The 57,671-nt window shown below is 39.4% G+C and carries 50 protein-coding genes, 4 pseudogenes and 1 riboswitch (1 of these 55 running past the window's edge); of the genes and pseudogenes, 12 read left to right on the forward strand and 42 right to left on the reverse strand.

Going from position 1 to position 57,671, the window contains the following annotated elements:
• Positions 1–140: 140 nt before the first annotated feature.
• From L2D08_RS16740 to L2D08_RS16750, 5 genes are all read right to left on the reverse strand, one after another.
• Positions 141–1,124 carry an aldo/keto reductase gene (locus L2D08_RS16740; protein ID WP_242235399.1) on the reverse strand — a complete coding sequence of 328 codons (984 nt, stop codon included), beginning with the start codon at positions 1,122–1,124 and terminating at the stop codon, positions 141–143.
• A gap of 17 nt (positions 1,125–1,141) precedes the next feature.
• Positions 1,142–1,459, reverse strand: coding sequence for an aldose epimerase family protein (locus L2D08_RS24515; protein ID WP_375337604.1), 318 nt, complete (start codon positions 1,457–1,459; stop codon positions 1,142–1,144).
• Positions 1,410–1,679, reverse strand: a complete 270-nt coding sequence (locus L2D08_RS24520) for an aldose epimerase family protein (RefSeq protein WP_375337603.1) — start codon at positions 1,677–1,679, stop codon at positions 1,410–1,412. The genes L2D08_RS24515 and L2D08_RS24520 overlap by 50 nt, the downstream gene beginning before the upstream one ends.
• 161 nt (positions 1,680–1,840) lie before the next feature.
• Positions 1,841–2,824, reverse strand: a complete 984-nt coding sequence (locus L2D08_RS16745) for a glycoside hydrolase family 43 protein (protein WP_242235401.1) — start codon at positions 2,822–2,824, stop codon at positions 1,841–1,843.
• Positions 2,825–3,132: 308 nt separating this feature from the next.
• Entirely contained in the window at positions 3,133–4,737 is a 1,605-nt protein-coding gene (locus L2D08_RS16750) for a glycoside hydrolase family 43 protein (RefSeq protein ID WP_242235403.1), read from the reverse strand.
• A 601-nt stretch (positions 4,738–5,338) separates the two neighbouring features.
• On the opposite strand from L2D08_RS16750, the gene L2D08_RS24525 reads away from it, so the two are divergent.
• Positions 5,339–5,536 (forward strand): helix-turn-helix domain-containing protein, encoded by a 198-nt coding sequence (locus tag L2D08_RS24525; RefSeq protein ID WP_375337605.1) that lies wholly within the window; start codon positions 5,339–5,341, stop codon positions 5,534–5,536.
• A 239-nt stretch (positions 5,537–5,775) separates the two neighbouring features.
• Here the strand turns inward: L2D08_RS24525 and L2D08_RS16755 are convergent, their stop codons facing one another.
• Positions 5,776–5,943, reverse strand: coding sequence for a hypothetical protein (locus L2D08_RS16755; RefSeq protein WP_242235405.1), 168 nt, complete (start codon positions 5,941–5,943; stop codon positions 5,776–5,778).
• Between the two features lie 381 nt (positions 5,944–6,324).
• Here L2D08_RS16755 and L2D08_RS16760 point away from each other — a divergent pair, with 381 nt between their 5' ends.
• Together L2D08_RS16760 and L2D08_RS24530 are read left to right on the forward strand one after the other, a co-directional pair.
• Positions 6,325–7,215, forward strand: coding sequence for an NAD(P)-dependent oxidoreductase (locus tag L2D08_RS16760; RefSeq protein ID WP_242235406.1), 891 nt, complete (start codon positions 6,325–6,327; stop codon positions 7,213–7,215).
• Positions 7,216–7,518: 303 nt separating this feature from the next.
• Positions 7,519–7,698, forward strand: coding sequence for an IS3 family transposase (locus L2D08_RS24530; protein ID WP_375337606.1), 180 nt, complete (start codon positions 7,519–7,521; stop codon positions 7,696–7,698).
• 146 nt (positions 7,699–7,844) lie between these two features.
• Here L2D08_RS24530 and L2D08_RS16765 read toward each other — a convergent pair whose 3' ends face one another.
• The 8 genes and pseudogenes from L2D08_RS16765 to L2D08_RS16800 all read right to left on the reverse strand — a co-directional run bounded on the left by L2D08_RS16765 (position 7,845) and on the right by L2D08_RS16800 (position 17,174).
• The gene (locus L2D08_RS16765; protein WP_242235408.1) at positions 7,845–10,727 is read right to left on the reverse strand and encodes an endo-1,4-beta-xylanase; all 2,883 of its coding nucleotides are present in this window, start codon (positions 10,725–10,727) and stop codon (positions 7,845–7,847) included.
• A 785-nt stretch (positions 10,728–11,512) separates the two neighbouring features.
• Positions 11,513–11,662 (reverse strand): annotated as a pseudogene (locus tag L2D08_RS16770) (UxaA family hydrolase); the annotation flags it as partial.
• Between the two features lie 29 nt (positions 11,663–11,691).
• Entirely contained in the window at positions 11,692–11,976 is a 285-nt protein-coding gene (locus L2D08_RS16775; RefSeq protein ID WP_242235410.1) for a UxaA family hydrolase, read from the reverse strand.
• 15 nt (positions 11,977–11,991) lie between these two features.
• Positions 11,992–13,152, reverse strand: a complete 1,161-nt coding sequence (locus L2D08_RS16780; protein WP_242235413.1) for an iron-containing alcohol dehydrogenase — start codon at positions 13,150–13,152, stop codon at positions 11,992–11,994.
• Positions 13,153–13,201: 49 nt separating this feature from the next.
• The gene (locus tag L2D08_RS16785) at positions 13,202–13,915 is read right to left on the reverse strand and encodes a FadR/GntR family transcriptional regulator (protein WP_242235415.1); all 714 of its coding nucleotides are present in this window, start codon (positions 13,913–13,915) and stop codon (positions 13,202–13,204) included.
• Between the two features lie 807 nt (positions 13,916–14,722).
• Positions 14,723–15,406, reverse strand: a pseudogene (locus L2D08_RS16790) (beta-xylosidase family glycoside hydrolase); the annotation flags it as partial.
• Between the two features lie 2 nt (positions 15,407–15,408).
• Complete coding sequence (locus tag L2D08_RS16795) at positions 15,409–16,800, reverse strand: MFS transporter (protein WP_242235418.1); 1,392 nt, start codon at positions 16,798–16,800, stop codon at positions 15,409–15,411.
• 185 nt (positions 16,801–16,985) lie between these two features.
• Positions 16,986–17,174, reverse strand: a complete 189-nt coding sequence (locus L2D08_RS16800) for a hypothetical protein (protein WP_242235419.1) — start codon at positions 17,172–17,174, stop codon at positions 16,986–16,988.
• Between the two features lie 717 nt (positions 17,175–17,891).
• Here L2D08_RS16800 and L2D08_RS16805 point away from each other — a divergent pair.
• Positions 17,892–18,740, forward strand: coding sequence for an NAD-dependent epimerase/dehydratase family protein (locus L2D08_RS16805; RefSeq protein WP_242235421.1), 849 nt, complete (start codon positions 17,892–17,894; stop codon positions 18,738–18,740).
• Between the two features lie 49 nt (positions 18,741–18,789).
• Complete coding sequence (locus L2D08_RS16810; protein WP_242235423.1) at positions 18,790–19,629, forward strand: aldo/keto reductase; 840 nt, start codon at positions 18,790–18,792, stop codon at positions 19,627–19,629.
• A gap of 189 nt (positions 19,630–19,818) precedes the next feature.
• Here the strand turns inward: L2D08_RS16810 and L2D08_RS16815 are convergent, their stop codons facing one another.
• From L2D08_RS16815 to xylA, 3 genes are all read right to left on the reverse strand, one after another.
• Positions 19,819–20,742 carry an aldose 1-epimerase gene (locus L2D08_RS16815; RefSeq protein ID WP_242235426.1) on the reverse strand — a complete coding sequence of 308 codons (924 nt, stop codon included), beginning with the start codon at positions 20,740–20,742 and terminating at the stop codon, positions 19,819–19,821.
• A gap of 12 nt (positions 20,743–20,754) precedes the next feature.
• Positions 20,755–22,251 carry a xylulokinase gene (xylB, locus tag L2D08_RS16820; protein ID WP_242235429.1) on the reverse strand — a complete coding sequence of 499 codons (1,497 nt, stop codon included), beginning with the start codon at positions 22,249–22,251 and terminating at the stop codon, positions 20,755–20,757.
• Between the two features lie 120 nt (positions 22,252–22,371).
• Positions 22,372–23,688: a xylose isomerase gene (xylA, locus tag L2D08_RS16825; protein ID WP_242235431.1), complete on the reverse strand. Its 1,317-nt coding sequence runs from the start codon at positions 23,686–23,688 to the stop codon at positions 22,372–22,374.
• A 136-nt stretch (positions 23,689–23,824) separates the two neighbouring features.
• Between xylA and L2D08_RS16830 the strand changes: the two genes are divergently transcribed.
• Positions 23,825–24,970, forward strand: a complete 1,146-nt coding sequence (locus L2D08_RS16830; RefSeq protein ID WP_242235518.1) for an ROK family transcriptional regulator — start codon at positions 23,825–23,827, stop codon at positions 24,968–24,970.
• A gap of 306 nt (positions 24,971–25,276) precedes the next feature.
• Here the strand turns inward: L2D08_RS16830 and L2D08_RS16835 are convergent, their stop codons facing one another.
• The 7 genes from L2D08_RS16835 to xylF all read right to left on the reverse strand — a co-directional run bounded on the left by L2D08_RS16835 (position 25,277) and on the right by xylF (position 34,398).
• The gene (locus L2D08_RS16835; RefSeq protein WP_242235433.1) at positions 25,277–26,026 is read right to left on the reverse strand and encodes a ThuA domain-containing protein; all 750 of its coding nucleotides are present in this window, start codon (positions 26,024–26,026) and stop codon (positions 25,277–25,279) included.
• A gap of 24 nt (positions 26,027–26,050) precedes the next feature.
• Complete coding sequence (locus L2D08_RS16840; protein ID WP_242235435.1) at positions 26,051–27,211, reverse strand: Gfo/Idh/MocA family protein; 1,161 nt, start codon at positions 27,209–27,211, stop codon at positions 26,051–26,053.
• A 24-nt stretch (positions 27,212–27,235) separates the two neighbouring features.
• Positions 27,236–28,279, reverse strand: a complete 1,044-nt coding sequence (locus tag L2D08_RS16845; RefSeq protein ID WP_242235436.1) for an NAD(P)-dependent alcohol dehydrogenase — start codon at positions 28,277–28,279, stop codon at positions 27,236–27,238.
• A gap of 12 nt (positions 28,280–28,291) precedes the next feature.
• Positions 28,292–29,410: a Gfo/Idh/MocA family protein gene (locus L2D08_RS16850; protein ID WP_242235438.1), complete on the reverse strand. Its 1,119-nt coding sequence runs from the start codon at positions 29,408–29,410 to the stop codon at positions 28,292–28,294.
• Positions 29,411–30,568: 1,158 nt separating this feature from the next.
• Positions 30,569–31,738: a sugar ABC transporter permease gene (locus tag L2D08_RS16855; RefSeq protein ID WP_242235440.1), complete on the reverse strand. Its 1,170-nt coding sequence runs from the start codon at positions 31,736–31,738 to the stop codon at positions 30,569–30,571.
• A complete protein-coding gene (locus L2D08_RS16860; protein WP_242235442.1) occupies positions 31,716–33,254 on the reverse strand; it encodes a xylose ABC transporter ATP-binding protein in 1,539 nt (512 codons plus the stop codon). Before L2D08_RS16860 ends, L2D08_RS16855 begins: the two co-directional genes overlap by 23 nt.
• 61 nt (positions 33,255–33,315) lie before the next feature.
• Positions 33,316–34,398, reverse strand: a complete 1,083-nt coding sequence (gene xylF / locus L2D08_RS16865; RefSeq protein WP_242235444.1) for a D-xylose ABC transporter substrate-binding protein — start codon at positions 34,396–34,398, stop codon at positions 33,316–33,318.
• 500 nt (positions 34,399–34,898) lie between these two features.
• Here xylF and L2D08_RS16870 point away from each other — a divergent pair, with 500 nt between their 5' ends.
• Positions 34,899–35,165 (forward strand): hypothetical protein, encoded by a 267-nt coding sequence (locus L2D08_RS16870; RefSeq protein WP_242235447.1) that lies wholly within the window; start codon positions 34,899–34,901, stop codon positions 35,163–35,165.
• Positions 35,166–35,301: 136 nt separating this feature from the next.
• Here L2D08_RS16870 and L2D08_RS24190 read toward each other — a convergent pair whose 3' ends face one another.
• Both L2D08_RS24190 and L2D08_RS24195 read right to left on the reverse strand, forming a co-directional pair.
• Entirely contained in the window at positions 35,302–35,646 is a 345-nt protein-coding gene (locus L2D08_RS24190; RefSeq protein WP_304653937.1) for a methyl-accepting chemotaxis protein, read from the reverse strand.
• 93 nt (positions 35,647–35,739) lie between these two features.
• Positions 35,740–36,126: pseudogene (locus L2D08_RS24195) on the reverse strand (PAS domain-containing protein); the annotation flags it as partial.
• A gap of 132 nt (positions 36,127–36,258) precedes the next feature.
• Positions 36,259–36,345: riboswitch (cyclic di-GMP riboswitch) on the reverse strand.
• A gap of 386 nt (positions 36,346–36,731) precedes the next feature.
• Between L2D08_RS24195 and L2D08_RS16880 the strand changes: the two are divergent.
• The gene (locus tag L2D08_RS16880; protein WP_242235451.1) at positions 36,732–37,220 is read left to right on the forward strand and encodes a hypothetical protein; all 489 of its coding nucleotides are present in this window, start codon (positions 36,732–36,734) and stop codon (positions 37,218–37,220) included.
• 108 nt (positions 37,221–37,328) lie between these two features.
• On the opposite strand, the gene L2D08_RS16885 is transcribed toward L2D08_RS16880, so the two are convergent.
• The 5 genes and pseudogenes from L2D08_RS16885 to azlC all read right to left on the reverse strand — a co-directional run bounded on the left by L2D08_RS16885 (position 37,329) and on the right by azlC (position 39,885).
• On the reverse strand, positions 37,329–37,667 hold the full coding sequence (locus tag L2D08_RS16885) for a spore coat protein (protein WP_242235453.1): 339 nt from the start codon (positions 37,665–37,667) through the stop codon (positions 37,329–37,331).
• 23 nt (positions 37,668–37,690) lie between these two features.
• On the reverse strand, positions 37,691–37,966 hold the full coding sequence (locus L2D08_RS16890) for a ferritin-like domain-containing protein (RefSeq protein ID WP_242235455.1): 276 nt from the start codon (positions 37,964–37,966) through the stop codon (positions 37,691–37,693).
• A gap of 428 nt (positions 37,967–38,394) precedes the next feature.
• A pseudogene (locus L2D08_RS16895) lies at positions 38,395–38,826 on the reverse strand (RNA-guided endonuclease InsQ/TnpB family protein); the annotation flags it as partial.
• Between the two features lie 19 nt (positions 38,827–38,845).
• Positions 38,846–39,178, reverse strand: coding sequence for a branched-chain amino acid transporter permease (locus L2D08_RS16900; protein WP_242235459.1), 333 nt, complete (start codon positions 39,176–39,178; stop codon positions 38,846–38,848).
• Positions 39,175–39,885: an azaleucine resistance protein AzlC gene (gene azlC, locus L2D08_RS16905; RefSeq protein WP_242235461.1), complete on the reverse strand. Its 711-nt coding sequence runs from the start codon at positions 39,883–39,885 to the stop codon at positions 39,175–39,177. Before azlC ends, L2D08_RS16900 begins: the two co-directional genes overlap by 4 nt.
• A gap of 255 nt (positions 39,886–40,140) precedes the next feature.
• Between azlC and L2D08_RS16910 the strand changes: the two genes are divergently transcribed.
• Positions 40,141–41,529, forward strand: a complete 1,389-nt coding sequence (locus L2D08_RS16910) for an aminotransferase-like domain-containing protein (protein WP_242235463.1) — start codon at positions 40,141–40,143, stop codon at positions 41,527–41,529.
• Positions 41,530–42,067: 538 nt separating this feature from the next.
• Positions 42,068–42,316 carry an IS3 family transposase gene (locus L2D08_RS24535; protein WP_375337607.1) on the forward strand — a complete coding sequence of 83 codons (249 nt, stop codon included), beginning with the start codon at positions 42,068–42,070 and terminating at the stop codon, positions 42,314–42,316.
• A 261-nt stretch (positions 42,317–42,577) separates the two neighbouring features.
• Here the strand turns inward: L2D08_RS24535 and L2D08_RS16915 are convergent, their stop codons facing one another.
• The 6 genes from L2D08_RS16915 to L2D08_RS16940 form a co-directional block, all read right to left on the reverse strand.
• Positions 42,578–43,900 carry a hemolysin family protein gene (locus L2D08_RS16915; RefSeq protein WP_242235465.1) on the reverse strand — a complete coding sequence of 441 codons (1,323 nt, stop codon included), beginning with the start codon at positions 43,898–43,900 and terminating at the stop codon, positions 42,578–42,580.
• Between the two features lie 54 nt (positions 43,901–43,954).
• Positions 43,955–45,274 carry a hemolysin family protein gene (locus L2D08_RS16920; protein WP_242235467.1) on the reverse strand — a complete coding sequence of 440 codons (1,320 nt, stop codon included), beginning with the start codon at positions 45,272–45,274 and terminating at the stop codon, positions 43,955–43,957.
• Between the two features lie 38 nt (positions 45,275–45,312).
• Positions 45,313–45,720, reverse strand: coding sequence for a MerR family transcriptional regulator (locus L2D08_RS16925; RefSeq protein ID WP_242235468.1), 408 nt, complete (start codon positions 45,718–45,720; stop codon positions 45,313–45,315).
• Between the two features lie 953 nt (positions 45,721–46,673).
• The gene (locus L2D08_RS16930) at positions 46,674–47,549 is read right to left on the reverse strand and encodes an ATP-binding protein (RefSeq protein ID WP_242235470.1); all 876 of its coding nucleotides are present in this window, start codon (positions 47,547–47,549) and stop codon (positions 46,674–46,676) included.
• Between the two features lie 606 nt (positions 47,550–48,155).
• The gene (locus L2D08_RS16935) at positions 48,156–48,974 is read right to left on the reverse strand and encodes an STAS domain-containing protein (protein ID WP_242235472.1); all 819 of its coding nucleotides are present in this window, start codon (positions 48,972–48,974) and stop codon (positions 48,156–48,158) included.
• 800 nt (positions 48,975–49,774) lie between these two features.
• Positions 49,775–50,185: a YndM family protein gene (locus L2D08_RS16940; protein WP_242235474.1), complete on the reverse strand. Its 411-nt coding sequence runs from the start codon at positions 50,183–50,185 to the stop codon at positions 49,775–49,777.
• 260 nt (positions 50,186–50,445) lie between these two features.
• Here L2D08_RS16940 and L2D08_RS16945 point away from each other — a divergent pair, with 260 nt between their 5' ends.
• Together L2D08_RS16945 and L2D08_RS16950 are read left to right on the forward strand one after the other, a co-directional pair.
• Positions 50,446–51,525 carry an RNA-guided endonuclease InsQ/TnpB family protein gene (locus tag L2D08_RS16945; RefSeq protein WP_242235476.1) on the forward strand — a complete coding sequence of 360 codons (1,080 nt, stop codon included), beginning with the start codon at positions 50,446–50,448 and terminating at the stop codon, positions 51,523–51,525.
• A gap of 364 nt (positions 51,526–51,889) precedes the next feature.
• The gene (locus L2D08_RS16950; RefSeq protein ID WP_242235478.1) at positions 51,890–52,153 is read left to right on the forward strand and encodes a hypothetical protein; all 264 of its coding nucleotides are present in this window, start codon (positions 51,890–51,892) and stop codon (positions 52,151–52,153) included.
• Between the two features lie 537 nt (positions 52,154–52,690).
• On the opposite strand, the gene L2D08_RS16955 is transcribed toward L2D08_RS16950, so the two are convergent.
• The 5 genes in view from L2D08_RS16955 to L2D08_RS16975 are tightly spaced (at most 15 nt apart) and all read right to left on the reverse strand, a layout consistent with a single transcriptional unit that may run on beyond the window.
• On the reverse strand, positions 52,691–53,005 hold the full coding sequence (locus tag L2D08_RS16955; RefSeq protein WP_309241395.1) for an STAS domain-containing protein: 315 nt from the start codon (positions 53,003–53,005) through the stop codon (positions 52,691–52,693).
• A gap of 15 nt (positions 53,006–53,020) precedes the next feature.
• Positions 53,021–55,120 (reverse strand): FapA family protein, encoded by a 2,100-nt coding sequence (locus L2D08_RS16960; protein ID WP_242235481.1) that lies wholly within the window; start codon positions 55,118–55,120, stop codon positions 53,021–53,023.
• Positions 55,121–55,133: 13 nt separating this feature from the next.
• Positions 55,134–55,976: a PP2C family protein-serine/threonine phosphatase gene (locus L2D08_RS16965; protein ID WP_242235483.1), complete on the reverse strand. Its 843-nt coding sequence runs from the start codon at positions 55,974–55,976 to the stop codon at positions 55,134–55,136.
• Positions 55,976–56,290, reverse strand: coding sequence for an STAS domain-containing protein (locus L2D08_RS16970; protein ID WP_242235485.1), 315 nt, complete (start codon positions 56,288–56,290; stop codon positions 55,976–55,978). The genes L2D08_RS16965 and L2D08_RS16970 overlap by 1 nt, the downstream gene beginning before the upstream one ends.
• A gap of 12 nt (positions 56,291–56,302) precedes the next feature.
• Positions 56,303–57,671, reverse strand: the 3' portion of a protein-coding gene (locus L2D08_RS16975; protein ID WP_242235487.1) for a methyl-accepting chemotaxis protein. Its footprint extends 203 nt past the window's final position; the window shows 1,369 of its 1,572 coding nt (coding positions 204–1,572); its start codon lies beyond the right edge, outside the window; the stop codon is at positions 56,303–56,305.

Genomic DNA, 57,671 nt, shown 5'->3' on the forward strand with positions numbered 1-57,671 from the left:
CTTCAGTAGATAAATCTTTTATAAAAAAACAAAGGAAAGCACAAAGTAATTATTGTGCTTCCCTTACTTTAAATCAGATCGTTTTTATAGTTTACTTACGGTCACAAGTTGATAGCCTTGTGAAGTTTAAACTTCGTTTATCAATAAGGGCCTCTGATAAAATCCTTTACCTTTTCATGATAAAAACGTTGAATCTCTTGCTTTTCTTCTTCTGAGAATGGTTTTGTTTCCAATGCTGAAAGATTATCCTCGACTTGTTTAGCGTTTTTAAAACCAGGAATAATACATGTAATTTCTTTTTGATCCAAAACCCAGCGCAATGCTGCACTAGCCATAGTTTTCCGGCCTTCTGCAATCCACTTTAACTGGTCAGCTAATTCAACACCTTTGTGGAACCCGAGGCCTGCAAAGGTTTCTCCGACATTAAAAGCCTCCCCATTTTCATTAAAACGGCGGTGGTCATCTTCTTCAAATACATGATCATTGGTAAATTTACCAGTTAGCAGCCCGCTTGCAAGCGGCAATCTGACTAGAAGTCCCACACCTTTTTGATAAGCATCAGGAATTAATTTTTCCAATGGCTTTTGACGGAACATATTAAAGATGATTTGCAGGCTCTTAACATTTGGATATTCCAGGCAAATAAGGCCCTCTTCAACGGTTTCCACACTTACTCCATAGTGACGGATTTTTCCTTCTTTCTTCAGACGATCCAGTACTTCAAATACACTGCCATCTTTTAAAATCTCCGTTGCCGGACAATGAATTTGATATAAATCAATCGCTTCTCTATTTAAACGGCGGAGGCTGTCTTCACAATAAGAGCTAACGGTTTCATAACTATAATTTTTCGGGTCAAAAATATCACCCTGGCGGCAAAACTTTGTAGCAATATGAATCTTGTCTTCCTTGCCTTTAGTGGCCTTGGCTAATAACTCTTCACTATGTCCGTCCCCATATACATCCGCTGTATCAAAAAAGTTAACACCCTGCTCAATTGAATACTCTAAAGATTTCAGTGCTTCTGTGTCATTTGTCTTTCCCCATGAACCACCGATTGCCCATGTTCCAAAACTGACCTCACTGATCAGGATCCCTGTGTTGCCCAGTTCACGATAATTCAAGTTTATCACTCCTTATTTTAATTCTTTTCAACCCCAAACTTATATACTGTTACAGCAGAATACTTCTGATCGATATCCAGAACCGCTGATGGAAAATGAGGATCGTGGATGGCATCAGATAAAGCCTGCGTCTGCAGGCAAATACCCAGATATTTTCTGGATGGCGTACTTCGGAATTCACCATCTGATTTCAAGAAATTTTTCGAGTATACCACAACACTGGCCTGATCCGTTTTAATTGTTAAAGTATGACTGCTTTCGTTAACCTTTAAGACAATTTCCGAATCATGATTTGTATCTAAGAGAAACGAGTAATCGCAGCCTTCCCCTGCCAGTACGTTTTGAGGATGGCTCGATCCTGTTCCAGTGTTTTATCACCCTTTTACTTCTAAAACCAAATGGCGTGTCATCTACTTCAATACATTTTCCGGTTGAAATAAATTCCTGATCACTTTCAAGAAATTTATCGCTTTTTATTGCTAATGTGTGAATCAAGATATCTCTCTTCAACTTGCCACTTAAATTAAAATAGGAATGATTCGTTAATGTGACCAATGAGTTTTTTTGTAAAATTCTAAATTCACTTTGTAGTCAGCACTGCCTGGGCCTTGTCCTATTAACGCAGTTTAGTCAAACGAATAACTTAGAAAAAACTCCCCAGCATCTGCTTTGGTATTAAGCTCAGAGTCAAGATACCGTTCCAGCGGTCAATTTTATTATTTATCTGCATAAGGGTCAATCGTTTGAATGCTTCCGTCATCATTATATTTTAATTCAGTGAATTTCACCGAGCGCTTATGGTTCACACCATCTGATAATGAGCAATCATGATAGAACAGATACCACTTATCCTTAAACTGAACAATTGAATGATGTGTGGTCCAGCCAATGACAGGTGTAAGAATCGTTCCTTTGAACACAAATGGTCCCTGTGGATTTTCACTTACAGCATAAACAATTTTATGAGTTGTACCCGTTGAATAAGATAGATAGTAAAGACCATTGTATTTATGAACCCACGGTCCTTCAAAATATCTGCGATCTTCGTCACTTGCAAGAATAGGATTGCCGTTTTCATCCACAATGGAGATTTCCTGCGGTTCGTTTTTAAAAGTCAGCATATCATTGCTTAATTCAGCTACTCTTGGTCCTAAAGCTGGTTCTGTTGGAGCGGGACCTTCAGCATCTGAATTAAATGTCCCTGTCTGCCATTTTTCTAATTGCCCTCCCCAAAGGCCGCCAAAATAAACATAGGCTCTGTCATCATCATCAACTAAAACAGCGGGGTCAATACTGAAGCTGCCAGGTATATAATTTTCCTCTGGCGTAAATGGTCCTGCAGGATTAGGGCTTGTTGCGACACCAATTCTGAAAATCCCCTCTTTATCTCTTGCAGGGAAAAACAAATAATACTTATTATTTTTGTAAGCGGCGTCGGGTGCCCAAAGCTGCTTGCTTGCCCAAGGAATATCTTTTAAATGAAGCGCTTCCCCGTGGTCTACACATGGTGCATCCACATCCTCCATGGATAAAACATGATAATCTTCCATCTTGTATTGATCACCATTGTCATTAGAAGGTTCATCGTGATCAAGATCGTGAGAAGGATAAATATAAAGCTTTCCTTCAAAGACATGCGCGGAAGGATCTGCGGTAAAAATATGCGTAACTAAAGGTTCATTCGGTTTTGAATTTTTCATAATAGTCTCTCTCCATTAAAATAGTTTGAATACTTACAAATTTATTATAGCTGATGCTAGCTATCTTTGTATATCGAAACAACTAACTTTTCGAATATATTTTATAGAATATGATTAAATATACTTTTTACTCCAGACCATCCTAATAATAACTAGGTACTACAACACAAAAAAGCAAGAGAACGGCCACTTTCTCAAACCGTTCTCTTGCATACTACCTTTATTCTACATTTATTAAAACTGTAGTGCCTTTTGAGAACGATTTTTGGCAATTTCCCCATGCCATCATTTTTGGTATTACTTGTATTTCACTTTAGTTCTTTATAGGTAAAATGGTCAAAATCAGCAGGATGATTCGTTCCGCTAGTGTCTTGACAATGCGTGCCAACAAACGCCCCAGTAAATCCGTTTAACTGGACATATTCATCCGATAACTTATAAGATTCAAAAGTTATCGGAATATCAGTCCAGGTTTCGTTATCAAAAGAATAAGCAAATTGATAGGTATGTTCCCTGACCTTCACTTTTAAATGAACATATTCGACCGATTCCGGAATTTGGATTTCTGAACCATATAGCGGCTGTGAAAAAGTAAAATTATCACATCTTACAATATCAATAATCCTGCCCTTTTCTTCATTCCAGGTAATTTGAACAGATGTCCAATTCTCGGTATTGTAATAGCATACCAAGCCTGCAGCCTGTTGGAATGTATTTGGCTGGAAGGCAACTGCTGTGCTGGCATCAAAATGTAATGACTGCCAACGACGCGCAACCAATGCCTGGATAAAGCAAGATGTTAGTGACTCTTTCCCATAAAGGCGCAAATTTCCCGGTCTGTCAGTCAAAGACATAATATCCCCAGTTAAGGGAATACGTAATGTCTGATAATGATGGTTCAAGGTTGTGCTATCAAAATGGTCAACCTCATCGTAATCCCGCTCCCATTTCACTTCTTCCATTTTAGGCGCATCTACTTCAACAGACCCCTGTTTCCCATCAACAACATATGGCCAACCGTCTCTCCATTCAAGTTTTTGAATGGCAGTCTCTCTTCCCAGCGGACAAAAACCGCGATAATCAAGTACCGGTTTGTCTTCGTGAGGCAGTGGCCTGCCGGTTAAGTGTGCCAGATACCATTCATCTGTATGTGTGTGAACGATAGAGGCATGTCCGCATTTTTGCAATGGATTTCGAGGATCGTGCCAGGAAGTGAGCAAAGGATTATCAGGATGCAATTCATAAGGTCCCTCAATATTTTTCGATCTTGCCAGAGTTGCAGCATGGGCATATCTTGTTCCACCTTCTGCTGTCATCAGATAATAATAACCGTTGATATGATATAAATGCGGCCCCTCTGTCAGCCTAATATCTGTTCCTTCAAAAATCACTTTTGGCTTTCCAATTAAACGTCTTTCCTCATGGGAGTATTCTTGTAAAACGATTCCTCCAAAAGAGTGTTTATAAGTTCTTTGGTCCCAAAGCATATTAACGATATATTTTCTTTCATCCACATCATGGAACAAGGAAGGATCAAAGCCAGAACTATTCAAATAGATTGGATCGCTCCACTCACCATCAATGGTGTCACAAGTGGTCAAGTAATTGTGTGTATCCTTCCATGCTCCCGTGTGCATTTTGACATCCGAATAAATAAGCCAGAACTTACCATCGGCGTAAGTTAAGCTTGGTGCCCACACACCCCCGGAGTTGGGATTCCCTTTCATATCGATCAGGGAAAGCCGATTTAATGGACGTGATATAAGACGCCAGTTTACCAGATCCTTCGAATGGTGGATTTGAACCCCAGGAAACCATTCAAAGGTAGATACGGCGATATAATAATCATCCCCGACTCGGCAGATGCTTGGGTCCGGGTTAAAACCTCTTAATATTGGATTTTGGATTTTCATTTGGTCATCATCCTCTCGTTTTTAATACAGAAAGAATTCGTTTATGTTCCTTTTTTATCAATTACATATAGATAAAATGAAACTGGAACTTAAAATAATATTATTATTGATAGATTCGAACTATAGTCATTCAGCATTTCCTTGAAATCTCGTCTTCAACAGAGATCGTATTGAAAACAATTACTTATTTAAAAGCTTAGTTTGTATATCGAACAAACTAACTAATGATAAAGAATCCTTTTCCACCCTTTCTTCCTTTCTCTTATCTTTCAGATACAATCTTATCAGCAGTTTGTCCATTACAGCAATATCATGGATTTTCTCAATAAAAGTAAAAAAATCAATAATTTTTAATTATAAATTTAACCATTAAAACGGGGGAGCACAGCCTTGTTTACTTTATGCAAATAAATTCTTATTTTATATTATAAAATACAGTTTTGTTATTTAGACATGATAGACAAATCATAGCACCTTTTAAAAAGGAGGGCAATTCCACTTTTCACTATTTCGTTACATTTGTACAAATCGCCATTTATTATAGGTACATGAAATACTTCTTAGATCGGTGCTGCAGGTTAACCTTGCAATATTAAAATATGTGATTGTCCTGACCGTACTTGCAGAAAGTGAGGAAAATGCCGTAACGCGTTTGATGTCCGCATCAGGTTTTTCCAAATATAAAGTAAATCAAATCCTTGAGAAACTATGCCAAGAGGGATATGTGACATTACAAAAATCAAGACCGAAATCATACATTATTAATCCGGATTTTATGGAAGAAACGTTAAAATTATAAACAGTGATATCCTAAAAACCTTTTTAGAAACGAGCTGTATAATAGGCAAAAGCAAGAATGTTGATTCGAAAACACTCCTGCTTTTTGTATTTTATTCATTTTGGACTGGATAAAACTTTTGGGACAGCCTCTTTTCTATTACTAGTGATATGATTGGTATCATTAAGAACCAGTTTTACGTGCTTCTGTCGTTTCTATAGCAGCTTCCCAATTCGGAAAATGATACAATGCATTTTTCATTAGCTCTGGATGTGACTTTTTATTTGTTTCTTCCGAAGTTGTTCTCCGCCTCTTTGTGTTAGTTCAGAAATTTGATTCATCACTTCTCCAACGCTCATACTCACTTCAATTTCCTTACCTCCCTTTTTTAACTTATCTTTATTTTCTCCATAATATTGGAGACTCACACTCTGTTATCCTAGCAAAGTGAATTTTTGTAAAATATCTTGTCCAATCGCGACAATTCGGAATCAGCTTTAACAGCTTCATTTGTTTTTTCAGGAAGGATGAGTACTTAAAAACAAGTACCAACGATTTACTTAATGCACCTGTTTGTCGAGTAACAAAAGGCGGAAAAGCTTCGAAAACGCTTCCCCGATTGTAAAATTTAGCAGGATGTAGAATTTGAGTTTTCTGAATAGTGTGATTTAATAAAAGTAGTATGGATTTGATATGTTTGCACAAAGGGGAGGATAGAAAGAACTACTTAACCGGCAGCCTGTTTATTCATAGAGAAGCTGTGTTTGAGCAGAATCAGTTAATACAAAATATAGTAAGGGGACGATGAAATGAAAAAGATTGGCTTTATTGGATTAGGTACAATGGGTCTTCCAATGGCAGGACATTTATTAAATAGCGACTATGAAGTTATTGTGTATAATCGCACGAGAAATAAAGCCGACTCCCTTGAAAAACAAGGAGCGATCATTGCATCTTCGCCTGAAGAAGTTGCCCAAAAAAGCGAAATTGTTTTTACTATGCTGACTGCGGATCAGGCAGTTGAAGAAGTTATTTTGGGCAAAGAAGGCGTTATAAAAGGAGCTCATGCCGGCTTAATTGTTGTCGACAGTAGTACAATTTCTCCAAATACAAGTAAAAAATTAGCAGATAACCTTTTAAGCGAGGGTGTTGAAATGTTAGATGCACCTGTTACAGGCAGTGAACCTCAAGCCATTGAAGGCATTTTAACTTTTATGGTTGGTGGAAAAAAAGAGATTTATGAAAAATGTGAGCCTTTATTTTATGTGATGGGAAAACAAGCTTATTATATGGGGGAAAACGGATCAGGTTCATACACAAAACTGGCTAACAATACGATGGGGGCTATTAATTTACTATCTTTCTCCGAAGCTATAACGATGGCGGTAAAATCCGGGGTTGATCCTGAGCTATTTATAAAAGTTGTCAGCGGCGGCGGTGCTCGAAGCGGGATGATGGATAATAAAGGCCCTAAAGTATTAAATAGAGATTTTTCTCCTCATTTTATGACGGACCTTATTTATAAAGATCTAGGATTAGCAGCTGATGTTGCAAAAGAACTTGAATTACCCACCCCTGTTTTATCCTTAGTAAAAGAAATGTTTCAAATGGCAAGAGCTAAAGGATATGGAGCCGAAGATATGAGCGCAGTAATAAAGTGTTATGAAGAATTAGCAGGAATCGAAGTAAAAAGAAATTAACCATTGGAAATCGAATTTTCTCCATAATTATAAATAGTTATAAACCTACAAGAGGACAAAGCCGAGGACAAATAAAATTTGCTCGGCTTTGGTACTATCCTTTTAATAATATGCTAATGTATACAGCTTGAACTCTGCAACGGCCCTCTCATTGTTTGTATCCTCCTGCGCTCCTCTAAGACCGCATTTTTTACGTTCTTCTATATGACTATATAATAGAAAGTAAAACGGAAAAAAATCATAATTGATGAAGCTTGATTTAATAACATATAAAACATTGAGCATTATTATTTGTTGTATTTAATGCCTTGGCTGAAAAATTTCTTTGGAATACTCAAGGCTGAATGTATTAACAGATCCAAACTCCAAACCATCGAGCAGGCACGCTTTCTGATTAATGAATATATTCACTTTTCCAATTATGAGCGTATTCAGCTTAAAACAAAGCTGACGCCGCTTGAAAAACGGCGTCTCGCTTTGTAATTCTTCCTATTTCTACGACAGGCTCTTTTATTTCTGTCTATTTGCTCAGGTTCACTTCATTCCCGCGAGACAGCCTTTTTTTACTGGCATTATGGTTATGTGCTTACAAAGGGAGCTAGCCGGCTACCATCGTCATCGGATGTTGTTTAATCAGTTGCTGATTGATCCCGCACAATATAGCATTCTCGAGTCTTGTTGCCCTTAGTGTCCACATAAACCTTATATGATCCCACCTGATAGACGTCTGCCGCGTTGTTCCTGATTAGTATCTCTTCAATGAAAGCTTCCGTCGAGCCATCGGAGTATAATTCTGTAACGCTAACTGTCAGTTTGTTCTGATTACCTTTGAGTCTCTCTACCGTAGCCAGCGGCGTCGCGCTGTCGACAGTGACTACCGGGAGAATTACCGCGCCAAGTATTTCGGAACCATCATAGACAACGACTGCATAATTCGCGCCGGCATCAATATCGCTGTCTTTAACGCTGATCATCGCTTTGCCGTTTGCAAATGTTGCGGTAGCCACCGAAACGCCGTCCTTTTCCAACACCGCTTTGGAACCGTCAGGGACATCCGCCGTGACAGGGATATTGGCGTCACGCTCACTCACGACACGCTCTACCGGAGCGAGGCTTATTTCCACGCCCGGACTCGTTAAGTCTTCGTATGAATAGTCGGACACGTACTCATACAGCTTAACACGATTAACGGCTGCGTAGTCCTCCAGTGGATCCGTACCTCCTTTGCCGACGAAACCGTTTTCGTTTCCGTGAAGCGTATACGTGTAATTGCTGGAACCAGTATGAGAAAATAGTGTCGTCTCGCCTGTATCGGGATCTATACCCGTGTTAAACCAGACCGCTCGATCTAATGCACTATCTCCAATAGTTGTGTCTGTGCGTAAAGGAGCCGTATTATCGCTGCTCAAATCCCGCCACAAAATAGAGGGAGCGACAAGGCCGCCGTGAACCAGACTTAACATTGTGTATCCAGTGTACCCGTTCGTGCTTGTGTATGGTCCCGGATCGGGGCTGGTTCTCTCATTAAAGATAAATTTCATATTGTCCTGGATCGGCTTCGGCGCTATAATAATGTCGTCTTCTATGGTGACAGGAGTACCTGCAAGCCCTCGTTTGGCGTTGGTTACACCGTCGGTCGTCGGAACGGATGATACGTTCTTATTGGTTAGAGCCAGACCTGAGTTGACGGAAACAACGATATAAGTCTTACCGGATTTGATAGTTTTGGCCAATCTCCAAAAATTTTCCGGAGCATTGAAGTCTGTAACACGCGCTGGAATAATGGGAGCCCAGTTCTGATCCCACAGGGATTTCTTCAACGTCAATGTTTTCAAATCATCCGCGTCTATACTACTATCTGTATTAATAGTGAGCGTGCCTCCTGTATGTTTTGGTAAGGGCTGGAATTCCTTACTGTTAAGCATCGCTGGTTTACCGTCGTCCTGATTATAGAACGCCTGAAATAGTTTGGGTTCGGTTTCACCGTCGCTGAAGCGGATATTGACGGATGAACGGTAGCCCGTATCCGTATAGTTTTGGTCATTCTCCCATTCGGCGGTCATATGCCCAAAGTTTACCGTATACGTCGTCGATATGTTCGGAGATTCCTTCCGGGCTATTTTTACCGTCGCCACGGCTGGCTTCCCGGCGCTCACCGCGCCGCTTGCCGGGTTGAGCGTAACGCTGACGTCAACATCATCGTCGGGGTATTCGTGTGCGAGGTTCGCGGCAGAGAAGTCAATGTTTGACACGTCCTTTGGCACGTTAACATCAAACTCGGTTTTGCCCGCGACATTGAAAACATCGCCGCCGAAGTTAAACGACGTGAGCTTTGGCGGCAACTCATTGAGCCCGAGATAAGCCTCCGGATTTATTATGGCCCAATATGCTTCTTTTGGTGCACGATTGGAATCGAATGGCAGCGGGTAACCCGTACTGCGCCAGCTGTTGTTATCGCCCACGCCCCAGAATGTAACGCGTTCTATATAATCGGAGTACTTCTTATATAGCATGAACAGCTTGGCATACAATACCGCCTGCTCCTTCAATTGCTCCTCGGTAGGGGGAACGTTGGCTGAAGTACCGTTGAATTGTACGTCGAGTTCGGTTATGCTAATCTCCAACCCGGTTTCACTATATATCTTTAAAACTTCCTCTAAATTATCTACATTGAGTCTGAGGTTGTAATGCCCTTGTATCCCGATGCCCTCGATCAGTTTCCTCCCGTTTGCCTCAGGGTGTTCATTCGCATATCTTTCGTTGAGCTCCTTAACCATTGAGGCAATCGCGATTGCTTTGTTGGGGAGTTCTTCGTCGTTAAAGTCATTGTAATACAGAATGGCGTCCGGGGCAGCCTCACGCGCGAACAAGAAGGCATCATAGATATAATCCCACCCGTTTCCTCCGTTAGCGTAAGCCTTAAACCATTTGGACGGCCGTTCTGTTGGATTAATGTCGGAGCGAAGCGCGTTCCGCCAGTCGGTCGGATTTTCTGGATTATCCCTCATCGCTTCGTTCACAACGTCCCAGGTGTCGAGCTTATAAGGACCCTGACTATAGTGCCCGGCGATTGTCGAAATATACCTTTTCAAGCTGGCCCTTGCCTCGGTATAATTCAAACCACTCTGCGGCCAGCCCGCCGACTGATTATGCCACGCCAACGCGTGTCCAATCGTATAGAAACCGTCGGCTTTGACTTGAGTTAACATGTTGTCGGCTGATGTGAATGCCGGATCTTTAGTTGGGTCGCTCCATATGGAATCCGGCTTCGTAGCGTTTTCGGGCGTCAGCGCGTTATAGTGGAACTTCATAAAATCATACTTCGCTGCATTGGTTAAGTCGGCCGGGCTTACAGTATTGCCGATAAGGAAATGGTCCTTGTAGACTTCTTTCAGCGACACAACCTCTGCCGCTGAAGCATTGGTGATCGGCATTGCGGTACCGCTAAAAAAACTTATGGTAAAAACCAGCGCTAAAAAATACGTCAGTAGGTTTCTAGCTTTTTTCTTCAAAAATAATCATTCCTTTCATAACTTTGATCCCTTTTTTTTTGGTAACTTGGTATTTTAATGGTACATCACTACTTGATACAATAATTCATTCCGACGACCCTGCCATACTTTGGATTTATACGAATACTTTGTTTGATCATACACCCTACCCATGAAACCGCATACATTTTTGTACTCATGCACACCCTCTCTAAAAAGTGTATTTCTGTTATCATCCCTGTCTACATCCCCCCTTCTGGTTTACGCAGTGTCAAAATTCTAAATGAATTTTGAGCTAAAACCTTTATTTCACTCGCTTTCACCAGTTGTTTCTATATCCCCCCTGAAAATTGAAAATCGATCAGGGATTTTTATTACCATGTTTTAGTTTTAAATAGCAGTAGCAGTTGTTGTTGTGGAGCTTGTGGTAAAATTTATCGTGGCTTAAAATTGCTACTAAAAGTTGTGGGAAACCCTCTGCAGTTTTCCACGGCTTACCCATGATTTTGTCCATAGCCTGAAGCTTAGCAATTCTTGCCGGAATGAACCTTTTCCACAAATCCACAACAAGATAGCTTTGATAACCTTGAGCTGTAACAATTTTGAACGGCTCCTTTCACTTCAGTCTAATTAAGCTTGGTCATAAAACCGTTGGAATACGGGGTTACCGGGAGTCGAAGATCCTCTTGCTCAGGAATCCCCCTCTGCAACCGTCAGGTAAGTGGGCGGCAGTTCAATCTAATTTTAGATATGCATTTTTATTCTTTTGATACAATGTTTCTGATCGCTGGAAACTAAGCGATGCACCCCACTTGAGCACAGCCGTGCTGGTGGACAAACGTTACTGTTCCGTGTACAAGTTCTGTAATTTGTTTGGCCACCTGAACAGCGCATGTGATAGTGGGAAGAATTAACATATGTTTGCGTATGCCTACTTTTCCATTTGGTCTGCGATATCATTGAAAACTATCATTTCCCTGAATGCTCATTGATTATCCCCCCTGCCCCGGTTGCCTTCTACATTATGAAGATGTACATGTTCACCGATCTTTATAAAGGAAGTTGCTTTGCCGATTACTTCGCCATACTTTACAATAAATTCTCCTTTTTCAATAGGCTGAACGGCAAATTTATGGCCAAATTCAATGTCTTTCTTCAATGCAATGGTACCCCTGTTGAGTTTTATACATTCTCCTTTTGGAATATTATCTAAAGCAACTGCCACATTATTAGATTTACTTAGATGAACAAAATGATAGACAGATTGCACCCCAGCTATCCTCCATTACAACCTGCCATTGTAAGCATTCTCTATAATATTTTGAATATCCTGTGCAGTAGTAAGACGGGGATTGATAAGTACGTTCCCGCTTCTCATTGAATCTTCAACAAGCTTGGGAAGCTGGTTTAAATCGACTCCCAGTTCTTTAATATTCAATGGTATATTCAATTGTTTATTTAAATGAATCACTGCAACAATTGCGGACTCCGCTGCTTCCTGTACCGACAAATGATCTGTTTTTACACCAAGTGCTTTTGCAATATCAGCCATCTTCTCCGGACAGGCAGGTAAATTGAATTTCATTACAAAAGGAAGGAGGGCCGCATTCGCAATTCCATGGGCAATATTAAAAACACCGCCCAAAGTATGTGAAATGGCATGAACATTGCCAAGCCGGGATTGAGAAAAGGCAGCGCCAGCAAGCAATGATGCAGCCAGCATCCGTTCACGGCTTGCCATATCATTTCCAACAAAATAAGCTTTTTCAATATTCTCCCCAATCATTCGTATTGCCTGAAGAGAGAAAGCCTCACTTCCTGGATTGGTCGTTTTTGAAGTATAAGATTCAATAGCATGTGTTAACGCATCCATCCCTGTAGCAGCGGTGATATTACCGGGAAGTTTAACTGTCAGCTCGGCGTCCAGCAATGCGTAAGTAGGAAAAATATACGGGCTTATAATGGCTGTTTTAAAATGGGTTTCTGTATTAGTTACAATCGTTGATGCGGTAACTTCACTGCCCGTTCCTGCTGTGGTGGGAACGACGATCAGCGGAAGCCCCGGATTTTTAATCTTTCCAACTCCTTCATAATCAAGAATATCCCCTTCATTGTGAACCATAATAGAAATGCCCTTGGCTGTGTCAATGCTGCTTCCGCCGCCAACTGCCAATATACTGTCTGCTCCAAAACTTTTTACTCTGTCTGCACCATCCATAATGTTTTCTGATGTAGGATTGGGAACCACATCATCAAAGATTTGATAGGAAATAGAGGCGTTTTTTAAAGATTCTTCAATATCATCAAGAATTCCGGCGCCTCTCACCCCTGAATCTGTTACTAAAAAAAGCTTTTTATAACCTAAATCGTTAAAGAAATTGCCTGTTTTTTTAGAAATGCCTCTTTCCATTTTTATAGAAGTAGGAATGTGAAAATAAAAATTCAATCGATTTCCTCCTTTTTATCAATTGGTCAACCAATAAAAAAAGTCAGTTTTACTCTGTTTTATTTTTGATCACTTCAATTAGTCTTCGTGTTGCATCTTCCATATGAGTCCTCATGGCTTGTTCGGCTTGTTCGGGGTCTCTTTGGGAAACGGCTATATAAATATTTAAATGGTCATTGTAAGAAAACGTAGTATCTGAAACATCGCTAATTACGAGGTTTACCCATGTTCTTAATAAAGACTGCAAGCTTAGGAACAAACTTTTAAATACGGAGTTTTTGGCCATTTCTGCTAGTTTCAAGTGAAAGTTAACATCAATTTCAATAAATTCTTTAGTTGAGGCTTCCTTAAGACCCTCTAAAATCGACCATAACTCTTCAATTTCCTGGTCAGTGGCTCTTTTGGCTGCGTATTTTACAATAGAAATTTCGATTTCTTGACGCGCTTCGATAACATCCAATGTATTTTTTTCTCCTAATAAAAGTCCCCACTCGATTGATTCCATTAGAAAATGGGAATCTCTTTTTACTAGATAAGTGCCGTCTCCCTGACGGACGTCCAAAATGCCCAAAACATTTAACACTTTAATGGCTTCTCTAATAGATGATCTTCCAACGTGTAGCACTTCCTGAAGCTGCCTTTCCGTAGGAAGCTTTTCACCTGGTTGAATATTACCTGAAAATACATAATCGAGCAGTTGTTTAGTAAGCTCCGTAACAAGTGAGTTTTTTTTAATAGGTTCAAAAACAAAATTCTCGCTCATATGACATTCCTTCTTTCTTTAGATATCACTTTATATTAATCTTTTTATACGTGTATAGTAGCTCTAATGTGAAACATAATAACTCAGGATTTTATTAAAAGTGATAAAAAGGAAGGAACCACTTTAACTAAGAAAGTGGTTCTTATTCATCTATATTTCATTTATTATCAATTGGCAATGAATTAGATCGGTGTTAACTAGCATTAAAACTACCTAGACAAAATGAAAAAATCTTTTTATCCGCTTCTCCCTTTACCACTTTTAAACGTCTATTCATTAATTGGTTGACCTTTAGATGTATAATAATACCGAAATGATACAACGTCAATATAAAAAGTCTAAATTTTTTATATATTCTAATAATTAGGAATGTATTGAGTAGAATGATTGTTTTGGGAGTAGGCTAACAAACATGCTAAGGGCCTGTAATTTTGAGATATATAAACAAGAAATGCTCGATGAAAAATTTAGTCAAAGGATATTCACTTTCATTCAACGAACTTGAAGCATAATTTCATTAAAAAATAAATACATACTGATATATTCTTTTCTCATCCATTTTTTCTTTTTGCCTACAGACACTGCCCAGCTTTTTAACGTATTACTCATACTGTTCACGCTCTTTCTTCTCGTTTTGTAGAAGGAAGGAGATGGCCGACTATACATCAGCAGTCCATCTCCCCCTCGTAATTAATTAAAGTTACTTAAAATGCGCTCGACTTCTTTATAGTACTCTGATGCAGCTTTATCAAATATGGAAAAAAGAGACTCTATCAAAAATAGAAGTCTCCTTTTTCCGCACTCGTATTACTTTTCCTTGTAGCTAAATTTTTAAAGTCAGCCGGAATATTTTGTCCACTTGTATCCTGGCATTGCATTTCTACAAAGGCTCCTGTGAAAAAACCTCCTCCACGGACATAATCATCTGATAGTTTTTTGGTCTCTAATACTAGCTCAATCTTATGCCAGTCTTTTTGGTTAAAAGAATAGGAGTAATAATATTTTTTATGTTCGATATTTACTCTTAAATAAACACAGTTAGCTTCACCCGGAATGACAATTTTGTCTTTTAACGGTTGCGAAAAAGAAAAGTTATCACATATTGTTAAATCTAGAATAGACCCAAGATTTTCATCATGCGTTACTTGAAGAGCTGTCCAAATTTCAGTGTTGTAATAGTTCACCAATCCTGCTGCTTGTTGAAAACTTTCTGGGTAGAATTCAATAGCTGTTTCCGCTACAAAATCGAGACTTTGCCCAGCGCCTTGCTACAAATGCCTGAGTAAATGTGGAGGTCTATGATTCATGACCGAATAACCGTAAATGGTTTGGTTTTTCAGTTAACGGTCCTAATTCTTCGGTAAATGGAATCCGTAGTGTTTGGAAATTAATGTTTAGTTTTGAATCTTTAAATTCATCAACTTCTAGATAAGTCACTGGAAATTTAGTTTCGGGAATGTCGGATGCTTCTGCCTCCAGGCTGCCTTCTTTTTTTAACTCTTAAATTCATGAATATTATCCAAATATACTTTATCTCTATTTTCTAATTCGCGTACCATTTTTGCATATTTTTTTTCATCTAAATTATAGAAGTTAATATCAATCATAGCCAAAATAAGGAAAATAACAGGGACAACTGTTGTCGTAATTAAAATTCCTGTTAATGCCTCAGGAGTCTGTACCTGATTCGCAACATATCCAAACTTATCCAACACTAATCCTGGTACAATCCCGCCGAGTGCCATACCAAATTTAAAGAAGAATCCGATAATAGCATAAATCAATCCACCCATTCGTTTTCCTGTCTTATATTCCCCGTATTCGATTGTTTCAGGAATAAGTGCCCACATATAACCTCCAGCCGTAAGGCTTCCGGCAGCTGCAATTAAACGAAACAGGAGCACAAGAAATACATTACTAGGTGGTACGACGAGGAGCGCTAAAAGACCAACAATATTTAGTAATAACGCATAATTTAGTAGTTTTTTCTTCCCTAGCCGTTTATTAATTCTCGGCAGAAACGGCAGAATAACCAAAGCAGGCAAACTTCCCAATAAACCATACCACTTTACTAAATCCTCTCTGCCTAAGTTATACGTAACATAATAGATCCCAACAGAATTACTTATTGAATTGACGCCGAAGATAATAATAAAGAAAATGCTTAGTACAACTAATGGACGATTAACTCTAAATTGCTCAAATAAATCTGAGAATTTAATTTTCTCTTCAGACTTTTGAAGCACTACCCGTTCTTTTGTGCTTTTAAAACAGAATATTAATAGACATGCACCAATTATACCTAAAATACTCATGGTTAATTGCCAGCCAAGAACTGCGTTTCCAGTCGTATCCCGTAAGTAAGTAGATAATAATGGAACGAAAAAAGCAACAATTAATCCACCAAGATTTGCAAAGAACATACGAACAGATGTAATACTAACAACTTCTTGATTATTCCTGGTCATGGCAGAAGTTAATGCACCATACGGAACGTTTATAGTTGTGTATGTAAGCGACAAACCAACATAAGTAATATAGGCATATATTAATTTTCCCATATCTGAAAAGTCCGGAGTTGTAAAACAAAGTATTGCTAATATAGCAAACGGGAATGCTCCGAATAAAAGATACGGTCTAAAACGCCCAAATCTACTATTCGTTCTATCCACTAACGTTCCAATAAAAGGATCGGCAAGAGCATCAACTATTCTAACAACCAAGAACATCGTACCGGCAGCTGCTGCCGATAAACCAAATACATCGGTATAAAAAAACAATAGATATGTAGAAACGGTTGCATAAATTAAATTACACGCAAAATCTCCGGAAGCGTATCCAACCTTTTCAATCATGCTAACCTTCTTTAAATTTTCACTAGACATGATTTTTCCTCCTTTATAGATCACAGCCTCTAAATGTGCTTGTGAGCGAAAAACGCCCTGTTCATCTGAAAGCACTTTCAACTAAAATTATAAGAAACAATATGGGTAAAAGATGATTCTTAATAACTTGATTATCTTTAATTTAATTTCACAAAATCTCTTATACTCTTTTCTGGTTTGAATGGTTAGTTTTCTTTACTAAAAAAATTTTCACTCATCGAAAAGCAATACTGTTCTTTCATCATTTTCCGCGTATAGCCCCTTTCAGGGTTATGGTATTTAAAGGATAACGAATTACTAGAATTCCTTCCTTCATAGGTAACTTTGTTCACGCTTCCAAAATTTTGACTTGTACCAGTATAAGATTGGGCCATATTATTTCCTCCTTCTTGTGGGTGCAGCTTTAAACTGAATTGCTCATGTTTAGGATGACCTATGCATTAGCATATAAATCATTTAGTTTATTGACTCAACAAACTAATTGACTCTATCTTACAAAAAAAAGCTACATTTTTCAACAAAATCTTTAATTTATATAAAGATTTTAAGAATTTTCTTTTCACTGAATTACAAGTATTCGGAAAAAACACTTCAACTTCACGGGAAAACTGTACAAAGAGTCAGATAAAAAATCGGAAAAGTTTTTCGCCTACAGGCTCTATTTTACTCGAAGTGTTCCCTTCTCTTTGACTTTCCAAAACCTTGAAAAGTCGATTTAAACCACTCTAATATACCTCCTTAATTAAAGATAAACAGAAAAAGAGTTTGTGTGGATAAATCCTTCTTTAAGCCCTCCCTTTTTTTATGATCTAATAAATCAAGTGGCAGTCAACATTACAGAGCTCTCGCTTTATGTAAATAATAGCTAATCACCCTGGCTGGCCCCTTTTAAAAAATTTAAGAGATTAATTACTTGAAATTTAAAAATTATCTATTTATACTTAGTTTTGCTACACAACAAACTAAGTTACAGGCTATTTTCAATTTTAGTTACTTATTTTGGCTTTCAGCCGGTATTCTAGCGATTGTATCCTGGTTATGTATTGATTGAAGAATCGACAGGCTATTTATTTAAGAACGGAGGTACAGAAATGAAAAATGTGGTCATAACAGGTGGAAGCGGCCTTCTTGGTCCAGCAGTAATAAAAGAATTTTTAGAACATGATTATCATGTTGTCAATGCAGATATTAAACATCCAAAAGAAGCTCTTTGTAAAACGGTAATAACAGATTTAACAAACCTTGGTGAAGTATACGGAGTATTAGCAGGTGCTGATGCAGTTGTACATCTTGCTGCAATTCCAGTTGCTTACTCACACCCAAATGAAGTAACCTTTCAAAATAATGTCATGTCCACCTATAATATTTTAGAAGCTGCTGGGAACCTAGGAATTAAAAAGGCTGTTATCTCTTCTAGTGAGTCTTCTTATGGTATTTGCTTTTCAAAGCAAGGCTTAACACCACAGTATGTACCTATAGACGAAGACCACCCACAAATGCCGGAAGAAAGTTATGGATTATCTAAGATTGTAAATGAGAAAACAGCTGATATGATCTACCAAAGAAAAGGTATGCAGGTAGTATCCATGAGATTAGGAAATGTTATTTCTCCTGAAATGTACAAAAATTTCCCGAATTTCATCCATGATCCTGAGCAAAGAAAAACAATTCTGTGGAGTTATATTGACACAAGAGACGCAGCAACAGCTTTTAGATTAGCAGTTGAGACAGACGGACTTGGTTCAGTCGCCCTTAATATTGCGGCTGATGATACGAGTATGAATATTGAGAGTAAACAACTAATGGAAACTTGTTTTCCCACTGTAAAAGATTTTCGCAAAGATTTATCAGGTTTTGAAACATTGTTAAACAATGAAAAAGCTAAAAAGCTTTTAAATTGGAAGCCTATTCACAAATGGAGAAATTACGTAGAGCTTTAACACTTGCTTTTTAGTATTTTACTACTAACTCATAAAGGGGCAAAAAACTATGGTGAAGAATTTACAAAGCACGACAACATTATATAATGGTGTAGAAATGCCATGGATTGGCTTAGGGGTTTTTAAAGTACAAGACGGAGAGGAAGTTGTTAGTTCGGTAAAAGCTGCTCTTGAAGTTGGCTATAGAAGTATTGATACAGCAGCAATTTACGGAAATGAAGATGGCGTAGGCAGAGCGATTGCTGAATCAAATGTACCTCGAGAAGAGCTATTTATTACAACTAAAGTTTGGAATGCTCATCACGGATTTGACTCTACATTAGCAGCTTTCGATGAGAGTATGAAGAAATTAGGTTTAGACTATTTAGATCTTTATTTAATTCACTGGCCTCTGCCCTCTAAAGGGAAATATGTAGAGACATGGAAAGCGCTTGAAAAGCTTTATAAGGATGGACGTGTTCGTGCCATTGGTGTTAGTAATTTTAAAATTCATCATCTTGAAAGCATTATGGCAAACTGTGAAATTAAACCGATGGTCAATCAAGTTGAATACCATCCGCGATTTAACCAAAAGGAATTACATGATTTTTGTAGAAAAAATGAAATTCAGCTTGAAGCATGGTCTCCATTAATGCAAGGCGGTCTTCTTAACGAACCCGCTCTAGTCGAAATTGCAAACAAATATAATAAATCAACTGCTCAAATCATTATCCGCTGGGATTTACAAACTGGAGTAGTGACCATACCGAAATCAACAAAACCACACCGTATTGCTGAAAATGTCGATATATTTGATTTTGAACTTTTGCAAGAGGATATGGATAAAATAAACGCTCTTAATCAGGATAAACGTATGTTTGCAGATCCTGACGAGTTTAATAAAATATAAGTTTAACCTCTTTCCTTTAGTGAATATTTATGAACTTTTGAACAAAAAGTTAGCGCCGCATCCCCTACTAAATCTTCGATTTAGTGAGGATTAGGCGCTAATTTTTTGTTCAAGCTGGCTATTGATACAAGTCACTTAATCCTCTTCTTCCTCTTTTTTCTTATTGTACTAAAAAAATCTGCAGTGATATCACTGCAGATGGGTTACTTCTATTTCAGCTGTTACGGCATCTTCTTCACCCGGCTCCAGTACCCGGAGGCCAGTCACTTCAGCAGGCATATCCATGTTAAACGCATTGGTGATACATGTATACGGCTCCGGACAAAGGAAACCTTCACGGCCGTTGCCATTGTAAACAACCCAATGTTTAAACGCAGAATCCGTTCGATACGTAATGGTGCAGCCCGTTTCATTGTTGTGGAGCACGGCTTCATTTCCTTGTTCGGCAGCAGCAAACGCATCGTCAAGTGGGATGCCCTGCAAGTTTTTCTTTTCCACCGGCTCACCTGGAACCTGTTCACCTGTCGGAATCGCTTCATCACTTAACGCCCATTGGCTTTTTTTCGTTAAAGAAAATACCGAATTTTTTTCGTCAAATAACAGAGCAGTATGGTAACCAATTCCCCAGGGAAATGCCTCGTTGCCATTATTTTTCACAACTGCTTTTTGACGCAGGACACTCCCGTCAAGCTCATAGGTTAAATGAATCGACGCATTTTTGTAAATCGCTGGTTTTTCGAGTTGAATAGCGGTTTCAATTGTAATTATGCCATTTCTTTCGTGTTGAGCTGTTACGACCCAGGGCTTGTCATACACAAAACCGTGAATATGATGTTTTCCGATTTCATTGATCGGAAACTCATGCGTAACGCCGTTAAATTGGAATGTTCCACCTTTGATTCGATTTGGTGGAAACAATACCGGAATGCCATGCAAAATTGGATTTTCCGTTAAGGCCGCAAAAGAATCCGGCTTGACCAGCAACTCCCGGCCCGTTTTTACATCAACGAGCGAAATGACGTTGCTTCCGAATGACGGAATTAGTATCATTTCAAGCTGTCCGTTTGATGCTTGTATCGCTTCTTGCCCGTCAAACAGCACCTGTTTAATCATCATAAGACTCCTTTATACACGAAATGACTGCAGTTGTTCGTTAATCGGTTTTGTTTGATCATATACTGTTTGATAAATAGAAAACAATAATTTATACTGCTCTGCCCGTTCTGTATCCGGTAAAAATGTCTGGCCTTCTCTAATAAAGACCTCCGCGCACTGCTCAAGTGATTCAAACATCCCACTGCCGGCCGCCGCAATCATCGCAGCTCCCATCGCCGGCCCCTGCTCATTTTGCAGCTTTACTACTTTCGCCTCAAAAATATCCGCCTGCATTTGCAGCCACACATCACTTTTGGCACCTCCGCCAATTGAAATAACCGTGTCGATATTTTTTCCCTCTTTCCGGAATAGATCGATTGACTCCTGTAATGAGAAGGTAATGCCCTCCATTACGGCCCTCGCGAAATGCGCTCTTGTATGGGCACTATCAATGCCAATGAAACTCGCACGGATAACAGAATCGGGATGAGGCGTACGTTCACCGACTAAATATGGGGTGTATAGAAGACCGGCCGACCCTGGTGGAATGCTGCCTACCTCCTTCAGCATCTCATCAAACGATTCATCCTTCGCAAAGGTTTCTTTAAACCATTGCAGACTATGTCCAGCAGAAAGCGTGACACCCATCGTATAAAATGCATTCTTTTTGCCATGGTTAAAAAAGTGAACTTTCCCTTCAAAATCCCGTGACGAATCGTCTTCATGAGCTAAAATGACACCCGACGTTCCAATGCTGCACATTGTTTTTCCTGAACTTAAAATCCCCGCGCCAATCGCTCCGCACGCATTATCTGCTCCACCCGCAAAAATAGGCGTTTCCGCGCGCAGCCCGGTTATTTCGGCAATGGATGAAAGTAGTGTGCCTGTCTGTCCGGTAGACTCAACAAGTGGCGGGCAAAGAGAAAGGGGAATATCAAACGTTTTGCAAATAGCAGCGCTCCATTCTTTCTTCGCCACATCCAGAAGCAGTGTACCCGCCGCATCCGAGTAGTCCATATGCGCCTCGCCAGTCATTTTCAAGCGAACGTAATCTTTTGGCAGTAAAAAAAGGGCCGCTTTTTGAAACAGCTCCAGTTCGTTTTCCTGCACCCAGCGAATTTTCGGAAGCGTGAAGCCTTCCAATACACGGTTCCTTGTAATAGAAAGCATTTCTGCTCCAAGCGCTGTCGTAATTTCTTCGCATTGTTTTGTCGTCCGTGTGTCATTCCATAAAATCGCTTTTCTGAGGACGTTATGCTGCTCGTCCAGAAGGACAAGCCCATGCATTTGCCCGGAATAGCTGATACCCTTAATATTTTCCGCCGGAACATTGGCCTCTTTCATCATTTCCTGCAGAGCGTCAATCGTCCCTGTTACCCAGTCGTCCGGATTTTGCTCGCTCCAGCCAGCTCGCTCATGAAAAAGCGGGTAGCTCTTCGATGCTTCCGCGCAAATTTCGCCTGTTTCATTGACTAAGATGGTTTTGACGGCGCTCGTTCCAAGGTCAATCCCAATCACATAGTTCATTTTTTCCGCTCCTTTGAAAAATGGATCGGATTTTTTCCCGAACAACCAGATTTGTAATAATCTAGCTGCTCAAGTTAATTCTCCGATCCATTTTATATTTTCCGGCCGTTCAAGCCGTTTTTAGTTGCTGCCTAGCAAATACTGATTCAAGATTGCTTTTAAATTTTCCTGACGGCCTGAACGATTTTGAATTTGGCTATTCTCAAGCGCATATTTTTCAAGCGATTGGAAATTAGCGCGCCCTTCTACAATTTCAAGACCGATGCCCGTTGTATAGCTGCTGTAACGATCCGCGATTACGTTTTCAAACGCTTTGTCTTCAATTAATCGTTGCGCTGTTTTTAAACCGATGGCGAATGCATCCATGCCGGCAATGTGCGACAAGAACAAGTCGTCTGCTTCAAAAGAAGCGCGGCGCACTTTCGCATCGAAATTCAAACCGCCCTTGCCAAGTCCGCCATTTTGCAAAATTTCGTACATCGCAAGCGTAGTAGAATAAAGATCCGTTGGAAATTCATCTGTATCCCATCCGATAAGCGGGTCACCCTGGTTTGCATCAACCGAACCAAGCATGCCATTAATGCGGGCTGTACGAAGCTCATGCTCAAATGTGTGTCCGGCAAGCGTTGCGTGATTGGCTTCCAGATTTAATTTAAAATGGTTGTCGAGTCCATATTGACGGAGGAATGACAATGTTGTCGCCGCATCCGTATCATATTGATGTGTTGTCGGCTCTTTTGGCTTCGGCTCAATTAAAAATTGGCCGTCGTAGCCGATTTCTTTTGCATAGTCGACCGCCATATGGAAGAAGCGCGCCAAGTTATCAAGCTCCAGTTTCAAGTCCGTGTTTAACAATGTGTCGTACCCTTCACGGCCGCCCCAGAACACATAGTTTTCAGCACCAAGGAGTTTTGCTGTTTCCAATCCCTTTTTCACCTGCGCTGCTGCATATGCGAAAACATCCGCATTGCTGCTTGTTGCCGCCCCGTGAACAAAACGTGGATTGGTAAACATGTTGGCTGTATTCCAAAGAAGCTTCACATTGCTTGTTTTCATGTAATCCTGGATCATCGAAACAATAACATCCAGATTTTCATTGGTTTCTTTTAAGTTACTGCCTTCAGGGGCAATGTCCCGATCATGAAATGCGAAATAAGGGGCACCTAATTTTTCATATAATTCAAATGATGCCTCAACACGTGCTTTGGCAAGATCCATAGCGGAATATTTATTCCATGGGCGCTGCATCGTGCCAGCACCGAATGGATCGCTGCCGTCTGCTGTGAAAGTGTGCCAGTAAGCAATAGAAAAACGAAGCTGTTCCTCCATTGTTTTTCCACCTACAACTTCTTCCGGATTGTAATGCTTAAAAGCAAACGGGTTTTTAGAACCTGCCCCTTCAAATTGAATCTTATTTACGTTTTCAAAGTATGTCATTTCTTTTTCCCTCCATGTTTGTTGATTGGATAAACTAACTTAACTCATATATTACAGAATCCGCTTTCATTTTTCAAGCATTTTGTTATAATTAATTTAAACTTTATTTAAATAAACAACAAAGTGAGTGATATGAATAATGATAGCAGATCAAAACTTAGTAAAGAAAATGAATAAACGGCGGCTTTTGCAGGAGGTCATTCATCACTCTCCTATCTCACGCGCTAATTTGTCCAAAACAACCGGGTTAAACAAATCCACGGTTTCCGCTCAAATTCAAGAGCTGGTTGATGAGAAATTCATTTTTGAAATCGGACAGGGCCAGTCAAGCGGCGGACGCCGGCCTGTGATGCTTATGTTTAACAAACAAGCGGGATACGCTATTGGCGTAGACATCGGTGTGGACGATATGATCGTTCTTTTAACAGATTTGGACGGATCGATTGTGAGCGAGCATTATTTTGACTTAAACCAGTCTTCTCCAGATGAAACAATTAAACTTCTCTTAAAAACCATTCAGCAAGTGATTGATAAAATGCCCGGTTCCCCGTACGGGCTTATCGGCATTGGTATTTGTGTTCCCGGTCTAGTGAATCGCTCCGAACAAATTGTTTTAACACCAAACTCTCACTGGGACAACATTGAATTAAAAAAAATAGTTGAAGACGCCTTCCATGTACCAGTTACGATTGAAAATGAAGCAAATGCCGGCGCCTATGGAGAAAATATATATGGAGCTGCAAAAGCATACAATAATTTCATTTATGTAAGTGTGAGCACTGGGATTGGTCTCGGTCTCGTCCTAGATAATAAACTGTACAAGGGCATACACGGCTTTTCTGGCGAAATGGGTCACATGACGATTGATTTTAACGGCCCAAAATGCAATTGTGGAAACCGCGGCTGCTGGGAGCTGTACGCTTCTGAAAAAGCGTTCCGCCAGTCCCTGCCTGCTGCATGGAATGATGCAGAGATAGAGGCACGCTACAAGCAAAACGATGTCGAGCTGTTCGCCGCACTTGAAAATTTCGGCCATTACCTCGGGATCGGACTTGTCAACATTACAAATACATTTGATCCGGAAGCTATTATTTTACGAAATCCACTTATTGAGTCAAACCCTTTCGTACTAAACGCTGTCAAAAACACGCTTTCGTCCCGAATGAACATCCGATTTGAGGCGGAATGTGCCTTCTTGCCTTCTTCCCTGGGCAAAAATGCACCTGCACTCGGTGCATGTTCAATGATGGTTGGCCGCTTTATTAATGGGCTGACTACATAACAAAATCCGTAACTTATTCATTATGGATTTTGTTATTATCTTTTTGGCACAATATCCGGGAAAAGAATATAGAATGCTGAATTCTATATTTCCCATGTGCCTTAACTAAAAATATGTGATGTTGTTTTAGCTATAATAATAAGAAAAAAGGATGGGAGAGGACCATCCTTTTTCATGAAAACTGTTTTAGAATATGTTTTACAGTTAAGAGGAAAAGTAGAACTTGTATGTTCATCTTAATTAACAATTCATTCTTAAAATTCCAAATAGTAACCCCTAGATTAAAATGATACTGTCCTTTAACTATTACTCACTATCACCCATCCCCGTATATACTTTATTTTTACCATTTCCATATGTTCCATATGTCGGTGCATCTGAGCGGCTATAAAGTTTCTTTCCTTCAGCAGCCCATAAAAAGCCCCTGCGCATAATGGATGAAACTTCTGGCATCGCTACGATGTCTGCTTTATGACCAAGTGCATTGTAAAACACACGGCCAAGCCCCCATCGTTTCGTCCAGACAACCGGCATATCAACTGCTCCATTTGCTTTATGAGGCCCGTCCACAACTGGGAATCTCGTTGTGGCTAGTACTTCCACAGCCGGATCTACATGAAGGTAATACTGTTCTGAAACGACTTTAAAATCATTAAACCCTTCTAATAGCGGACTCGATGAATGCTTAATATTCACCATGTATTCTACTCCGTCATTTCCTGGATGTGCTACCCAATTCCCTCCGGTCATAAACTGCCAGTCAACGTTGTTGCGGAATGAATCGCACATTCCGCCATGGCAGCCGGCAATGCCAACACCGCTCATAACTGCTGCCGAAATATTCAGCACATATTTTTTGCTAATTTCACCCATTGTCCAGTGCGGCACGATTAAGTCCAGTGACTTCAGCTTTTCCGGATCCGCATATGCTTCAAGCGTATCTGATACTTCCACTTCGAAATTTTCATCCTCTAATATGCCTTTAAAAATCCCAGCAATCTGGTCCGGTTCGTGTCCGTCCCAGCCGCCCCATACGATTAGCGCTTTTTTCTTCATTTTATTCGCTCCTTTTTTTTACTTTTACAAATCGCTCGGCTTAATCCAGCTGCGTTCTTCAATAGATAAATCTACTGCTTCCAATACTTGCTGGCACTTTACACCGGCTGTAAAATCAGGAATCGGCTGACGGTCTTCCTTAAAGGCATTCATCAGCTCCACCACTTCATGAATAAATGTGTGTTCATAACCGATTGTATGTCCAGGCGGCCACCATGCATCTGCATAAGCATGAGCAGGATCCGTTGCCAGAACACGGCGGAATCCTTGGACATCGTCTGCGTCATCCTGAAAATACACCTGCAGCTCATTCATTCGTTCAAAGTCAAACTTCACGCTGCCTTTGCTGCCGTTAATTTCAAATGAATTCGTGCATCGGTGTCCGGAAGCATAGCGTGTTGCTTCAAAACTTCCGAGCGCGCCGTTTTCAAATCGGGCCATAAACAGCGTGGCGTCATCAACCGTTACTTTTTCTTTTGGTGAATCTTTGCTTGCCTGGGCGCTTAAGCCCGTCATATTATCGGGAACAGGCCGCTCTTTTACGAAAGTCTCACTCATGCCGATGACTTCTGATATGTCACCAACTAGGAAGTGAGCCAGGTCAATTAAATGTGCGCCTAAATCTCCATGTGAACCCGACCCAGCAATTTCTTTCTGCAGGCGCCACGTTAGTGGAAAATCTGGATCAACAAGCCAGTCCTGCAAAAACCATGCGCGAAAATGATAAATGTCGCCGAGCCGGCCTTCTTCAACCAATTTTTTCGCAAGAAGAACGGCTGGTGCGAATCGGTAGTTGAAACCGATCATGTGCTTAACTCCTGCTTTTTCTGCCGCTTCTAAAATTTCCCGGGAATCCTTCAAGGTTAATGCCAGTGGTTTTTCACAAAAAATGTGCTTTCCAGCTGCTGCAGCTGCCAGCGCAATTTCTTTATGGGCATCACTTGGTGCATTAATATCAATCAAGTCTATATCCGGGTTATCCATTAACTCCCGCCAATCCGTACTGCTCCTTTCCCAGCCATACTGCTGGGCTGCTTTTTGAACATTTTCTTCATTTCTTCCACAAATCATTTTCATAACTGGACGGGGCTGGTCGGGGAAAAACATCGGCAAATCGCGATACGCATGACTGTGTGCCTTTCCCATAAACTTATACCCGACCATGCCAATTCGAATTTCTTTCATTGATGAATGCCCTCCTTCTTATTTTCAGCGCCCATTTGGATAAATCATAATTTTTAGTGTGTTTTTCTTATCTTGAATGGCTTTTTCAAAAGCTGCTTCTACATCCTGAAGCGAATCATAGTGATCCGTTATAATTTTCTCGATATCAATCTTGCTTTCTGACAACAACTGAATCGCTTTTGGGTATGTATGGTGATAGCGAAACACCCCTCTTATATCGATTTCCTTGTTAATAATTTGGGCAATGTTAAGCGATGCTTCATCTTCCGAAGACATCCCAACGATGACTGCTTTACCGCCACGACGCACGCCCGAGATCATGCTTTTTAACGCTGCTGGGCTTCCCGCTGTTTCGATGGCCACATCCACGCCGAGTCCATTTGTATATTCTAAGATCTTTTCCTCAAACGACTCAGTTTTTACATTAATCACTCGGTCTGCACCCAGCTCTTTTGCTTTATCCAAGCGCGTCTGTTCTAAATCAACGCCAATAATTAATCCTGCACCACTCATTTTTGCTGCTGCAGCCGTCAGCAAGCCAATGGGGCCCATACCTAAAATAAGCACCGTATCACCGGCCTTTACTTCTCCCCTGCTGCAGGCATGAAGGCCCACAGAAAACGGTTCTATTAACGCACCGGTTTCGTCACTCATACTATCTGGGATTGGAAACACAAGATCGCTGCGCATCGCAATGTACTGGCAGAAAGCACCGTCATATGGGGGCGTTGCTAAAAACTCCACTTCCTTGCATAGATTGTAGCGCCCGCTTTGGCACTGAACGCATGTGCCGCATGTTTTACCAGGTTCAATGGCAACCCGCTGGCCTTTTTGAAAACCCTGGACACCCTCCCCAAGTTCTACAATCTCCCCCGACACTTCATGGCCTAAAATAATTGGCTTTTCTACAATAAAGTCGCCGATTTTTCCATGCTCGTAATAATGAATATCCGATCCGCACAAACCAACTGCTTTCACTTTAATCAAGACTTCATTGTCAGCAGGAACCGGGTTGCTCTGTTCCTGCACATCAATTTCTTTTGGTTTCTGCAATACGGCTGACTGCATAGCAATTCCTCCTTATTTTCCCGACATGAGATCATGAAAATTATCCTGGTCAATGCCTGTTGGAAACGGGGCCGGCTGGTCACATGTACTGCTCAACTCATAATGCTTTCCTTGTTCGGCAGCATCATGAAACCCATGCATAATATCAAGTACATGATAGGCAAGGTCGCCGCTTGCTCTTGGTGAGCGGCCTTCTAAAATGGCATACGCCATTTCCGAAAGGCCAATCCCACGGCTGTTTTCTGAAAAACCATGTGTCAGCGGAATGTCTGACCACTGTTCCTGCCCTTTTCGACGCACCCGCACAGGGCCACCAAATGTATTTGGGTCTGGCACAACAAGACTGCCTTCATCTCCGTACACTTCAATGTAAGGTAAATTATGATGCCACGTATCAAAGCTTGTAATAATCGAAGCGACGGCTCCTTGATGGAACTCCATAATGCCGTTAATCTGCGTTGGCGTATTGACTTGGATTTTCTCTCCACGCTTTGGCTCGCTTAAAATAGTCCGTTCTGGGAATGTCACGCTTGCAGCACCTGTCACCCGCTTCACAGATCCTATCATTGAAATAAGTGCTGTAATATAGTAAGGTCCCATATCAAACATCGGGCCGCCGCCTTTTTGATAGTAAAATCCTGGGTCTGGATGCCAATGCTCGTGGCCATGGTTCATCATAAAAGCGGTTGCAGATACAGGTCGCCCGATCCATCCATCTTCAATTAACTTGCGCGCGGTTTGAATGCCTCCACCTAAAAATGTATCCGGTGCATTTCCGACGTAGCAGCCGCTTTCTTTTGCGGCTTCCTGAATGGCTTGTCCTTCTTCACGTGTTACAGCGAGCGGTTTTTCACTGTATACATGCTTCCCGGCTTTTAACGCCTGAACAGCAATATCGGCATGGGCAGCCGGAATCGTCAAGTTTAAAACTAGGTCAATATCCGGGTCCTGGATCAATTCTTCCGGTGAATAGGCTTTTTCGATTTTATGTTTTTCAGCTATTTCTTTTGCCCGGCTTAAATCCAAATCCGCACATGCTGTGATATCATAAAAATTAAACTTTTTTGCATTTTCAAGGTAAATGCCGCTGATAAATCCACATCCAATTAACCCTACACGTACTTTTTTCATTTCTTTTCCTTCTTTCTAAAATGAAATCAATATTATCCTTTTACAGAACCTGCAGCCACGCCTTTTACAATTTTTTCTTGCGCGAAGAAATAAACAAGTAGCAAAGGCAGGCTGGTCATTGTCCGTGAAGCCATAATCATGGGTACATTAATAGAGAATTCTCCATAAAAGTCACGCAAGCCGAGCGGCAGCGTATAATTTTCGGGTGAATCAGTCAAGATCAGGGCAAAAATGAACTCATTCCAAATGTGAATGAAGTGATAAATAGATACTGTCGAAATGGCAGGGGTCAGTGATGGGAACAAAATTCGCCAAAACTACATAAAGTGATGGCATCCATCCATTTTAGCGGATTCTCCTAATTCTTTCGGAAGATCCTGTAAGAAAAGAGTGAAAATCACGACCGAAATCGGCAGGGCAAATGCCACTCCTAGACCAATCAGTGCCTAATTCGTGTCATAAGTGCCGAGGTTGATTGTCATCAAGTAAATAGGAACAACTTGCTTTTGAACAACCCAGTTACCCCCTGAATGTGATCATGCCTAATCATATGTAACCGTATTCATTTCACCATAAGCAAAAAGTGATTAGCCTCCCCTCAATTATGAAATATGTGACTATAATCTTACATTAAGAATAACAGCCGAATCTTAGTTTGTCCAGCGAACCAACTATTTTTATACTCAATCGAAATTGTTATAAGTTTAATTCATTGATAAAATTTGCAGTGTTATCAAAAGAAGAAAGCTATCGGGTTAATGCGGCTGATCTTGGCCTTCGGTCTCCTTCTCTACTAAAAGATTGGATGAAAAGGACAAAATAGAAGAAGCCTTTGATCGGAGTGGGAAGGGACCGGGTTCAAATGAAAAAATTCACTCAACGGTCGCCTAAGACCTGTCTAATAATGAAGTCGTTACTTGGAATCTTTCCCGCCGAAATAATATAATGTTACAAATACCCCATCCGAATTGGCTATAAAAAAAAGACGTATATGGAGCCGTTATCCATTCAGATCAAGGCTTCCAGCATATACGTCTAAGTGATATAACATATGACCAGTCAATCGGGCTTTTTTATTTTTTCATTCTAGGCTTGATTATTAGTATGAACGAAATATTGCTACTAATAGCAGCTTGTCTTTTTTGAAATTTGCGACAATTATTTTTTGCTTGAAATGTCAAGCCACACAGCAAAAATCAAAATAGAGCCTTTAACGATGTATTGCCAAAACGTCTCAATATTCATCATGCTCATTCCGTTATCAATACTAGCCATGATAAGGGCACCAATAATCGCACCCATAATTTTTCCTTTTCCACCCATTAAACTTGTTCCGCCGATTACACAGGCCGCAATTACATCTAATTCAAGCATGTTACCGGCACTTACCGTTGCCGCATTTAATCTGCTTGTTAAAAGCACTCCTGCTACTCCTGCTAGTGCGCCCATTAAGATAAAGACGTACAATACATTTCGTTTAATATTAATCCCTGAGAGCGCTGCAGCTTCAGCGTTACCGCCGATCGCATATACATATCGTCCGAAAGATGTTTTCAGAGATACAAAAAGGAACAATCCAGCAAATGAAACAGCAATCAGCATTGAAATAGGAATTCCCAAATAACGATTTAACATATAAGTAATTAATAAAGTAAAAAAGGAATAAACTGCAACTTTACCATAATCAACAAAAGTAGATGGAACGGCTAAGCCCATGCTTTGGCGTTTCGCTCTCATACGTGCGGTTGACACAAAGAGAAGGACAACACTGATTGCGGCAATTATATAACCTATACTGTATGGTAAGTAGCTATTTCCGATAAGTTTAAAGCTGTTATTTAACGGAGCTATTGTCTGTCCTTCACTAATCCCAATTAAAATTCCACGAAAAATCAACATACCACCTAATGTCACAATAAAAGCGGGTACAGCACGATAGGCAACCCACCAACCTTGCCATAAACCTACAAGAGCACCAACTGCAACGGCAACAATGACAACAACAACTGTATTCATTCCAAACCAAACTTGGAGAATTGCTGCGATTCCACCAGTTAAACCTACTAAAGATCCAATAGATAAATCAATATGCCCGGCGACAATAATAAGAGTCATTCCAATTGCAAGGACGGCGACAACAGACATCTGTGTAAACAAATTTGACAGATTACGAGAGGATAAAAATTCACCATTTGTAAAAAATCCAAAAATGAGTGCAATTAAAACGAGTGCAATGATCAATGTATAAGCTTGAAAATCAAGTTTAAAGCTCAGTTTTTTATTTTCTTTAGGAATTACATTAGCATTAGTAGGCAATGGATTGTTCACGAATCTTCCCTCCTGTGGCACATGCCATAATTTTTTCCTGTGTGGCTTCTTTCCTTGTAAATTCACCACTAATACTTCCTTCTGTCATGACTAATATTCGGTCTGACATTCCAAGAACCTCTGGCAATTCAGAAGATATAATGACAATTCCAACCCCTTGCTCTGCAAGTTCATTAATAATTTTATAGATTTCATATTTTGCACCTACGTCAATGCCCCTTGTTGGTTCATCTAAAATAAGGATTTTAGGATTATTTAATATCCATTTGCTGAGGACAACCTTTTGCTGATTACCTCCACTCAACTGACCAACCTTAGTTTCAAGACTAGGGGCCTTTAATTTCATTTTTCTTGTTATCTCATCTGCACGCTTTACTTCAAGCGCATCGTCAATAATGTTAAACTTCATGACTTTGTTTAACGCAACAAGCGTCGAGTTTTTTGCAATGTCCATTCCCAGAATAAGCCCATATCTTTTTCGGTCTTCTGAAACGTAGGCTAAGCCTTCTTGAATGGCATCGGCCGGCTTTTGAATATTTGTTTCTTTTCCATCAATAATCACTTTCCCTTGCTTTTTCCCTTTAAGTCCTCCAAATAGGCTGGTGAATAGCTCACTCCTTCCAGCACCCATCAATCCAGAAAATCCAAGAATTTCTCCTTTTTTCAATGTAAATGACACATTTTTTATGATTGATTTTCCACTATGTGCTTCAAAAGAAGAATAGTTTTCTACTTGTAAGATTGATTCTCCTATTAATCGAGCCTGATAAGGGAAAAGCTCCGTCAGTTCTCTTCCAACCATTTTTGTTACTATTTTATCCTCTGAAAGCTCTTTAATTGGATCTGTGCTGATTGTTTGCCCATCGCGCAAGATGGTTACGGTATCAGCTAGTGTCATAACTTCTCCAAGTTTGTGGGAGATGTAAATACACGTAACACCTTTTGACCTTAAATCTTTTAAGAGTCCTATTAAAATCTCGACATCACTCTCTGTTAATGCAGCAGTTGGTTCATCTAAAATCAAAATGTCTGTTTTATTAGTAAGTGCCTTTGCAATCTCGATTAATTGTTGTTTTCCTACTGTTAAGTCACCAACCTTTGTTTGCGGATCAATATTTAACCCAATGTTGCTGAGCCACTTCTGCGCCTCGGCATTTATCTTGTTCCAATTAATCACCTTTTGTCTCATAAGGTCGTGGCTAAGAAAAAGATTTTCAGCAACTGTCATTTCTTCTACAAGTGCAAGTTCTTGATAAATAATGGATACGCCGGCTTGTCTCGATTCCTTTATGGATTTAAAGAACACGGCCTCTCCGTTGATTAAGATCTGGCCACTGTATGTACCTACTGGATATACACCACTTAAAATTTTCATTAATGTTGATTTTCCAGCCCCATTTTCACCGCACAACGCATGGATTTCCCCTTTACGTACAGAAAAAGTCACGTTATCTAATGCTTTTACACCAGGAAAGACTTTTGTAATACCCTTCATTTGAAGTGCGAAAGTACCCATGTTGATGGCCTCCTTATTAAAGATAAGGGGTATTTCCCCTTATCCTGTTCAACTTTTATTTTTATGGACGTGGTGGACGCTCATTCTCAGGGACATTTTTGTAAATCTCATCATAGGAATGGAAACCATCTTTTACAATAGTGTCAACAATATTTTCTTTATCTACCATAATTGGATCTAGTTTAATGAATGGTACATCCATTTTCCCGTTATTAACAGAACCCTCAGCCACAATATTCTCCCCATTCGCAAGTTTAACCGCGACTTCTGCACTCATTTCTGCAATAGTTTTAATTGGTTTATACACTGTCATTGATTGCGTACCTTCTGCAATACGTTGAACACCTGTAATGTCAGCATCTTGTCCGGAAACCACTACTTTTCCAGCCAGGTTTTGACCTGATAAAGCTTGAATGGCGCCGCCAGCCGTATTATCATTTGAAGTCACAACAGCATCAATTTGGTTTTTATTAGCTGTAAGCGCATTCTCCATTATTTTGAGTGCTTCGTTTGCTTCCCAGTTCTTTGCCCATTGATCCCCTATAATTTCAATGTCACCTTTATCTACCAGAGGCTGGATAATGTTCATTTGTCCTTCCCTAAACATCTTTGCATTGTTATCGGTCGGTGATCCGCCCATTAAAAAGTATTTACCTTTGGGAACTTTATTTACCAGGTATTCTGCCTGCATTTCTCCAACGCGTATATTATCGAAGGAAACATATGCATCTATTTCTGAATTATTGATTAAACGATCGTATGCTAATACCGGAATACCTTCCGCTTTTGCTTGATCGACAACAGGTGTCAAAGAATCAGAGTTTATAGGAATAATAACAAGTACATCAATCCCCTGTGAAAGCATATTTTGAATTTGTGACAATTGCTTTGCCTCATCACCATCTGCCGATTGAACTAAGACTTCACTTCCGAGTTTTTCGGCCTTCTTAACAAATATATCTCTGTCATGTTGCCATCTTTCTAAAGATAAGTCCGATACAGAAAGACCAATTCTAATCTCCTTATCAGCTTGCTCTGAATTGCTACCGCTTACATTTTTTCCTGCATCTTGCCCGCAGGCTGCCAGAATAAATACCAGTAACGATATCATTAAAACGTTTAGAAACCCCTTACATTTATTCATCTGCTTGCCCCCCTTTTTTTATCAGATAAGAGTTTGAATACTCTTAATCTTGGAATTGAGTATAGCAGGGGTAACTTTGTTTGTCTAGTAGATAAACAAAGTTTCGTATTAATAAATAATAGTGAGCTATATGAGATTACCGTAGCGTATTTTAGCATAGGCACCAATAAAAAATTTGAACAAAAAATTAGCGCCGCATTCCCCTTCAAAATCTCCAATTTAACAGAGGAACCACGAATGTATATTAAAAGTATGCTTACAAGAACCACAGAAGTGGGTAGTTGTTCAAATAGATGAAAAGGATTCTAAATAAAATGGAAGTAGATAAATGGAATTTTTAGATAAAGTGCTTATTTCTAGTGAATTTGTTACTTCGATCAATAAAGGTTTATGGACATTTTTCATTCTTGAAGTAATTTTTATCAGCATTTAATTTGGAAGTTTCCTGTAATCAAAAAATAAAGCAGATAACAACTAAATCGGCAGGAGGAGAGATCACTATGAAGTTATCATTCAACAACCAAATTAAAGAAATTGGTTTTACCGATGCTCTTGAAGTAGCTACTAACAAATTATTTGTACTAGCATCACAAAAGACTATTCCGATGTGGAAAGTATATGATGTAGAACATATTGAAAATATGGAAAACAATTGTAAGCGTTATGATGTAGCACTTTATGATACAGAAGATATGTCTGGTGATCCTGTATTTAAAACGGCAATAGAGGTTTATGATAATACAATTGAAATAGACTTGGGAGAGTAATTATTTGCGTGCAGAAAAACCTGCGTAGCAGTCTTATAAAAGGACTTGCGCAGGTTCTGCGTTTTATGTTTAAAGTGCTAGCATATTAACCATCAACTAGATTTGGTCTGCATACAACATACAGTATAGTAACCTCTCAATTAGACATGTCTTCAAATTCGTCCATATTCTTGCTGATTTCAGATTGTGTTTTCATGACTTCGTTTTGTGATTTTTCAGTTATATCACTAACCACCGCGACTCCTTTTGTGATGCTTTCCACATTTGAATTCACTTGTTCAATGGCTGTATTAACATAGCCGGCTAGTTTTCGTACTTCTTCTGCCACCACGGCAAAACCACGTCCATGTTCCCCCGCTCTTGCTGCTTCAATAGCTGCATTTAATGCCAGGATATTAGTTTGTAAAGAGATATTTCGTATTTTTTCAGCTGTATCGCTTATTAAATCAACCTGTTCCTTTAATGATTGAAACGCCTTCATGTTCTCTTTAGAATTATCGTTAATCACGTTGCCTAAATTGATAGACAAATCTTTAAGTTGAGAAACAATTTTTATCCCTTTTTCTTCACGTTCTGTTATATCCGTTGCAATTTTAAGTACAGCAGTTACTTCTCCTTCTTCGTTTTGAACAGGGATGTACGTAGCTTCAAGCCAAAGCAGGTTCCCTTTTTTATCAACCCGTTGAATTTTCCCCTGGTGCTTTGTTCCTTTTTCAAGTTTAATCCATAGTTCTTTATATTCTTTGCTATTTACAAAATCTGCTGTACAAAACTGCTTATGCGCCTTACCTTTCATCTCATATAATGAATACCCTAAAGCTTTTGCAAAGTTTTCATTTGCCCAAATAACTTCCCTGTTTAAGTTAAATTCTATCATCCCTAAATTAGATTCTAATGCGGCCATAACGGATACCGGATCTAATACTTGTGTGCTTACATGAGCACCTAAAAGAGTGTCCATTCAAAAATCTTCCCCTTAATATAATATATGTTGTATACACAAAAAAGCCTGCCAAAAGAATGGCAGGCTTACTCAAATAAGGAATTATCTGTTTCATTTTAAAACAATCCCTTTTTCAAATCATCCTATTCCTTCGGTAACCCGGCGATCATAGCTTCATAAAACTTTAGACCCGTAGCTTTGCGCCCTTACCTTTCGATAAGTTTGCCATTATCGTAGAACTTTATAATAGGTATTTATTATTATAGTACTTATGTCGTGATTATATATCCATTTGGATATTTATTCAAGACTATTTTAAAAGTAGGTATCTCCTTTAATTTTATCATCTTTGGCGAGAATACCCCCACTTCAACCGTCAGGTAAGTGGGTGGTAGTTCAATGGCAGATAACCTCCTATAGAATGATCATCACTTTTTCTATTGGTGTATTCTATATTCGCTCACAAAAGGTTTTTTCGCTTCTCTTTGTCCTCATTAATAAAAATGGGCATTTTAGATATTATTTAGAAAGACTGGCTTTCCCAGCGTCAATACTATAATAAAAAGGCTAAAGAAGCCGTGTACCAGCGCTTTTCTCCCTCTTCCATACCAGAAGCAAGGCTTATGCGCAAAGAGTTAGGCGACTGGGACTTTATTGTGCCGGGAACCGAGGATACTTTTAGTTATATGGAAGGGATCTATACACACAGGTTGACAACAGACAATTCCATTGAAATGGGCAAGTACAGCACAAAGCCTGGATATGCAGTGCTGAATCTGCCGGCTGTCTATTCCCTTACCTATCAAACGATGCATTTATTTTACCATCAGGTTTCCGTGGACAATCTATATATGGAGTGGTTAAAGAATCGATGGATTATTCATATGAAAGACGCGCGGTTAAATGGTGTTTCGGTTGAATTAGCTGACTTTATTAAACGTTCGGCTAAACAAGGGCGTATGTGTTATGTTCCGGAATATAAGGCACTCGGTATTAAATCGGAGGAAGAACCGCTGTCGGTATCCTTGTCAGCGGATATTAAGGACTGGCTGCATAATCAGGGAGAACAGACCGGGAAAATTATGCAGGCTGATTGCCTCCTTCCGATGTAACAAAGAAATGCCAGATTCTGTACAGTTTAAACGCTTAAAAACAAAGCTTTCTTTGTCTTGAAGCAAAAAATCAACAGCCCGGTATGAAGACCAACCGGACTGTTAATATTAATAAGGAAATTGTGAAGAGTAATTGTTAAATTGCTTATAAGCTTTATCAATTTTTTGCTGTTCCTCGGCCTCAAGCTTGTACCAGCCGTTTTGAAACATCAAATTATAAAGCTCGCGGCAGCTTTGATGTGTTTCTGTAAGAACTTGAAGCATATCTGAATATAATTGTTCGTGGCTTGCTTCGCGTACAGCAATGTTTAAACTGTCAGTTAAATACTTACATGTACTAAGACCATCATTAATAAAATCCCGGTCGTTCATATCTGGACCTTTTACTTTCGGTAATTGCCCTGTTTGGGGATTGGCAATTTGATTTGGGTTTTGCTGGTTTGACATTTATTCCACCTCCGCTTAGTTCATTACGACTGCTGGTTCTTCTGCTGGCTAGGCAGGCTGGCTAATGCGGCATTGTTATCGACTTGCAGGTGGGCAAGCAGCTTCTGAAAGTGATCTTGGTGCATTTTCCCTGCTTTTTCGAGTGCTTGTTTGATTTCTGAATTACTTACCTGTTGGGCAAAGAAATGAAATTTTTTAAATGCGAGAAGTTCCCATGATAATGCATCCTTTAAATAGAGTACATCTTTTGTTGAGAGAGCTCTGGGCGGATATGGAATGGGTGCTTGATTATTTTGCATTAAAAAGCTCCTTTCATCTTGTCAGATATCATAAATATAGAATGAACAAACAGGAGGCCTATTATGCGGGAAAATGGATGCTCATTGTGAACCTCTCTCCCAAATTAAAGGTTTTGATGAATACCTCTTATCCTGAATATGGTATAGCGTCTGCGGATTAAGCTTCTTTCAGAAGTCAAAGTGCATGGTGGGGACCAATGAACAAAGATAAGGTTTGAGATGTGACAGTGGATGTGAACCTCTCCAACTAATTGCTGCGCAATTTGATGGAGCATCTCTGCCAGAGACATGAAAAAAATATGCTCTGACTTCATTGATTTTCCTGCTTCACCGATATCTGCCCTATCTTCCGAACAGGGTCTTACACCATCTCCACAGGCGTTGTTTTATACTGTTCGGGCGGGACCTCGACCTACAGTTGTAAAGGATTATATTGCCGGAATGAACCCTATCTGGATCAGCCCGGCTTTTTCAATGTTCAAGGCGGCATTATAGTCACGGTCCAGCACAAGTCCGCAACCCGGACAGACATGCGTTCGAACGGAAAGAGATTTTTTCACTCTTTTTCCACAGTTCGAACAGTCCTGGGTGGTGAAATGCGGCTTCATTTTGACCAGCTGGCCGGCATTGTGTTCGCATTTATACACCAGAAACTGGCGGGACATTCCACACCCTGTATCATGTATTGATTTAGACAGTTTCCGGTTTTTCACCAGATTCCGGATGTTCCGATCCTCTACACAAAGGACGCTGCAGGTATTTGCAAGGCGGAACGCTGTTTTATGCAGGAAATCCTTCCGCTGGTTCGCCACCTTGGCATGAAGCTTCTGCATCCTAGCCATTTGTTTTTTCCAGTTTGAAGAGTCTTTTTTCTACTCATTAAAAAACCAGCTGCACCAATAACATATAGGCGATGGTGCCGCCCGCCATGGATAGAAGCATCTTTTTCTTCCAAAAGTGAAGCAGTGCCACCACCGCCACCCCGATCAGTTCAGGAATACCGTGACTTCCAGATAAAAAGCTCACATCCTTAAAACAGTAAATAATTAAGAGCCCTAAAACAGCTGATGGCAGCACTTTGCCGAGGTATCTTATATAATCCGGTGTGGGCTTACCCGCCGGAAACAGAACAAATGGCAGGAACCGGGTAAGCATCGTTCCCAATACAACCATGGCTATCATGATGATCTGCTGTGCTACACTCATTGTCATGCCGCAACCTCCACTTTCTCTAAAGGCTTTCTAAAAAGGGTCAGTACACCCAAAATCGCAATCATAGCAGGGATAATAAAGTCACTCCCGCCAAAAAATATTAAACTAAGAGCTGAAAGCCCAAGTCCCGCAAGAGCACTATGATGCTTTTTCTCTTTCATCCACTGTTCAATAAAGATCACCACAAAAAGAGCCGTCATTACAAATTCAAGACCTTCCGTATTGAACTTTACAAGAGATCCAAAAAGACCCCCAATCGTTGCCCCTATGACCCAATACAAATGGTTCAGCATCGTGACAAAGAACATAAACCATCCCTTATCTATTCCTTTTGGGGCATTCACTGTGTAATTAATCGAAAACGATTCATCACACAGCCCGTAAATCAAATAGAACTTTTTCTTCCCGGTTCCCTTGTAAAGGTCCAGCATAGAAAGACCATAAAACAAGTGCCTCGCGTTGACCATCAAAGTGAGAAACAGTGCGTTCATTGGATTAAACCCGGCAAGCAGAAAATTGGCTGCCACAAACTCCATCGATCCTGCAAAGATGAATAAACTCATCAAGATGGGATAAATAGCACTGAAGCCGAGCGAATTCATATAAATGCCATAGGCAATTCCCAAAAACACGAAACCTGCAAAAATGGGAATTGTATAGGGAAAAGCCGCAAGGAAGGCACTTCCTATCTGTATTCTTTTATTCATGTCCTTCACTTCCTTATAGATTGATTTTTTTTAATTTAACATAAAGAAACCATACAAAAAATAAGAGAATTGTATGCATTACAATTCTCTTTAATCAAAATAAAAGCCATTATATTGGTGAAATGTAGGTTTTAAGCCTTCTTTTTCTTCCTATCTTGCCTGTACTTATTAAATCGCTTTTACATTTGTTGTTCCCTTTATCAACCCATACAATTTGTGATACGGTTGTATGGAATTTTTAAAGGAGGATTCCTCATGCCCGTAAATTCATTTGAACACTACCCTATGTCCTGGAAACCGGATAAAAAAGCACTAAAGCGCCCTTTTTATCAGTCGATTGCATCTCTGCTTGAGCAGGATATTGTAAACGGCTTTTTAGCACCGGGCACCAAGCTGCCTCCCCAGCGGGAATTAGCCGATTTTCTGGACTTAAATTTTACGACCATTACCCGCGTTTACACATTATGCGAGCGAAAAGGATTGATATACGCAATCACTGGGAGCGGAACCTTTGTTGCGCCTAACGCTGCCCGTTCTATCACCATTTCAGCGAATGAAACCACAAGCTGGATCGACCTTGGTTTTGGCGCTTCTTTTGAGCAGACCAATGAGCTTGTAACAGAAGCCATTCAAACAGTGGCCGGGAAAAAGTATTTGAATCAGCTGCTGAATTATAACGATCCCACAGGTATCCCGCATCAAAAAACGGCTGGGCTGAACTGGATGGAATCGTTCGGCATCCGTGCAGATCAGGAACATACTGCCATTGTGTCAGGCGCACAAAATGCACTGGCAATCACATTATCAGCTCTATTCGAGCCGGGCAATCGTATTGCAACGGATTTGTATACATTTTCAAATTTTATCGAGATGGCCAAAATGTTTCATATCCAGCTTGTCCCAATTCCAGGAGACGAATATGGGATGTTGCCAGATGAACTGGAAAAACACTGCAGTCAAGTAGATATTCACGGTATTTTTCTTATGCCTTCCTGCAGCAATCCGACTGCCGTGATGATTTCAGACTTTCGGAAGCACGAGTTAGCAGACGTGATCCGCAGGCACGGGTTAATTTTAATTGAAGACGACGTCCATGCATTTTTAACAGCTGGAATTATTTCTGACTACAAGCAGCCGATGTTTAATTTACTCCCGGAACAAAGTGTTTATATTTGCGGAACATCCAAAAGCATATGCTCCGGACTCCGGGTCGCCTATATGGTTTACGGTGACTCTTTACGCAAGAAGATTTTGCATGCCATTTTTAATATTAATGTGAAAACGTCCTCTTTAGATGTAGAGGTGATTACAGAGCTTATTTTATCAGGCAAAGCTTATGAAATTGCCTCTCAAAAGAAACAGCTTGCCCAGGCTGCAAATGATATTTACTCAGAATATTTTCCGTCACAGAAGAATGCTGGACATCCACTTAGTTATTTTCGCTGGCTCCCTATCGAGGGACCTCATGATTCTATTCAGTTGGAAACAGATTTGAAGAAGCATGGTGTTGGCGTTTTTCATTCCGATCGTTTTCTCAGCGGGCAGACTACACATGATAAGTATCTGCGTATTGCGCTTTCTGCTACAAATTCACTGCACGAGCTAAAAACGGGATTAAACATATTAAAACAATATCTCGGCTAATTTGAATAATATAAAATTATTTGCAGGTCTTGTAAATCGGATATTCATGCAAATGTTTAATGTAATTATGAAGTTTAACTAACACCTGACTATTCCATTAATATAGGCAAGCGCAGCACGAAGCCAGGATATGCGGGGTTCAATCCGCCTATACTTTATTATAAAAAGTGTACCTGCCTAAATGTATACTTTTGCATAGGTACACTTTTGTATAGGAACACTCACGCTTACTAAGTTTGCATACAATTGCTATTGGTTTCCCTCTCAGTCGATATGAATGATGAATGATTGACTGCGAAAAAAGGAAGAGCAACTGTCAAGAGTATGCCGGGTATTTGGAGCGTCTACACTTATCTGGACAGAAAAATTAAGGTCACCCTAAAACAGATGAGGAGCTCCAACTACGGCAAAGCGAAAACGCCGCACATTTACACCTGAGTTCAAAAAAAAATGGTGCATCTGTACCGGAACGAAAAAACGAAACGAGCTATTATGAATGAATATGATCTGACTCCGTCCTCTCCTGATCGATGAAACACTGAAAACCTTTGGAGTTGAACGGTCTTTAAGTATGAAAGGCTGCTCGTATGACAATACCGTAGCGGAAGCTACGTTTAAAATTATCAAGACGGAATTCATTCACCAAATGAAGTTTGACAGTTTGGAGCAGCTTAGGCTTGAGTTCAGCGATTACGTTAATTGGTTTAATAAGCTGCATATTCATGGAACCCCCGGCAAGGTAAGTCCACTTGAATACAAAAAACGCCCCCTTAAAAAAGCTGTTTAATTTAGTGTTGACAATCCAAACCCGAAAATTAAGCTACATAGTCAAAGGCTATTTAAAGTCAAAAGATCACATCATTAAAAAGTTATGTATATTTAAAATTGTTTGGACAGCTCTTTTTCGTTCCTAAATAGTACCTTATCATTAAAATGACGTACACTTCATTTAACAAAATGTTAACTGGTTAAGTATTTGTTTAAATAAAATTATTCTCTTCGTATAGCTAAAAAAAGCACGATTCCCTTAAGGAATCATGCTTTTTATTTAAGAAGTTAAGGGTGATGGATCTGCATTCAGATGGAGCACGACTGTCTTTATCTGGTAATTTTCCATTTCAGTGACCGTCCAGAGATGCGAATCGAGGGCAATTGTATCTCCTTCCTTAGGCAAATCCGGACTCTGCACTTGGATCCACCCTCCGATTGTATCAATATCTTCACTGTCTGGGAACGTGAATCTAAATCGTTCTTCTAAGTCTGAAAGCAGGACAAGCCCACTTACTTCATACTCCTCTTCACTTTTTTCTAAAATGTCCGGCTGTTCATCTATGTCATATTCATCCCGGATCTCGCCCACAATTTCTTCCAGGATATCTTCCATTGTCACAAGACCCGCTGTACCGCCATACTCATCGGTTACGATGGCCATATGTGTCCGGCTCTGCTGCATTTTTACGAGAACAGCCTGGATCGGAGTGGCTTCATGGAAGCGCGGCATTTCATGTATAAAACGCTCCAATTCACGATCGTTCCCTGCTGCAACATGCGTCAGCATTTCTTTTGTATTCACAAAGCCGACTATATAGTCTTTGTCATGTGCTTCTGTGACAGGGTAGCGTGTATAATCGTTTTCATCAAAAACGGCAATCATATCTTCAAAAGAAATATCTTTTTCGAGGGTGACGATCTGAGTTCTCGGAATCATAATATCCTTAATCATGCGTTCATCAAATGCAAAGATATTTTCCAAGTAATTTAATTCTGTCTGGTTAATTTCACCGCTCTCAAAGCTTTGGTGCATGATAAGTTTCAATTCTTCCTCGGAGTGAACTTCATCATGTCCTGCAGGCTCTACACCAAACAGGCGGAGAAAAATACGTGCAGCACCGTTTAATGCCCAGATAAACGGAGACATAATTTTACCGAACCAATAAAGCGGAGGCGCCAGTAACAGCGTCATTCTTTCCGCAAATTGAATAGCCAGCGTTTTCGGAGCCAGTTCTCCAAGCACCACGTGCAAAAACGTGACGAGTGATAAAGCAATAGCGTACGAAAGCACCGTCGCCATCGCATCCGATAACTCCATGCTCTCAAAGACCGGGTGAAGGATTTTTTCAACCGTCGGCTCCCCGAGCGCACCCAGAATGAGGGCCGTAATTGTAATGCCAAGCTGGCAGGCAGACAAGTAGTAATCCAGGTTATGGGCTACCTTCTTGGCCAGCACCGCTTTTTTATTTCCTTCTGATATGAGCTGGTCAATTCTGGATATACGCACTTTCAGGATTGCAAATTCGGCACCTACAAAAAATGCTGTCAGTGCAATCATCACTGCCACTAAAAACAAGTTTAATAATATTATACTGTCCAATTATTTCCCTCTCTTGAGGGATTCACCTCCAAAAGTATTTGTACCGTGTAATTATCAATCATTTTCCTCGTTTTCGACTTCAATGCGCTCCAGGAGGACCTGTTTAATTTGATAATGATCCATTTCAGCGACCGTCCAGATATTGCTTCCCTGCTCAATGGTATCCCCAACTTCGACACTCTCCATCTTTTTGAACTGGATCCAGCCGCCAATCGTGTCGACATCTTCGCTTCCTTCAAATTCAATCCCAAACCGGTCTTCTAATTCCTCTAAAAGAACAAGAGCGTTAATCACATATTGATTTTCGCCTTTTTTTACAATGTCTGCCACTTCGTCTGCATCAAACTCATCGCGGATCTCGCCAACGAGCTCTTCCAGAATGTCTTCCATTGTGATGATACCGGCTGTGCCGCCATATTCGTCAATGACCAGTGCCATGTGAACGCGGGCAGTCTGCATTTTTAAAAGCGCTTCTTGAATGCTTGTCACTTCATGAACCAACGGAAGATCCCGCACAAACTCTTCCAGCTTGCGCTCACGGCCCGCCGCGATATGCGTCAGCATTTTCTTCACATTGACAACACCGATAATGCGGTCTTTATCGCCATCTTCTGTCACAGGGTAGCGTGTATAGTTATGTTCAGCCAGTACCTGAACAATGTCGCTATACTGCATTCCTTTATCAAGCGCTATAAACGCTGTTCTTGGTACCATAATGTCTTTTGCCACACGCTCGTCAAATGTAAAGACGTTTTCCATATACGAAAGCTCCGACCGGTTGATTTCGCCGCCCTGAAAGCTTTGCGCCATAATGATGCGCAGTTCATCTTCAGAGTATGATTCACCATGCCCTGCCGGCTTTACGCCAAATGAGCGGAGAAGCACACGTGATGACCCGTTTAATGCCCAGATGAATGGAAACATCATTTTGCCGAACCGGTACAGCCACGGGGCCAGGAGAAGTGTTATTTTCTCGGAAAACTGGATAGCCAGTGTTTTCGGTGCCATTTCCCCCACTACGACATGGAGAAACGTCACTAGGATAAATGCAATCGCATAGGAAGAAGCAGATGCTGCAGCAGCTGATACATTAAAATAGTTAAATACCGGATAAAGCAGGCTCTCTACTGCCGGCTTTCCGAGCGCACCAAGCCCGAGTGCCGTCACAGTAATGCCAAGCTGACACGCCGATAAATAATAATCTAGGTCGCTGGCTACTTTTTTGGCCAGTACTGCTTTTTTATTTCCTTCTGCAATCAGCTGGTCAATGCGTGACATCCGCAGCTTGACCACCGCAAACTCTGAACCAACGAAGAAAGCCGTCAGCCCGAGCAAAAGTACAAGCAAAAACAAGTTTATGGTTATAATGTCCAATTATTTCCCTCTCTTGAGGGATTCACCTCCAGAAATAGTTACAGCATCGTTAAAAGGGTCATAACGTCTGCTAGTTTTTGTTCAATCATGGACCGCACCCTTTTTTTCTCATCCTGCGGCGCGTTTTTTAATCTTTCTTCCAATACCGCCAGTTTTTTTTGCAGGCAGTCAATTTCATCCTGTACTTCATAGATGATCGGTTCAATTTCTTTATTTTCAGGTACTTGAAGAACCTGTTTAATTTCAGAAATAGACAAACGCTGATTTTTCAACAGCTTAATTCTTTCTAATGTCTGGAGTATATCTTCTGAATACAGACGGTAATTTGCCGAAGAACGCTGTACAGTCAGCAGTCCGCACTGTGTATAGTAATCAATCGTCCGAGACGACAGTCCGCTTAATTTCGCCACTTCGCCAATACGCAATAACGCCTTCCCAATGTACACGCCTCCTTATTCATGATTTAAACCTTACTTGATTTATTATATCTTGAAGCAAGTATACAGTATTACGTTTTAGTCTTTATTTTAGTTTCATATTTTTTAAAAAGGTAGGAAAATTCATTATTTGGACACATACAGAAAAAATTAGATTGTAGAAAAATAAATTCCAATCAGCGATTTAACAAAATTAAGAAGAAAAAGACTCATGATTATACCCGGGGACTGCCCCCAAGAAAATCATGAGCCTCTTATATTTCTATTACACACATTAACACTTAAAATCTGCGCAAAATACCATCAAAAGTGACACACAAATCGTTAGAAATAGTAGGATTAGAAAAATACATTCACACTACATTTTTATGCATCATAATACTAAAATTAAAAACAAAAAATTCGAACTTTTGACGTGTCAAGAGACATGCCCGGTTCGGCCCTGCTCTCATCCCATCTCTGAAGAAGTGGCTTTCCCGCTTAGAAAGTCTGTAAATCCTCCATATATTCTTCCTTTTGGTTCTTCACCAATTGCTTTGATAATAGAAACAATTGCTCGTGAACCTCTCCACCTAAATCAAAGATTTTGAAGGGGAATACGGCGCTAATTTTTTGTTCAATTTTTACTTTGCTGAAATGATTATATCGCCTTAAAGCCCACCACCTCTATCACATACTTAATTGATTCCATCATGATTGTTTGATCTTACTGTACTACCGATTAGACAGGAATACATTGATATTTAGTGCCACATATCAAATCCAAAAGTATATTGCAAAAGCCGACAAAGAGAATTAATATTCTTCTATATCTTTACTACTGATAAAATTTTGGGTGTATAGCAAAAGACAGGATCTATTTCTTGATTAAAAGACCATCCCTATTTTTTGCTATAAATCCGAATACAATATAATTAGATGTATGTTAAATTAAAAACGAAACTGCTGCGTATTTTGTCCAATCAGTTTGTTCTCTGCTTATTAAAAGGGAGAACGACCTTCCAACAGGTTCCTTTCCCCACCTCGCTTTCTACACTTATTTTCCCATTCAACTCATTTAGAATTTTAAACGAAACCAGCATACCGAGCCCTGTTCCATTTTCTTTTGTAGTAAAGTATGGCTTCCCAAGACAGTTGATTTGCGCTTCTGTCATGCCTATCCCTTCATCCTTGATATCGATCTGCACAGCAGTTATACACTCAGTAAGCTTGATATGTAATCTGCCCCCGTCCGGCATAGCTTCAATACTATTTTTCATAATATTAAGCAAAAATTGCCCGAACTTTCCCCCTTCAATCCAAATGAAAGAATCTTTATTTTCTTCAAAGGAAAAGCTTATTTGGACATTGTTCATATTCGCTAAAGGAGTCAGAACATTAATCACACGCTGGACTTCTTTGAAAACAATCACTATTTCCTTTTTGTCAACTTCTGTCCTTGCAAAGCTCAAATAGTCAGTAAGGATTTCCGAAGCGCGATCTAATTCTTCAATTGCCGTATTTAAGTAGCTGCTTCTATCTGCTGAAGACAGATTATCATCTAAGGAAAGCTGCATAAATCCTTTTACTACAGTTAACGGGTTTCTTACTTCATGAGAAATGCTTGCAGCAAGATGACTGACCATTTCTAACTTTTCTATATTTATTAACTTTTGGCTTAAAGCTCCGTTGCATGGTACAACAGAAAGCAGCGGTTGAGATTCTTTAGAACCGGACTTGCCACTAGAAACAGCAGAGTTATGGCCGCCCGAGCTATTTTTTTCTAATTGTTCAATAAGACTGGTCTGGTATTCGATAATAGCAATTAAATCCTTTTTTGAAAGCGTTCTCAAAGGCATAAGTTTCACTTCCTCTCCGAATGGCTGCCTAGCCTCATTCCGATAATATATTTCAATGAAAATTTTATATTTTATTTAAAAATAACATGCTAAATACCTTTAGAATAGGTAAATTGTAATAAATACATCATGTTTTTAATTTATCCCTGTTCCAATTCTTTATTTTTTTGATCTATACTCTACGGAATATCTGGTTACTTAAATTAATATCTTTCTATATATCACTGTGTTTTTCTTAGGATAATTTGTTTTATACTGTTTTGCTGTTGATTCATGTTTGTTAATTCACTCATTTTGTATAAATATAAAAAACACTTTGCGCAGGCAAAGTGTCGATAGGTATGATTCTTCCCACTTTCCCTACGCTGGCATTACCCAACAGGTGATCACGGTCTACAACGGGTTAGTTGTACTCTCAGCCTGATCCCACAGGCTCCCGACGGTTTGTTTGATTCAAATTCTACTCTTTATTCCTTTTTAATGCAACGGGATTTTTTATAAAGAAAAAACGATCCCTTTTCTGTTCGTTTCTTTACCTATTTTTAAACGGACAAAGCGTTTATCCAAGAACAAATTAATTGTACTTAAAAACTGTAAGTACTAAGACTACTTAATACTTTCTAATGCCTGCTTTACATTCGCATAAGACTCAATTGTAGACAAGCTGATCCCGCTATTTATCACAGTTTGTGCTAATTCAGGCCGCAGACCTGTGGTAATAACATGCACTCCCATTAAACGAAGCATTTCTCCTATTTGATAAAGATACTCTGCAATTTGTTTATTGATTGTTAAAATACCCGAAAAATCAGCAATCACATGGTCTACCTCCAGGATGGGAATTTTAGGAACAACATGTTCCATGATATGATTTGCTTTGTAAGCATCTATATCACCAACCAACGGAAGAATCACAATTCCATCTTTTACGGGTACGAGAGGCGCCGATAATGCAGCCAATTCCTTTTGAGTTTCTTCTCTAAATTGATCTGAAAGGCGTTCGAAAGCAAAAATAGTTTCGTTTAAGCTGATATCTAACATCATGTTGATTTGTTTTATGATCAGAGCATTTTCTTTTAAAGATAACCCAAGCTCTGTACTAACTCTTGTGAAGATTTCGTTAAAAACAGTTCTGGTTGGAGGATAACGGACAACAATTTCCGAGATTTTCCCTCCTGATGATACTTGCATAGCTGCATTCTTCTTACTCCATTCGATGAGGGTATTCGGAACTGTATCTTGATCTTCATCCATAAGTGATTCCCCCAAAAAGCCCAAAAGCTCCACATACATGTGGATAGCTTGTTCTTTCTCCCAAAGTGGAATATTTAAATTCATTTTATGAAGAACAGCTTCAACTACTTCACCAGCTAGAAGCTCTGCATTTTCAGCCATATATTTTGATAAATTTATAAACGAAGCCATTCGTCATCACGCCTTTTTCTTTAGTCGTTAACTTATTATAAACTTCGTATCATGAATATACTGTGGGAAAATTTGTATCATGTTATACTTTCTAATAAAAAACTTTTGTTTATTGGACCCGTGTCGACAAAAAGCGTATATAATCCGTTTAGCGGTTATCCGCTTTTTATTGATTGAGGTTAGTATCTTACATAATCAATCCTTAGAGGAATGAAGTGTACTGATACATGAGATAAGACGGCTAATATGATAATAAACTAACCGTTAGTAAAAGTGAATATGAATATGAATCCATATAGGCGCATTGCTGGAATGAAAAAATGCATTTAAAAGGGGAAATATTGAAAATAAACTCCGGTACCCGCCCGTGTATTGGAGAGTTACATGGGGAAATATTAATGAAGTGCAGCGTGTCTTAAATATGACAAGGAAATTATTTAAGCTAAAGAAATTTTACATACTTGTTATAAAAACAGTTGTAACTACCTTTTATTTTTCATACTTCATTAGGTTTAGAGGGTGCTTTTATTATTAGCCGGTGCTGATTTCACACATTATCGTTTTTTCAGGTTAGTCCATAAAGCAGTAATTTTACACATGGCTCGGCTCAAAAACCTGTATCTGAACGTGTGTGTGTTTGAGAAAAGATGACCGACAAGACCAGTAAAAAAGCCCGTCGAAGGTTCTCGAACGGGCTACTTCGTTGTTCTTTTTAAGTTTTTATTCATTAGATTGTAAAATAAAAGAATAGAATTTCTTATGATAATGCGTACCGTCATAAGAATCCCCTGCTTTACATGTTACTCAACACGAGAGTGAGCATGCTTTTCATCAAAAACGTGTCTATCAAGATATTTGTGGAAGAACCATTCACCAACTGCAATAGCAATTGCCGAGATAAAAGAAGCTGCTAGAACATCTCCATCATTGATAAATAGTGATTTACCCATAAGCCAAACGACAAAGAAAGCTAATACGGCATCCGATACAGTCGCAATACCATTTCTCTTAGAGTGATCTGCATTACGCTCACGATCATCACCTGCTTTGCGGAATACAAGCAAGTCCCCAACTACATAAGCGAGAATTGTAAGAACAGCACTGATAAGGAGCGTATCGCTGAACTCCCCATCGTACATTCCAGTAAGTACAATCCCAAGTACGACTGTGACCATCACAAATTTAATAATAAGTGCTTTTACATGATCCATGTTCATTTCCTCCTTTTTCTTTGATGCTCATTTAATACCCTAAATAGAAATAATAAACACCTGCTTTGTTTTTTTTACAGACTTTCCAAGCGGGAAAGCCCACTTTTTCAGAGGTGGGATGAGAGCGAGGTCGAACCGGACATGTCTTCAGGTATGTCAAAGGTTCGATTTTTTTATTTTTTAAAATTTTAGCATTTGCGTAACGAACATAGGTTTTGTATACTTGTTCTATAAAAGAAAATTGGAAAGGAGGCTTAAAAGTGGAAACTATTTCATTAAGGTTGGAGCTAATGAAACCAACGGAAACAAAGAAACAGATGTATCAAAAAATGACCGAATTAAATACTTCTTTTTCAAACTGGCTGCTAAGTTATGAAGAACTGTCTAAAGCAACGTCCAAGGTCTACAAGCTTTTTTCGCAAGAAAAACTACCTTCGGCAGTAGTGAATCAAACCATCCGTGAAGTGAAATCCAAGAAAAAGAATCAAAAAGCAAAAACGTTTCGCCGTTTCTGGTGCGGTTTTAACAATCAAAACCTCGCTATCGAAAAGGAAAATGGTTTATATAAGCTGTCTTTCCCTACATTAGAAAAGAGAATTGGTGTACCGGTTATCGCAGAAGTGTATCAGCAGCACTGGCTGGATAACATTCTTTCCGGGCAGGCAAAACAAGGAGCCGCTGAGCTGTATGAGAAAAAAGGCAAATGGTATATCTCGCTTTCTATTTCGTTTGAACCAAAACGAGCTGCTTCTTCATCAAAAGTGATGGGCATCGATGTAGGGCTGAGCTATTTAGCTGCTGCCTCGGTTGGTACGAAAACGCTCTTCTTTCGCGGAAACGAGGCTGCTTTCATTCGAAGAACATTTTCTTCAAGAAGAAAAAAGTTAGGAAAGCGAAAGCTTCTCTCCGTTATTAAAAAATCGAAAAACAAAGAATCACAGTGGATGAAAAATCTAAATCATAAAATGAGCCGGCAAATTGTTCGTTTCGCTGCAGAGAACGGTGTTCGCTGCATTCGAATGGAAGATTTGACGGGTATTCGTCGTAAAGCAAAATCAAAAAAAGACGCAGGCAGAAATCTGCATTCCTGGGCACATTATCAGCTTCAACAGTTTATTGAATACAAAGCAAAAATGGCTGGTATTCAAGTTGAGTACGTGAATCCATATCACACTTCCCAAACGTGTAAATGTGGCCATGTAGACAAAAAGAATCGAAAAAGACACACGTTTACGTGTGTCAAATGCCAGTACACACTTCACGCTGATGTAAATGCGGCCATTAATATTTCGAAAGCCATCAGCGGCCTTGCAAAAAAGAAAGACAAGCAAGCAGCTTAACACCTAGTCCTGTGGTAACAGCAGGACCGCCTGTAAGGTACATGTATGCCGAAGGCATACATAACGAAGCAGGATGGGCTGATGACACCGCCCCTAACTGAAGGCGAATTCTAAACAGAAATGGACAGTGAATGGTTCCGCACTTCAGAATCCCACCCGTCTCACCGCAAGGTGAAGGGCTTGCGGCTTTAGCCGTGGGAGTGTCAAATCCATCATGGTACAGGAAAATCTTTTAAGATTAACTTGCCATTTTTCTTTACTTAATTCTTTATACACAACAAGCCGAATGTGTCCGACCCTTCGGAACTGTCTTACGGCAATTATGAAAGACCCTTTTATCCTTTTTGTGCTGGAAGTTCCTACGTTGTTCGAAATGGTAAAGTTGCAGACGACGGGTTACGCAATTTCTGGATGGTTTACAGATGCCTTAACAATTGCCGCCGAGCTCTCCTCCCCAAAAGTTTATTCCGATTTATGGGATATGCAGCTTTATTTAATTGAAGGAATGGATCACAAAAACGTGCTTTCACTCGACCGTAGATTTTATCAGAAAAAAATTAATAAACTTGCAGAAGTTACAGGCCAAAAAACGGTGCTGCTGCCCTATGCATGCCCAGCTAAAAAATGAAGTAAAAAAGATCGATGGATCATTCACACATGAAAGATGCCCGGTTAAATGGTGTTTCTGTTGAGTTAGCGGAATTTATTAAGCGCTCCGTTAAATAGGGGCATGTACGGCATGCACTAGAATATGAGGCACTCGGCATCGAGCCGGAAAAGGAACTACTGTCAATATTGTTGTCCGTGGATATTAAGGACTTGGCTGAGGAACAGACCAGCGAAAGTATGCAAGACATTGCCGCGGAAATCTTCGAAGAATTGTGTCACAGAGAAAGAAACTTCAGCGGTACTACCCGTTAACAATTATATTTTATAAAGCAAAACGGAGCTGATCAGTAAGGATTAGCTCTTTGTTTTATAGCCCCCCAAGTTTAGAAAGGAGCCGCAGGTGATTATTCTTGTTTGTCCGTACCTGTCTTTCTAAGATTATGGAAAACAAATAGAAAGGCTGACAGCATTTTTACAATTCAATAACAATAACCAAACCCCCTCGGCATAGAGGAGGCTTTTAATGTACATTTTAACGTTCTAAGAAAATACGTACTTAAATAAATGTGTCTTCCCCTAAAATTTCAGGAATTTGAAGCATTTCGAATATAAACTGAACATCCTCATTCACTTGAGAAATAGTGACTTTAACTCCTTTTGCTTTCAAAGATTGAACGATAGTTAACAGTAAACCCATTCCCGATGAATCGACAAATGGCACGTTTTCAAAATTAATATTCACTAGCTTGTAATTCTCTATAGCAGGCAGTAATTCTTCTTCCACTACTTCAGTGGAATCAATATCTAAATCACCATTGAACAACACAATAAGATTCTCATCTGCCGTCTCTTTCAGTAAAAAATCAATCACGCAGTTCCCTCCATGTTATTCAAATGAAATTTTCTCATTCTTGTCTAAATAGGCAATAATATGCTTCCTTGTTTCTATAAAATTGTACTGGGCATTTCCTATTTTTATCGATGTTCCGTCCATTGCTGTATCAATATAAATTTTCTGGTCTCTCGGCACACTTATTAAGGTAGGCGTTCGGCTCTCAGACCCTGCTTCGTTAACTTTTGCACCTAATTGGCCAAATACTTCTCCTCCTCGCAATGCACCCTTAATATTCAATTTACCGCCAGCAACTATTTTTGTATTGACACTTCCCTGTTCCGTTACTTTTACATCACCGCTGCAATATAAACGACTGTTTAATGCATTTGGGATAACGATATAAGAGTTAGGCTCTACAGGCATTTGGCTTAATTCATGCAGCTCTTGTAATTTCTTTGACAATTCCATAATCCATTCAATTGAGATCACTTCTTTAGATAACGATAAAAAAAGCTTTGATAATGATGCCGCTGTTTCCATCCATATTTTATCCGTTAAATAGTTTTCTCCCTTTTTGACTGTCTTTACATATTGTTTAATCAAAGCAGGAAATGTGCTAAACTTTTTTTCTAATAGTAATTTTATTAATGGCTGCAATCCATTTCTAGAAAGATCATTCGCTTTAAATCCAGGCGATGACATTAGCTGCTTCATTATTTGAATGATGCGTATTAAATCTTTATTAATAGGCTCTAATAAATTTCCGACTTCTGCAACAACTATATTATTTTTTCCAGCTGTTATCTCCGAGCTAACAATGTTCCCACTGACAACGACTGCCCCGGATGCAGTTAGAGAAGCCATATTTACAGATTTATGCACAACAATATTTCCTTCAGCTTCTACTTTCATACGCTCGCATACTTCTCCTGTAATCTCCACATCACCCATAAAACGTATATTTCCAGAAGAAAGATCTACATTTCCTTGATGTATTAATTTTGGCATTACAGAAAATTTTACAATATTCCCCCTTTCTTCAAAGTATGGACGTCCTGATTTAATAGCAATGATTTTATTATCAACTACGGTAATTCCTCGTCCTATTTTTACAAAGACATGAGCTGCTTGTTTTGGAGGAATAGGTTCATTGGTTACGGTTCTTCCTGGCTTTCCTGGAATGGGAGGGTGTAATATGGCAATGACTGTACCAACTTCTACATTTGGAATGGTTTTAAATTCCCGATAATCCACCCGGCCATCTTCATTTTCTTTTAACTTGTTCTCTGTTTTAGTATTAATTTTAAGCTCGATGTATCCGTCTTTTCCGGGTATTGCCTCTATTCCTGAGGCAATGGTAAAAACCACTGGCTCAGATGCTTCTGTTGCTTTTATAATTTCACCTTGATGAAAACCATGTTTAACCCCCAAATCTGCTAATTTATTCACAACATCTTCGTAAGATAACGTATTTTGCACTTCTTTTCTTTCTTCAATCACTAGATCAATGTGCTGGGCTGGCTCAGTATCACACAAGGATCGGGTAATTTTATAACCAGGTTCAATATGAAGCTCTACATGTAATTTTTGTGGATCCATTACTAGTTCCCAACTAGTTTCTTTTTCTTCACTTTCCAACTGTATTTTATACTCATCTTTTTCAGTCATGACAAAGGTGCGTTCTTGAATTATCTGGTTGTTTCTATACACTTTCACTCCATCCGGTATTGTGACCATGGGAAAACGTGTAGGAGAACACTCGCACAATAGCACTCCATTTTTTACCCAGGCATTGCCTGTCAGACTTTCCGATTGAGGTTTCGTCCACTCGTCTTGTTTTAATTCGTTTTCTTGTTCTACTGTAAGAAACTCAGGCATGCTTTTTGAATCTGGAATGTTATCAATCCAGTCATTGATTACTTCAAATGGATCAACATCTATTTGATTTTCTTCACTTTCTTGTTTCTGAATAGGTTTTTGTTCTAATTTTGTAAGCTTCACAATTGCGGCTTTTGATTTCATTTTAAAAAAACTTTTAGATTCCTGCTGAATAATTTCAATATTAACTTCGTCTTTCGAAACTTCCAGTAAGTTAAGACCTGTCTCTATGGCTTCTTGAATTGTTTTCCCTTTTGAAACAATACTTTGCATCGACTTTCCCCCCCTACTTCATTACTGGAGAATTTAAACTGGATATTTCCGCTTCCTGTTCACCAATCTTTAATAAAACCATTGTAATATCATCTCTTTGAGGAGCACCTTCAGTGAAATCTTCAATCGATGCTAAAATATTTTTTTCAATCTCGCTTACACTATTTTGCTTGTTTTCCAATAGAGCAGCAATAAGACGGTGCAATTTATACTGTTCACTGCTATTATTTTGTGCTTCGATAATGCCATCTGTATAAAAGAAAATGATATCTTGTTTGTCTAGGTGGACCGTCTGATTATGATATACCTGGTTGGGCAATCCCCCTACCATGATTCCTTTAACTCTCGGCAATTCCTCGACTACTTTTTCTTTTCCTTTAATATAAAGCGGCAAAGTGTGGCCCGCATTTGCATAGGTGAGTTCATAAGTTTTAGGATCCCAGTCCGCACATATTAATGTTACAAAGGATTTAAGCGTCCTCAAATCATCGTAAAGCGCCTGGTTCATGGATTTCAACGTATCAGCTGGACTTTTAGTCGTTTCCGCCGCACTTCGAAAAGCGCCTCTTGTTAAAATCATCAGCATAGCAGCGGGAATGCCTTTTCCCATTACATCACCGACCACAATTCGAATTTTTCCATTTACCAGTGGATAAAAATCAAAGTAATCTCCGCCAATAAGACGGGCAGGAATAGAAGAACCGGAAACTTCTCCACCTTCAAAAACAGGTGTTTTCCCATTTAAAAGCTGCAATTGAATATTTCTTGCCAATTTGATTTCCCGCTTTAGCGTTTTATCTAAAACAGTTGGGTCATGGCTATTCTGATGTATAAATGTCGCGCTATCTTTATACATCAGATAACCTCCCCGTCAAACGCTTCTAAGATATCGTACAGCCCTACTGTTTCAAATACTTCATTTGTTATTTCATCAATACCCTGAAGCTTAAGTTTGAAATTCTTTTCTTTGGATAAATAAATGGCATTCATTATAGAGCCAATTCCTGTAGAATCTATAAACTCAAGACTTGAGAAATCTATTAAAACAGTTTCTACATTGCCTATATCCTCCATATAAAGGTCAATAATATTAGTGGTAGTAATATCAATAAGTCCTTTAATTTTAAGAATTGCCGTAACATTTTGTACTTCTTTTTCAATAGTGAGCATTTTTAAACCTCCTTAAAGCTTAAATTTGCTGATATGCTTGAGTAAGATATTAGAGATGGCAGAAAGCTCGCTTGATTGTTCATGAAGAGACTGCATTAAATCCGATAACGTAATGGTTGCATTCGTTACAGCTGCAGTACGGTCCGTTGCGACCTTTTTCATCCTCTCGACATTCTCTATAACGGACGAGTTTTCTTTAGTTGGTTCTAAAGCATTTAATACATCATTTAAAAATTCCGTAATTTCATACAATTGCTCTCTTGATTTCATTGTCGCTTCTGTTGATACTGCATACATTTTATCCAAAGACTGCGCCGTTTCCATTTCCAAAATCATAGAAAGCCGCTGTGTTTTTTTTGCTTGTTCCTGGGTGTCTGTGACAAGCTGGTTTAACTTTTCTACCATTCTATTGGTTGTTTTTGATAACGTATCCAGCTCACTTCCATCGTTCACTTTACTTTTTGCTGTAAGATTGCCTTCTTCTAAAAGATTAATCTGTCTCATGATTTTTAGTATATTTCCATAGATTCTATTGAAAAATTTCACAATAAGTAGAAACAATGATAATAACGAAATTAATCCAGTTAAAATTAGAATAATTGAATGTTTGTAGATAGGAGCACTCATTTCTTCATAATCCAGCGCAATATAAATCACTTTATTTTCATTTACTGGCAAGAACGTTTTATATACTTTTTTGCCGTTGTTTTTTTGAATGTACGTCACAACTTTTTTACTTTTTGTTGAGTTTATTAGCGTTTCTACATCCTTTTTTGTTTCATATTCAAACTTTCCATGTACAATTTTATTCAAAGGTGGGTATATTTTTTCTGCTAAGCTTGGATCTTTATAAACTCTGTTATCTAGCACGGCAATTTCTTCTACAAACGGATTATCTTTTCTTGAGGCTTTTATCCAAGCGTCAGGCCCTGTCGCGTTTGTGAATTTATATACCTCATTTGCTTCTATATACGGGTTAATGATATAGTCTGTCCCTTTCACGTGGTAATATGCATATTTGAAAAATACGGATTCCTCTTCATTTGATGCAGATTGAGAGATCGGAATAATAAATAGATTGTTTGTCATGTATGAATAATATCCATCATTTGTCGGTGGCTTATCCTTCAGCATATCATCCATATTGCTGTACCCGTCTTCGCTAAACTCTTTTAAACTAAACCCTATTTCATTTCTATCACTTGATTTTGTTCCAATGATATCAGTTTTATCCTCTGTTCTTGCGAATAAAGTAATGCCTGCAAGTCCTAATTCGTTTCTTATGCTGATTAGTTCTTCAGTTGTGATTTCGTCAATGGTTTGATTCTTTATCAAATCGGCAATATGCACTGCATAAGATTCCATTTTTAAATCTATTTGT

Source organism: Domibacillus sp. PGB-M46 (genome assembly GCF_022668875.1).
Taxonomy (GTDB): Bacteria; Bacillota; Bacilli; order Bacillales; family Domibacillaceae; genus Domibacillus.

Coding starts and splice junctions, on each gene's coding strand:
- L2D08_RS24190 (WP_304653937.1), bottom strand. CDS start 35,646: ATGAAGGCGTTTCAATCATTAAAGGAACAGGTTGATTTAATAAGCGAT.
- azlC (WP_242235461.1), bottom strand. CDS start 39,885: ATGAATAAAAGAATACAGATAGGAAGTGCCTTCCTTGCGGCTTTTCCC.
- L2D08_RS16890 (WP_242235455.1), bottom strand. CDS start 37,966: ATGCAAAATAATCAAGCACCCATTCCATATCCGCCCAGAGCTCTCTCA.
- L2D08_RS16880 (WP_242235451.1), top strand. CDS start 36,732: ATGCGCAAAGAGTTAGGCGACTGGGACTTTATTGTGCCGGGAACCGAG.
- L2D08_RS16960 (WP_242235481.1), bottom strand. CDS start 55,120: ATGCAAAGTATTGTTTCAAAAGGGAAAACAATTCAAGAAGCCATAGAG.
- L2D08_RS16760 (WP_242235406.1), top strand. CDS start 6,325: ATGAAAAAGATTGGCTTTATTGGATTAGGTACAATGGGTCTTCCAATG.
- L2D08_RS16750 (WP_242235403.1), bottom strand. CDS start 4,737: ATGAAAATCCAAAATCCAATATTAAGAGGTTTTAACCCGGACCCAAGC.
- xylA (WP_242235431.1), bottom strand. CDS start 23,688: ATGACATACTTTGAAAACGTAAATAAGATTCAATTTGAAGGGGCAGGT.
- L2D08_RS16900 (WP_242235459.1), bottom strand. CDS start 39,178: ATGACAATGAGTGTAGCACAGCAGATCATCATGATAGCCATGGTTGTA.
- L2D08_RS16870 (WP_242235447.1), top strand. CDS start 34,899: ATGAAGTTATCATTCAACAACCAAATTAAAGAAATTGGTTTTACCGAT.
- L2D08_RS24530 (WP_375337606.1), top strand. CDS start 7,519: ATGCCTTGGCTGAAAAATTTCTTTGGAATACTCAAGGCTGAATGTATT.
- L2D08_RS16795 (WP_242235418.1), bottom strand. CDS start 16,800: ATGTCTAGTGAAAATTTAAAGAAGGTTAGCATGATTGAAAAGGTTGGA.
- xylB (WP_242235429.1), bottom strand. CDS start 22,251: ATGAACTATGTGATTGGGATTGACCTTGGAACGAGCGCCGTCAAAACC.
- L2D08_RS16785 (WP_242235415.1), bottom strand. CDS start 13,915: ATGAGCGAGAATTTTGTTTTTGAACCTATTAAAAAAAACTCACTTGTT.
- L2D08_RS16815 (WP_242235426.1), bottom strand. CDS start 20,742: ATGATTAAACAGGTGCTGTTTGACGGGCAAGAAGCGATACAAGCATCA.
- L2D08_RS16935 (WP_242235472.1), bottom strand. CDS start 48,974: ATGGCTTCGTTTATAAATTTATCAAAATATATGGCTGAAAATGCAGAG.
- L2D08_RS16835 (WP_242235433.1), bottom strand. CDS start 26,026: ATGAAGAAAAAAGCGCTAATCGTATGGGGCGGCTGGGACGGACACGAA.
- L2D08_RS16810 (WP_242235423.1), top strand. CDS start 18,790: ATGGTGAAGAATTTACAAAGCACGACAACATTATATAATGGTGTAGAA.
- L2D08_RS16850 (WP_242235438.1), bottom strand. CDS start 29,410: ATGAAAAAAGTACGTGTAGGGTTAATTGGATGTGGATTTATCAGCGGC.
- L2D08_RS16970 (WP_242235485.1), bottom strand. CDS start 56,290: ATGCTCACTATTGAAAAAGAAGTACAAAATGTTACGGCAATTCTTAAA.
- L2D08_RS16910 (WP_242235463.1), top strand. CDS start 40,141: ATGCCCGTAAATTCATTTGAACACTACCCTATGTCCTGGAAACCGGAT.
- L2D08_RS16940 (WP_242235474.1), bottom strand. CDS start 50,185: ATGGATCATGTAAAAGCACTTATTATTAAATTTGTGATGGTCACAGTC.
- L2D08_RS16845 (WP_242235436.1), bottom strand. CDS start 28,279: ATGCAGTCAGCCGTATTGCAGAAACCAAAAGAAATTGATGTGCAGGAA.
- L2D08_RS16840 (WP_242235435.1), bottom strand. CDS start 27,211: ATGAAAGAAATTCGAATTGGCATGGTCGGGTATAAGTTTATGGGAAAG.
- L2D08_RS16745 (WP_242235401.1), bottom strand. CDS start 2,824: ATGAAAAATTCAAAACCGAATGAACCTTTAGTTACGCATATTTTTACC.
- xylF (WP_242235444.1), bottom strand. CDS start 34,398: ATGAATAAATGTAAGGGGTTTCTAAACGTTTTAATGATATCGTTACTG.
- L2D08_RS16885 (WP_242235453.1), bottom strand. CDS start 37,667: ATGTCAAACCAGCAAAACCCAAATCAAATTGCCAATCCCCAAACAGGG.
- L2D08_RS16930 (WP_242235470.1), bottom strand. CDS start 47,549: ATGCCTTTGAGAACGCTTTCAAAAAAGGATTTAATTGCTATTATCGAA.
- L2D08_RS16800 (WP_242235419.1), bottom strand. CDS start 17,174: ATGGCCCAATCTTATACTGGTACAAGTCAAAATTTTGGAAGCGTGAAC.
- L2D08_RS16860 (WP_242235442.1), bottom strand. CDS start 33,254: ATGGGTACTTTCGCACTTCAAATGAAGGGTATTACAAAAGTCTTTCCT.
- L2D08_RS16965 (WP_242235483.1), bottom strand. CDS start 55,976: ATGTATAAAGATAGCGCGACATTTATACATCAGAATAGCCATGACCCA.
- L2D08_RS16805 (WP_242235421.1), top strand. CDS start 17,892: ATGAAAAATGTGGTCATAACAGGTGGAAGCGGCCTTCTTGGTCCAGCA.